At 42.7% G+C, this 57,671-nt stretch carries 45 protein-coding genes (2 of these 45 cut by a window edge); 31 read left to right on the forward strand and 14 right to left on the reverse strand.

Annotation, left to right across the window (positions count from 1 at the left end):
• Positions 1 to 1,998: the 3' portion of a marine proteobacterial sortase target protein gene (locus tag G3R49_RS07925; RefSeq protein ID WP_167869261.1), read on the forward strand. The gene continues 483 nt to the left of window position 1, outside the view; the window shows 1,998 of its 2,481 coding nt (coding positions 484–2,481); the start codon falls outside the window, past its left edge; it ends in the stop codon at positions 1,996 to 1,998.
• 12 nt (positions 1,999 to 2,010) lie between these two features.
• A complete protein-coding gene (locus G3R49_RS07930) occupies positions 2,011 to 2,715 on the forward strand; it encodes a class GN sortase (protein ID WP_167869262.1) in 705 nt (234 codons plus the stop codon).
• A gap of 41 nt (positions 2,716 to 2,756) precedes the next feature.
• Here the strand turns inward: G3R49_RS07930 and G3R49_RS07935 are convergent, their stop codons facing one another.
• The 3 genes from G3R49_RS07935 to G3R49_RS07945 form a co-directional block, all read right to left on the reverse strand.
• Complete coding sequence (locus G3R49_RS07935; RefSeq protein ID WP_167869263.1) at positions 2,757 to 3,779, reverse strand: GGDEF domain-containing protein; 1,023 nt, start codon at positions 3,777 to 3,779, stop codon at positions 2,757 to 2,759.
• Between the two features lie 285 nt (positions 3,780 to 4,064).
• Positions 4,065 to 4,958, reverse strand: coding sequence for a hypothetical protein (locus tag G3R49_RS07940; RefSeq protein WP_130597474.1), 894 nt, complete (start codon positions 4,956 to 4,958; stop codon positions 4,065 to 4,067).
• A gap of 558 nt (positions 4,959 to 5,516) precedes the next feature.
• Positions 5,517 to 5,888: a diacylglycerol kinase gene (locus tag G3R49_RS07945; protein ID WP_130597473.1), complete on the reverse strand. Its 372-nt coding sequence runs from the start codon at positions 5,886 to 5,888 to the stop codon at positions 5,517 to 5,519.
• 265 nt (positions 5,889 to 6,153) lie between these two features.
• Here G3R49_RS07945 and G3R49_RS07950 point away from each other — a divergent pair, with 265 nt between their 5' ends.
• The 4 genes from G3R49_RS07950 to G3R49_RS07965 all read left to right on the forward strand — a co-directional run bounded on the left by G3R49_RS07950 (position 6,154) and on the right by G3R49_RS07965 (position 10,601).
• Positions 6,154 to 7,143 carry a DNA ligase gene (locus tag G3R49_RS07950; protein WP_167869264.1) on the forward strand — a complete coding sequence of 330 codons (990 nt, stop codon included), beginning with the start codon at positions 6,154 to 6,156 and terminating at the stop codon, positions 7,141 to 7,143.
• Positions 7,144 to 7,585: 442 nt separating this feature from the next.
• Positions 7,586 to 7,879, forward strand: coding sequence for an Imm44 family immunity protein (locus tag G3R49_RS07955; RefSeq protein WP_210147139.1), 294 nt, complete (start codon positions 7,586 to 7,588; stop codon positions 7,877 to 7,879).
• 792 nt (positions 7,880 to 8,671) lie between these two features.
• Positions 8,672 to 9,682 carry a hypothetical protein gene (locus G3R49_RS07960; protein ID WP_167869265.1) on the forward strand — a complete coding sequence of 337 codons (1,011 nt, stop codon included), beginning with the start codon at positions 8,672 to 8,674 and terminating at the stop codon, positions 9,680 to 9,682.
• Positions 9,683 to 10,133: 451 nt separating this feature from the next.
• A complete protein-coding gene (locus G3R49_RS07965) occupies positions 10,134 to 10,601 on the forward strand; it encodes a low molecular weight protein-tyrosine-phosphatase (RefSeq protein ID WP_167869266.1) in 468 nt (155 codons plus the stop codon).
• 207 nt (positions 10,602 to 10,808) lie between these two features.
• Here G3R49_RS07965 and ylqF read toward each other — a convergent pair whose 3' ends face one another.
• Both ylqF and G3R49_RS07975 read right to left on the reverse strand, forming a co-directional pair.
• On the reverse strand, positions 10,809 to 11,744 hold the full coding sequence (gene ylqF, locus G3R49_RS07970) for a ribosome biogenesis GTPase YlqF (RefSeq protein ID WP_130597469.1): 936 nt from the start codon (positions 11,742 to 11,744) through the stop codon (positions 10,809 to 10,811).
• Between the two features lie 115 nt (positions 11,745 to 11,859).
• Entirely contained in the window at positions 11,860 to 12,699 is an 840-nt protein-coding gene (locus G3R49_RS07975; RefSeq protein ID WP_167869267.1) for an isopenicillin N synthase family oxygenase, read from the reverse strand.
• Positions 12,700 to 13,189: 490 nt separating this feature from the next.
• On the opposite strand from G3R49_RS07975, the gene G3R49_RS07980 reads away from it, so the two are divergent.
• Positions 13,190 to 14,104 carry a bifunctional methionine sulfoxide reductase B/A protein gene (locus G3R49_RS07980; RefSeq protein WP_167869268.1) on the forward strand — a complete coding sequence of 305 codons (915 nt, stop codon included), beginning with the start codon at positions 13,190 to 13,192 and terminating at the stop codon, positions 14,102 to 14,104.
• A 115-nt stretch (positions 14,105 to 14,219) separates the two neighbouring features.
• Here G3R49_RS07980 and G3R49_RS07985 read toward each other — a convergent pair whose 3' ends face one another.
• From G3R49_RS07985 to rne, 3 genes are all read right to left on the reverse strand, one after another.
• Entirely contained in the window at positions 14,220 to 15,407 is a 1,188-nt protein-coding gene (locus G3R49_RS07985) for a C45 family autoproteolytic acyltransferase/hydolase (RefSeq protein WP_167869269.1), read from the reverse strand.
• A 285-nt stretch (positions 15,408 to 15,692) separates the two neighbouring features.
• Entirely contained in the window at positions 15,693 to 17,252 is a 1,560-nt protein-coding gene (locus G3R49_RS07990) for a SulP family inorganic anion transporter (RefSeq protein WP_130597465.1), read from the reverse strand.
• 187 nt (positions 17,253 to 17,439) lie between these two features.
• Complete coding sequence (gene rne / locus G3R49_RS07995) at positions 17,440 to 20,799, reverse strand: ribonuclease E (protein WP_167869270.1); 3,360 nt, start codon at positions 20,797 to 20,799, stop codon at positions 17,440 to 17,442.
• A 596-nt stretch (positions 20,800 to 21,395) separates the two neighbouring features.
• Here rne and rluC point away from each other — a divergent pair.
• Positions 21,396 to 22,352 (forward strand): 23S rRNA pseudouridine(955/2504/2580) synthase RluC, encoded by a 957-nt coding sequence (rluC, locus tag G3R49_RS08000; RefSeq protein ID WP_167869271.1) that lies wholly within the window; start codon positions 21,396 to 21,398, stop codon positions 22,350 to 22,352.
• Positions 22,353 to 22,421: 69 nt separating this feature from the next.
• Entirely contained in the window at positions 22,422 to 23,075 is a 654-nt protein-coding gene (locus tag G3R49_RS08005; RefSeq protein ID WP_245335285.1) for an HAD-IA family hydrolase, read from the forward strand.
• Between the two features lie 240 nt (positions 23,076 to 23,315).
• Here G3R49_RS08005 and G3R49_RS08010 read toward each other — a convergent pair whose 3' ends face one another.
• On the reverse strand, positions 23,316 to 23,933 hold the full coding sequence (locus G3R49_RS08010; RefSeq protein ID WP_167869272.1) for a nucleoside triphosphate pyrophosphatase: 618 nt from the start codon (positions 23,931 to 23,933) through the stop codon (positions 23,316 to 23,318).
• Between the two features lie 237 nt (positions 23,934 to 24,170).
• On the opposite strand from G3R49_RS08010, the gene yceD reads away from it, so the two are divergent.
• From yceD to G3R49_RS08060, 10 genes are all read left to right on the forward strand, one after another.
• Entirely contained in the window at positions 24,171 to 24,695 is a 525-nt protein-coding gene (gene yceD / locus G3R49_RS08015; RefSeq protein WP_130597460.1) for a 23S rRNA accumulation protein YceD, read from the forward strand.
• Positions 24,696 to 24,713: 18 nt separating this feature from the next.
• Positions 24,714 to 24,884 carry a 50S ribosomal protein L32 gene (gene rpmF / locus G3R49_RS08020; RefSeq protein ID WP_011496728.1) on the forward strand — a complete coding sequence of 57 codons (171 nt, stop codon included), beginning with the start codon at positions 24,714 to 24,716 and terminating at the stop codon, positions 24,882 to 24,884.
• A 15-nt stretch (positions 24,885 to 24,899) separates the two neighbouring features.
• Entirely contained in the window at positions 24,900 to 25,928 is a 1,029-nt protein-coding gene (gene plsX, locus G3R49_RS08025) for a phosphate acyltransferase PlsX (RefSeq protein ID WP_167869273.1), read from the forward strand.
• Between the two features lie 8 nt (positions 25,929 to 25,936).
• Positions 25,937 to 26,896 carry a beta-ketoacyl-ACP synthase III gene (locus G3R49_RS08030; RefSeq protein ID WP_130597459.1) on the forward strand — a complete coding sequence of 320 codons (960 nt, stop codon included), beginning with the start codon at positions 25,937 to 25,939 and terminating at the stop codon, positions 26,894 to 26,896.
• 49 nt (positions 26,897 to 26,945) lie between these two features.
• A complete protein-coding gene (fabD, locus tag G3R49_RS08035; RefSeq protein ID WP_167869274.1) occupies positions 26,946 to 27,872 on the forward strand; it encodes an ACP S-malonyltransferase in 927 nt (308 codons plus the stop codon).
• Between the two features lie 10 nt (positions 27,873 to 27,882).
• Positions 27,883 to 28,623: a 3-oxoacyl-ACP reductase FabG gene (gene fabG / locus G3R49_RS08040; RefSeq protein WP_167869275.1), complete on the forward strand. Its 741-nt coding sequence runs from the start codon at positions 27,883 to 27,885 to the stop codon at positions 28,621 to 28,623.
• A 161-nt stretch (positions 28,624 to 28,784) separates the two neighbouring features.
• Positions 28,785 to 29,018 carry an acyl carrier protein gene (gene acpP, locus G3R49_RS08045; protein ID WP_011496723.1) on the forward strand — a complete coding sequence of 78 codons (234 nt, stop codon included), beginning with the start codon at positions 28,785 to 28,787 and terminating at the stop codon, positions 29,016 to 29,018.
• A 137-nt stretch (positions 29,019 to 29,155) separates the two neighbouring features.
• Positions 29,156 to 30,394, forward strand: a complete 1,239-nt coding sequence (gene fabF / locus G3R49_RS08050) for a beta-ketoacyl-ACP synthase II (RefSeq protein WP_130597456.1) — start codon at positions 29,156 to 29,158, stop codon at positions 30,392 to 30,394.
• A 114-nt stretch (positions 30,395 to 30,508) separates the two neighbouring features.
• Positions 30,509 to 30,997 carry an acyl-CoA thioesterase gene (locus G3R49_RS08055; protein ID WP_130597455.1) on the forward strand — a complete coding sequence of 163 codons (489 nt, stop codon included), beginning with the start codon at positions 30,509 to 30,511 and terminating at the stop codon, positions 30,995 to 30,997.
• Positions 30,998 to 31,008: 11 nt separating this feature from the next.
• Complete coding sequence (locus G3R49_RS08060) at positions 31,009 to 31,884, forward strand: NAD(P)-dependent oxidoreductase (RefSeq protein ID WP_167869276.1); 876 nt, start codon at positions 31,009 to 31,011, stop codon at positions 31,882 to 31,884.
• Between the two features lie 156 nt (positions 31,885 to 32,040).
• Here G3R49_RS08060 and cdd read toward each other — a convergent pair whose 3' ends face one another.
• Together cdd and sbcB are read right to left on the reverse strand one after the other, a co-directional pair.
• The gene (cdd, locus tag G3R49_RS08065; protein WP_167869277.1) at positions 32,041 to 32,934 is read right to left on the reverse strand and encodes a cytidine deaminase; all 894 of its coding nucleotides are present in this window, start codon (positions 32,932 to 32,934) and stop codon (positions 32,041 to 32,043) included.
• A gap of 23 nt (positions 32,935 to 32,957) precedes the next feature.
• Entirely contained in the window at positions 32,958 to 34,379 is a 1,422-nt protein-coding gene (gene sbcB, locus G3R49_RS08070) for an exodeoxyribonuclease I (RefSeq protein WP_167869278.1), read from the reverse strand.
• Positions 34,380 to 34,848: 469 nt separating this feature from the next.
• Here sbcB and G3R49_RS08075 point away from each other — a divergent pair, with 469 nt between their 5' ends.
• From G3R49_RS08075 to G3R49_RS08130, 12 genes are all read left to right on the forward strand, one after another.
• Positions 34,849 to 35,013: a hypothetical protein gene (locus tag G3R49_RS08075; protein ID WP_167869279.1), complete on the forward strand. Its 165-nt coding sequence runs from the start codon at positions 34,849 to 34,851 to the stop codon at positions 35,011 to 35,013.
• Between the two features lie 1,112 nt (positions 35,014 to 36,125).
• Positions 36,126 to 37,097, forward strand: a complete 972-nt coding sequence (locus G3R49_RS08080; RefSeq protein WP_348633913.1) for a polysaccharide lyase family 7 protein — start codon at positions 36,126 to 36,128, stop codon at positions 37,095 to 37,097.
• Positions 37,098 to 37,353: 256 nt separating this feature from the next.
• Positions 37,354 to 40,395 carry a TonB-dependent receptor gene (locus tag G3R49_RS08085; RefSeq protein WP_167869281.1) on the forward strand — a complete coding sequence of 1,014 codons (3,042 nt, stop codon included), beginning with the start codon at positions 37,354 to 37,356 and terminating at the stop codon, positions 40,393 to 40,395.
• Between the two features lie 63 nt (positions 40,396 to 40,458).
• The gene (locus tag G3R49_RS08090; RefSeq protein WP_167869282.1) at positions 40,459 to 44,073 is read left to right on the forward strand and encodes a VCBS domain-containing protein; all 3,615 of its coding nucleotides are present in this window, start codon (positions 40,459 to 40,461) and stop codon (positions 44,071 to 44,073) included.
• A gap of 722 nt (positions 44,074 to 44,795) precedes the next feature.
• Entirely contained in the window at positions 44,796 to 46,169 is a 1,374-nt protein-coding gene (locus G3R49_RS08095; protein ID WP_167869283.1) for a sugar ABC transporter substrate-binding protein, read from the forward strand.
• The gene (locus tag G3R49_RS08100; RefSeq protein ID WP_167869284.1) at positions 46,166 to 50,068 is read left to right on the forward strand and encodes a response regulator; all 3,903 of its coding nucleotides are present in this window, start codon (positions 46,166 to 46,168) and stop codon (positions 50,066 to 50,068) included. Before G3R49_RS08095 ends, G3R49_RS08100 begins: the two co-directional genes overlap by 4 nt.
• A gap of 26 nt (positions 50,069 to 50,094) precedes the next feature.
• Positions 50,095 to 51,111, forward strand: a complete 1,017-nt coding sequence (locus G3R49_RS08105) for an HD domain-containing phosphohydrolase (RefSeq protein WP_167869285.1) — start codon at positions 50,095 to 50,097, stop codon at positions 51,109 to 51,111.
• Positions 51,112 to 51,187: 76 nt separating this feature from the next.
• Positions 51,188 to 52,723, forward strand: coding sequence for a response regulator (locus G3R49_RS08110; protein WP_167869286.1), 1,536 nt, complete (start codon positions 51,188 to 51,190; stop codon positions 52,721 to 52,723).
• Positions 52,724 to 52,838: 115 nt separating this feature from the next.
• Entirely contained in the window at positions 52,839 to 53,648 is an 810-nt protein-coding gene (locus tag G3R49_RS08115; protein ID WP_167869287.1) for a hypothetical protein, read from the forward strand.
• A gap of 6 nt (positions 53,649 to 53,654) precedes the next feature.
• Positions 53,655 to 54,470 carry a 23S rRNA (guanine(745)-N(1))-methyltransferase gene (gene rlmA / locus G3R49_RS08120; protein ID WP_167869288.1) on the forward strand — a complete coding sequence of 272 codons (816 nt, stop codon included), beginning with the start codon at positions 53,655 to 53,657 and terminating at the stop codon, positions 54,468 to 54,470.
• A gap of 258 nt (positions 54,471 to 54,728) precedes the next feature.
• Positions 54,729 to 54,938 carry a cold-shock protein gene (locus G3R49_RS08125; protein ID WP_025009607.1) on the forward strand — a complete coding sequence of 70 codons (210 nt, stop codon included), beginning with the start codon at positions 54,729 to 54,731 and terminating at the stop codon, positions 54,936 to 54,938.
• A gap of 139 nt (positions 54,939 to 55,077) precedes the next feature.
• Positions 55,078 to 55,533 (forward strand): N-acetyltransferase, encoded by a 456-nt coding sequence (locus G3R49_RS08130; protein WP_167869289.1) that lies wholly within the window; start codon positions 55,078 to 55,080, stop codon positions 55,531 to 55,533.
• A gap of 333 nt (positions 55,534 to 55,866) precedes the next feature.
• Here the strand turns inward: G3R49_RS08130 and G3R49_RS08135 are convergent, their stop codons facing one another.
• The 3 genes in view from G3R49_RS08135 to G3R49_RS08145 are tightly spaced (at most 19 nt apart) and all read right to left on the reverse strand, a layout consistent with a single transcriptional unit that may run on beyond the window.
• Entirely contained in the window at positions 55,867 to 56,769 is a 903-nt protein-coding gene (locus G3R49_RS08135) for an ABC transporter ATP-binding protein (protein ID WP_167869290.1), read from the reverse strand.
• On the reverse strand, positions 56,766 to 57,599 hold the full coding sequence (locus G3R49_RS08140; RefSeq protein ID WP_167869291.1) for an ABC transporter permease: 834 nt from the start codon (positions 57,597 to 57,599) through the stop codon (positions 56,766 to 56,768). Before G3R49_RS08140 ends, G3R49_RS08135 begins: the two co-directional genes overlap by 4 nt.
• 19 nt (positions 57,600 to 57,618) lie before the next feature.
• Positions 57,619 to 57,671: the final stretch of a YceH family protein gene (locus tag G3R49_RS08145; RefSeq protein WP_167869292.1), read on the reverse strand. The gene runs 601 nt beyond the window's last position; only the last 53 of its 654 coding nucleotides appear in the window; its start codon lies off the right edge, out of view; its stop codon occupies positions 57,619 to 57,621.

Consider the following 57,671-nt stretch of genomic DNA (forward strand, 5'->3'; position numbering starts at 1 on the left):
CAGGCGAAGCGAACCTTTGAGGCGGCAAAAGCCCAGGGTAAGCAGGCAAGCTTAATGCAGCGCCATCGCAGTAATATTTTTAGTACTGATGTCGCGAACCTTGCACCTCAAGGGGAAATGCAAATTGAGTTTTACTATCAAGAGTCATTGGCGCTAAGAGATGGTGAATACAATTTACATTTTCCTATGACCATCACGCCGCGCTATCAACCCAAGCAACTATCAGAGTTTGACAAGCCACTGCCAGTAATGCGCTTTAGTGCTATGTATCAGAATCTATTTGGTCAAAGTAATACGGCTAGCATTGAGCACACTGCCGATCAGTTATCTAAGAATCAGTTATCAGAGTATGAGCTAGCTGAGCATAGGTTAACTAACATCAATTACGCAGGTTTAAACCAAGTAATAAACCCGATTGAGATTAACGTTAAGTTAGACACTGGCTTTGAACTGGCATCCGTATCCAGTGCTAGCCATAACATTAAGCCTTTTCAGCACGGTGATGCTTGGTCTATCTCGTTAACCGAGCAGGCAACGCCAAACAAAGACTTTCTGCTCAGCTGGACGCCAATGGCGCAAGCAAATGTTGAGAGTTACTTGTTCAGTCAGCAAGGTCAAACTCATGTGCCTGCAGCAAACACTACACCCGCAGAAACGAAAGTAGCCGGCGTTGAGCCACACAAAGTGACACCAACGAGTCACTATCAGTTATTGATGGTGATGCCGCCGCAGGAGTTAGCACAAGCCCAACAAATAAGCCGCGAGTTGATCTTGGTTATTGATGTGTCTGGCTCTATGTCTGGTGACTCAATTAGGCAGGCAAAACAGGCGCTTAACTATGCGCTAGCCGGACTAACACCACGGGATCGCTTCAACATTATTGCCTTTAGCGACAGGTTGACTCAATTGGCGGTAGAACCTTTAGCTGTTAACAGTCGCAACTTAGGTCTCGGGCAGCAGTTTGTTGCAAGTCTTGATGCTAATGGTGGCACAGAAATGGCGCCAGCACTAAAGGCAGCACTGACTTCAAGTCATAGTAATGGCAATGTTGGTGTTAATGCTGATGGCGAACATCAAACAAAGCACCAAGTCAATCAGCATCAAGCTAACTCGCACAAGCTTAAGCAAGTTTTGTTTGTCACAGATGGTGCAGTGTCTAACGAGCAGCAATTGTTTCATATCATTGATACTCATTTAGATGATGCGCGTTTGTTTACCATTGGCATTGGCTCTGCACCCAATCGCTACTTTATGCAACTTGCGGCGTTGGCAGGTAAGGGCAGCTACGTATACATCAGTGATGGTCAGCAGGTGAGCGAGAGAATGGCAAAGCTGCTGGCAAAGCTTGAACACCCTGCGTTAACCGATATCAAAGTCGCTTATCAAGATGGACAAATTCCTGAGTACTGGCCAAGTGTGATTGGCGATTTGTATTTGGGTGAGCCTTTGGTGCTGAGCATCAAAACCAGTGCACAAGCTCAATCTAATCCACTTGTTGTTAGCGGCAATATCAATGGTCAATATTGGCAGCGCACGCTTGCTACCGATGAGCCAACTCAAGCCGCAGGGTTAGATTTACTTTGGGCTAATCAATACGTCAATGCACTGGAGCTGACTCAAAACCGCGCTAATCGCCAACGTGTCGAGCAGCAAATTGCAGCCATTGGCCTTAAGTATCATCTAGTGACCTCACAAACCAGTTTAGTGGCGGTAGATGTTACACCAGTTAACCCTGACCCAACTAATAGTGTTGATGGATTTGTAAGTAACCTTTTGCCTGCGGGATTCGATGCTAGCAAGCAGCGCGCAAGCCAATCTGCCAAGCAGTACGCAATGCGCCTACCACAAACAGCAACCGATAGCCGCTTATGGTTGTTAATTGGTTTTTGCTTGATGTCTTTAGGGCTTGGGCATGTTGCATGGCAATGGCAGCGCCGCAAAGTGAGCAGAACATTCGGTCAATACGCTGCCTCTGTTTCGTTATCAGCCGCGGATTAGGGAGGGTTAGTTATGGCTAAGACCACTATAGCAACCACTCATTTTAGTGCCCGCACTTTTCATTTGATTATTACAGTACTGCTGGTGGGAGGGGGATTAATGATGGTATTTAAGGGAGGATATATGCAGGCAAAAGCCCATTTCGCGCAGTACTTAATTGAGAGCGCATTTGAACGTAGTTTACAAGACCAACAGGCTCACAAGCCTTGGTCTTGGGCTGATACTCACCCTGTCGCTAAGCTTACTATAAAACGTAAGCTTAGCAGTGGCCATACTCAAACGGCGCCTTTATATGTATTGGATGGCGCCAGTGGCAGAACCATGGCGTTTGGGCCTGGGCTGATGCACACTGGTGCGCCTGTTTCTGCTAATGGCAATACCATTATTACTGGGCATAGAGATAGTCACTTCTCAGTGCTGCAATTGGTGCAGGTTGGCGATGAAATCGAGTTAATTGACACGTCTGCACAAGTGCTTACGTATGAGGTAAGTGATATTCAGATAGTGCATGAAACCTCTACTCATGTGTTAAATTACAACGGCGATACTGAGTTAACGCTAATTACTTGCTATCCGTTCGAGGGCATTACCAGTCAGACTGAATATCGTTATGTCGTCAGCGCCACGTTGAAAACTGATACTGAAACAGATGGGCAACAAATCGAGTTCGCGTCCACGTCCACTCAAACAAGCAATAAAAAACACGGCTATATGTAGCCGTGTTTTTCTTTTTATAGGGGCAACCGACAAGGGGGAAATTAGCTAATTGGCATCACCCGATTGCGGCCCAAGCGTTTAGCTTCATAAAGCTGTTTGTCTGCCGCTTCGATTAACTCTGCAACCCCTTGTTTTTCGGTAATTTGATGTACGCCAAAAGATGCGGTGATAGAGTCGATAACTTTGTCGCTGCGTCTATCTTTTACGGTAAGCTTTTCTAGGGCGCGGCGGATCCCTTCAGCTAAATGCCTTGCTACTCTTTGATTGCTATTAGGACAAATAATGGCAAATTCTTCGCCACCGTAGCGATATAGCTTGTTGCCATCACGGCAGGCTTCCTGAATACGTTTAGCTACGGTTTTTAGCACTAGATCGCCAAGTTGATGACCAAAGTTATCATTAAAGTTCTTGAAGTGGTCAATGTCCGCGAATATTAGACTGCACTGGGTTTCTTTATTTGCGACTTGCGCGACAATGTCATCGTCAAATGCTCTGCGGTTTAGCACATTGGTTAAAGAGTCAAATAACACGTCTTTTTCCGACTCAGCCAGTTTTGATTTTAATGATTCGATTTCCGCTTGAGCTTTAAGTAGCTGCTCGGTAAAGCTAACGGTGCTTGAGCGGATGTTGCCTTGTTCTTTAACGATATTACGCACCACAGCGATGATTTGATCCAGCGAAAATCCACCATCTTCAATTTCGCTTAATTTGGCAAAGTCTTTTTCAATTTGCTCCTGGAATACCTGAGTATCTTTATTGGTGTCTTTTACTGATTGCGCTAAGTCTATCACCATGGCATCGAGGCTCTTGCGAAGTGAACGCACATCTAACTCAACCGGATCGGCTACGTGCTGGCGATAAAGTAATTCACTGGTGACGGGAGAGCAGGTTTGATTTTGTTCAATTGCCTCATCCATAGCTTTATTTAGCTCAGGTGTTTGCTCACCGACATAGGTATACCAGAGGGCATAATTGGTTGGTGTAGTAGGGATTTTGTACTTGAGCATTAACGGAACAGCTTTTTTAAGGTTCGCGGCGGCGGTTTGCAATAGATTGTTTGACATCGAATTTATCTAACCTCGCAAAGATGACCTAAAAAGCAGCAAATATAACAAATACACGTTTATGGCTGCATGTTTAGATAACTATAGCAATTTGTCTGAAAGCTTAAGTTGATTGTATGAATTTGTTGTTGATTTAGCTAGGTAAAGTTATGTGAGCTGACTCGTACTACACAGATACTGTTATTGGGGCGATAGTTGGCAACTAAGACATTGCCTATAGTCTAACGCAAGGTAATTGAGTCGCAACAAACGTTGCGCGTGAGCATTGATTACAACTGAAAATAACTAGAAATGATATTGAACTGAAAAGCGCGGACCTGTGAAGCTGTAGTTAAGATTATAATCGGCAAGGTGGAAGTCTTGATCACCGAAGCTAACGTTCTGAGCATAATCTACATCAACTTCGTAGTAGTTATAGCCTACAGACAGCTGCCAGTTGTCACCAACGTTTGTCTCTACAGAGGCGCGAATATCAATTAGTGAACCTTTGACATCATCGTACTTAATGGCGAAATACTGGGCGTGCCCGCCAATTGTCCAGCCAGGGATAAATTCGTAAGTACCATAAATACCAATATCGGGAAGCGGTGCGGTAAGGCTTTCATCAACGACTCTTGGGTTTGCCACAAAGTCGTTACATGCCGAGTTAGCCATCACTGTAGGTGAACACAAACCGATTGTTCCCTCAAAAGCGGTTTTGATAAACATGGTGTGTAAACCAATCGATGCACCAAAAGTGTAATCATCGCCTTGGAATAAATCGTAACCATAGCCTAAACGCATAATGTCTATGTTTAGCGTGGTTTTTAGTTGAGCGCCAGCTTCTACAATGTAAGTTTTGTCATCGTTTGGGTTGGTGAAAATCCAGGTATCTTCAACATAAGGAGTATTGGCGGTGCGATGCAGAGATTTCCAATCGACGTAAACATGGTGTCGATCATTGAACGACCATACAAATTCGAAAAAGGGAAGAAACTGATCTTCAGCCAGAAATAAATCATCCTCAAAATCCAATGGAAAAATACCACCAGTTTCAGGATTGGTAACATTCATATAAGAGTCTGAGCTGGCATAAAATGCACCGACACGAAAAGCGAACGAATCTTCTGCAGTCACATCAGCAACAGCTATTGGAGACATAGCTAATAGCAAAGAGCAAGCAAGTGCAGATTTGAACATGGATTTAGTGCCTTTCATTATTATTGGTTTTAGCGCTTTTTATCGTTATGAATGCCAAAAGCGACGTTTACTTCGTTGCTCAGGACTAATTTAGACTCAAAAGATATTAGCATCTTGTAACCAAATGTGAAGCGGTTGTGATAAAAATATTGTGGTAAATCAAATTTGTGCAGAAGTTGCGGCATTTATCGCGTCAAAGTTTATTGCAAATTCTTGCAAGTGACATTTTTTGCGACTTAAAGTTGGCATATCACATAATTTTGACGCTCTTAAAGTCAATATTTACTGTTAAGCAAAGGGCTAAGCGCTTAAATGAGTGCAGAGGGATTTTTGAACTTAAAGAGTGCTAGCACTGGATGAAAATGCGGAAGTGTCTAGTGATAGAGCAAGGTGTGAGTTGGTGGAAATTGCGCAAACGTAAGAGAGTGTGCACAAAGTGCTGGCAAGATTTAAGCGCTGGCAAATGCACTCAATCGAATACCCTTAATAGAATGCGCTCAACCTAATGTACACAAATTGGTAAGCGCTTAAACTTATAATGGATGAATTAGCCTGAATTTACATAAACGCATTGATGAGCACTGCGCCCCAGACAATGCCGCATAAGGTTAATGCGACAAATACTGCTGCTGAGCCAATGTCTTTAGCCCGGCCGCTTAATGGGTGAATGTCGTCACTTATTCTATCTACTACCGCTTCAATAGCAGAGTTCACCAGCTCGACAATGAGCACCAGAAAAACACATGCAACAAGCAATAGCTTTTCTACCAGAGTGACTGGTAGCAATGCCGCGATAGGTAGCATGATTATCGCCAGGACAAGCTCTTGACGAAATGCAGCTTCATTTTGCCAGGCCGCTTTTAATCCTTTCATCGAAAAGCCGGTCGCGCGGATAACGCGTTTAATTCCATGATTGTTTTCTGGTTTCATAAGACTTTGTAGTTGTTATCAGTTGTGTAATGGATGGTCTATGCTTGTTTGGATTGGCATTATGCCACTGTTTTATACCAATTGGGATAAATAAGTGATCAGAGATTACGCAGGAAAAATCGCTTAGAACAAGGCGGAAATTGCAGCTAGCTAGTTACTCTGCCTACAAAATTTCTAACGAAGTTATAAGCGCTTTTAACCAGTAAGAATGATCAAATAGTCGTTCTAATTGGTATTCTTATATCAACAAGCAAGGAAGCTAACTATGAAATGTCGCGCCCAGCAAGCGCCTGTTTGCATGTGCATTTTAATCATACTTTCTGCAGTTTCAATCAAGTCAACTCAAGGACCGTATCGATTACATCTGGTCATTACTTTGTTACTTAGCTTATTACTCAGTCTGTTATTGGGTGTGTGCAGCGCCGAGTCAAATGCTAACACCTTAGACTTATCAAAAGTGCAAGACACTCCGCCGCAATTACAGTTAGCCAAAATATATCAAAGCGATATTCAAATAGAGGATTACTTAGTCAGTGAAAAGCTCGATGGCGTGCGCGGCGTGTGGACAGGAACAAAACTTGTCACTAGAAAGGGCAACGCTATTGATGCGCCTGTTTGGTTCATTGCGCAATTGCCTAAGGGTGTTTGCGTTGAAGGAGAGTTATGGCGTAAACGTGATGACTTTGAAACTATCTCTGCTTTAGTGAGAACCAAACAGCAAACTGAGCATACTCAAGCCTTATGGAAGCAAGTCAAACTTATGCTGTTTGATGCACCCTGTATTGATGGCAGTTTTGAACAGCGTTATGAATATTTAAAACAGCTATCGCTGGGCAAAGTCAATATTGCAGCGATAGAGCAGAAAAGGGTGCCATCAAATGATGAGTTATTCGACTGGCTAGATGATGTGGTCACAGCAGGCGGTGAAGGGCTGATGCTGCATAAGATGAATGCACGTTATTTCCGTGGCCGCACAGATAACATAGTCAAGCTCAAACCCAAACATGACGCTGAGGCAAAAGTGGTCGCTTACACTGCAGGTAAAGGCAAGTACCAAGGAATGGTAGGTGCATTGGTGGTAGAGCTAGAAGACGGTAAACGTTTTAAAATAGGTTCAGGGATTACCGATGTTCAGCGACAATCTCCGCCGCCCCTCAACAGTATTATCACCTTTGAATATTCGGGGGTTACCAAAAACGGCGTACCACGGTTTGCTCGGTTTAAACGAGTTAGGCATCTTGATAAAGACGATTAGCCTTAAATTCAGATCGTCAATGCCACGCTAAATAGGGCTGCACGATTAAATTACTTTCTATATGAGAGCTGAGCAGCATTTACCAATGATACAATGACTGTGTTTTTATACAGGTTTAATTTTTATGCAGGGAACTTCGCTAATCGCTTCTCGTTATGTAAGTTACAAAATTCTCGGTTTACCAAATGGGATACTGATAAGTTACTGATTTTATAAGTTTAAACTGTTATCAATCGTTTACATAACGAGACCTGATATTTCTCGCTTATCCAAATTCTCGGTTTCACCAGCGCTAGATGCTATTGCTGTTTCTAGACTTGGTTGGTAAGTTATTGGAAATATTAATTAAAAAGCGTATTGCAGTTTGAGTTCTGGCGAAATGTTAATGGATTAAATCGGAATTCCCGCTAATACGCTGTTAGGTAACTCAAAAGGAATTGTCGTGAAATTCTTCTTAAGTGGTGAAATTGATGGAACAAAGCCGCAAGACCAAATCGATAAAAAGTTTCAAGTTGCTAGCGACTACGTTACTGAAAAGTTGAGTCCAATTCTTGAGGTAGAAAGCTACGGAGATGAAGTGGCTGAGCTAAATATTATTCCAATAATCGTAAAACTATCCGATGAAATGGAGGCGGCTGGTTGGCATAAAGAACGGAAACTTTTTAAAAGAAAATCACACTCAACTGACTTCCGTTTACGCATTGATTATGACGAATTTTGCAATGGTAGTGACTAACAAAGGATCAAATTACTAATCGGTAACATTATCGAATCTGTGCGTCTACTTAGTCAGCGCGCAAACAAAAGTTTTGACGGTCAGCGACTAGAGTCTGATATTCGAAATTGTTTTGGCGTATCCGTTACCTAACAAGCGCATAAAGTGAAGGGACTGTTAACGCTTGGCTCGGTTCCGCTTCGCTTCACAGTATAGCCAAGCATTATCAGCCCCTTATGCGGGCGTTAGGTATTCCTCAAAATTTGTATGAAATCTTATATTGGTGGTAAATACATTCCATTAAAGCTAGTTCTATTTCCAGCACTAGCAATGTTTAGTGTTCTACTTTTCCCAATTATGCCAATAACTTTGTATTTGAAAGACGTGCCTTTTCAAAATAGGTCCTCTGCGTTTCTGATGCTTTCATTAATTGGTGTCGCAATGACAAGTATCTTTAGCTTTATGGCTTGGATTTTTTGCGAACTATGTGCTTCTAAATTATCTCGCATAAAATCCGCTATTTGTTTTGGAGTAATTAGCCCTCTAGTTTTAATAGGTACTTTAACGTTGGTAGCAATGGTAAAAGGTAACAATTTTCTGGAGGGTATAAATACCCCACAAGGTTTAGAAAACGTATTAATTCTAAGTGTAAGTTCGTTTATCATTTCAGTTGTTATCTTTTGGCAAAGTACAAAGAATACCTAACAAGTTACTCAAAAGGACGCAAAACGTTTGGCTTGTGCTCCTTCATCGCTAATTTTAGCCAAGCATTTATGCGCCCATTAGTAAGGCGTTAGAATTTAAGGACTCCTAGTGTATAAGCCTAACGAATTGAAAGACGATACAACAGGAATTTACAAAAGATTTCCAAAGCTATCTACTTACGTTAAGAATATAAATAAATGGAGTGTGGACTACAGCCAAAGTGTATTAAGGCTTGAAAAATGTTCTAGAGGAGAAGACTTTCAATTTAGTCATATGTCTAGAGAAATGAGCGAAAAACTCAATATGGAATACAGTGAAAGGAAATATACTCTATATAATATGGGACAAGATTTAGGTCAATATTCGACTAGGTTGGTACTCGATGCTTATTCAGAGTGTTTTGAAAACAATAAAGATTGGGAAAACACATTCAGAAAAGCTATTACGTTTATGTATTGGTCTACCAAAATAGAATTTGTGCTCCTAGAAAATTCTTTGGAAGAGTTTCATAGTGGTAAAAGAAAACAAAAAACAGTCTGCCATTTACGTCATGTGGGCTCAACTATAGGTTTTTGCTTGTCCTTGGGATGGTTAGATTTTGCACTTGATTTGCGAAATAGAATTAATTTCGCATTGAAGAATGAAGTTGTAAATGATGGAGGGGATAGTTTTGGCCGTAGGAGAACTCAACACTTCCTGATTCGACTTATAAATTCTTATGATGGAAGTAAAGATGTTCAGAGATTAATTGAGACTAAATGTGCATATGATGCCCCTTTACTTAATGAACTGATTGAAAATTGGGACATGAAATGTAATGAAAGATTTGAAGAAATGATTATTAAGCTTTGTGACAGGCATACACACCAGTGCAGACAGGATAGTTTTAATGGAAATAGATATTATGATTTTCAAAACCTTTCGTTGGAATATTATTACCCTTTAGAAGTTTTAAGTATATTTTTTCTAAGAAAAACACGAGGATTAACTAATCCAGAAATAGATCATCCAATTATGAAGTCTGGCCTTGAGAACATTGACCAAACGATTAAGCCATATGAGAGTGAATATTTGTCAAATTTACTTAGATTCGCGAGGAAATCGTCTAGTAAAATCTAACACATATGAACCTACTGCCATCAAATAAACAATAAGAGTTTTTAGCTGCCGAGAGGCAGCTAATTTCTTCATAAATCAGCAAAAAAACTACTTCGCTCTGTCATCGTAGCCGTTAAAATTGTTTACAGCAAACACCTATAGAGGCTCTCTTATTGAGATCTCATCACTGCCTAACTCTGTCATTCCTTTAGTTGGCTAGGGGGGGCACTAGACATTCATCGGATAACCTTATGAAGGCACTATTCAAGTCAGTTGGCTCGTTAGTCCAGTTAGCTATAGGCTCAACTAAGGTGTAAACAGGTTTGCTCATTGTTAATGCGCATCAATTGAGTTTCTAATCAAGACTAAGGATATTCCTCCAATAAAGTATGCAGTCATCGCAGAATAGGTTAAAGTTTTCGTTGGTGTTCTAATCTATTTGCTGTTCAATTAAATTTAAGTCATTGTATTTATGAAAAATAATAAGATTTCTAGCGTCCTATTCGTATGTATGGGCAACATTTGCCGCTCGCCAACTGCAGAAGCGGTATTTAGGCAGCAGGTTGCTAAGCATCAACTAGATGTGTTGGTAGACTCAGCTGGCACCATTGCTTATCACCAGGGTAATGCACCAGACCCACGTTCTGTAGCTGCGGGTGTTAAACGCGGCTTAGATTTTTCAGGTATGAAAGCAAGACAAGTTACTAACAGTGACTTTGAAAACTTTGATCTGATATTAGCGGCTGATAATGACAACATGGCGGACTTACAAGCGCGCTGTCCAAGCCATTTGCAGCATAAGCTTAAAATGATTTTAGCCTTTGGCGATGCAGATGTGACTGAAGTGCCAGACCCATACTATGGCGGTAACAAAGGTTTTGAGTTGGTACTCGATTTATTAGAAGACAGCTTGTCGGCACTTGCTATTAGCATTAAATAACAAGTGGGCCAGCCAGCAGTGCTAAGTGCAAAGTCATAAAGTAAGTAGCCGATTTTAAGCTAATAAAAAGCCACAGTGATGACTGTGGCTTTTGCAGTTTTCGGCTTAGGAAAGCTTAAGCGCAATAGGGATAAACGTTAGACGCAAACAGGCGCGGTTAATATTTAGCGCAAGCATTAGTGCAAACACTACTTAGAACAGAGGTAACTAGTGACGCTTTCCTGAACGTTTGCGTTTTTCTTGCTCTTGTTTTTGCTTTTTAAGCTCTTCTTTTTCTGCCAGTAGTTCTGCCACTTTTTGCTTTTCAACTTCCGCCATTGCTGGAGTTTCAAGGGTTAGCTGACCAATCTTGCCTGAGCGGAACTCGTGTAATAACAGTTCTGATACTTTGTGGTAATCAATACGACCGCCACCGCTCAATGCGCCACGTGAGCGGCCAATGGCCTCTAGCAGTTCAATATCGGTTTCTGGCAATTCTTTTAGCTTGTAACGCTCCATCATTTCTTGAGGGTACGCTTTTAAAAAGTACTCAGCTGCGAACATGGCGACATCGTCATATTCCATAGCCGTATCTTTAATCGCGCCAGTAACTGCTAAGCGGTAGCTGCTTGATTCGTTGTCTACCTTAGGCCACAAAATGCCTGGTGTATCGGATAGTACGATACCATTGCGCAGATTAATGCGTTGCTGATTCTTGGTGACTGCTGGCTCGTTACCCGTTTTCGCGATAACGCGACCTGCAAGGGTATTGATAATGGTAGATTTACCCACATTTGGGATCCCCATGATCATGGTGCGAATGTCTTTTTCGGTAACGTCGCGGTGAGGCACTAATTTACGGCAGATATCAGGGATTTTTTTGACCATGCCAGGTTGCAGTGTGGTGATAGCAGAGGCTTTGACACCTTGCTCTTGTTCAAAGTACTCAATCCACTGCTCGGTAATAACCGGATCGGCAAGGTCAGCTTTGTTGAGTAACTTAATGCACGGTTTTTCGCCACGCAGTTTAGCAATCATCGGGTTTTCACTGCTATATGGGATACGCGCGTCGAGCACTTCAATCACGAGGTCGACTTGAGGCATAACCTTCTCGATCTCTTTGCGCGCTTTATGCATGTGTCCTGGGAACCATTGAATAGCCATGATGTTGCCTTTTGTCACTCAAAAATGAAGCGGTATTCTACCTTGTTCATTGATTAAAAGCACAAAAAAAGCGCCCGAAGACGCTTGTTTGTTGTGCAGCTGTCAAGCCCTAAGCTTAAATCACCCCAAGTTCGCGTAGTCGCTCCATAAGGTAAGAGTCGGCTGTGTATTTGTCTGACAGCACTACCTCTGGGTTTGGATGTAAAAACAGCGGCAGTGAAATACGTGATTTCGTTTTGTCAGCGCCTTCTGGGTTTATCACACGGTGCGATGTTGATGGGAAGTAGCCTTGGGAAGCTTCTTGCAGCATGTCACCGATGTTAATGATGAGGTTACCAAAGTCACTTGGCACATCAATCCATTCGTCAGTTTTAGTTTTAACCTGTAATCCTGGCTCATTGGCGGCAGGTAATATGGTGATAAGGTTAATATCTTCATGTGCAGCAGCGCGAATTGCGCCTAGTTCTTCATCACCTTGAAGTGGCGGATAGTGTAATACTCTAAGCAAGGTTTTTTGGCTATTCTCAATCATTTGCGATAGTGGGATTGAGTAGTGTTTGGCTACATCTGCTGGCGAGTATTTTTCAATCCAGCTGAGTAACTCTGCTGCTAACGCGTTGGTTGACTCATAGTATTTAAGAATATTTTGTTTAAGCTCTTCAGGAATGCGGCCCCAAGGGTACACATGGTAGTACTCTTTGATGTCTTTAACGCTATGGCCTTTGGCGGTTTCTGAGATAGAAGCTGGGAAGAATCCGTCTTGCGTTTCTGGTTTAAACAAAAAGTCGTCTTTGTTGTCGCTATTGAAAAATTCGTACCATTGCTTGTAAATGGTCTCTACCAGCGATTTCTCAATTGGATGATGGCTTAAGACCCCAAAGCCAGTTTCGTGGAGCGATTTTACAAATTGCTCGGCGCAGTTTTCACTGCGGTAGTCGATAGTTTCTAGTTTCATATTTATGATCTTATTTTTATAAGTTTTTATGTGTGTTTTTATCAGCATTGGGCGAGTTCTTGTGACTCGCTCCAATTTGAACCCGAGCTAATGGTAGCTATTGTCGCAATTGGCTGCAATTATTTGATCGTGATCACTAGGGCCTGCTGTTCTTTGCTGATTAGAATTTGTTCGAATTAAAAGCACTTTAATCGCGACGCGAGCGATGACGTCTAGTCACCTAAACAAATTCGCTCGCAACAAAGAGTAAAGTGCTTTTAAACGAACCGTTCCGGCAGCGCTTGTTGTCATTTCTACTGCGTTAACGACTTATCATGTGGAACAACCACACATCAAAGCCGCTGCCTTGTATAAATTTCCAACAAGCAGCTGCAAAAATAATCTTGAAAGAGCAGCAGGCCCTATATTACCGTACACTTGATAGAGATTAGGTCATATCATCACATCGACTAGAGCAAGTCCAAGGTGAGATTTGTGGTAGAGGAATAACATGAAACCACTAACAGAGTTTGAACGTTATGTAATTGAACAAAAGGGCACAGAGCGGCCGTTTACAGGCGAATATGTCGATCACAACGCTAAAGGTGTGTACTGCTGCAGGCGCTGCGAAGCACCGCTTTATTTGAGTGAACACAAGTTTCAAGCTCATTGCGGCTGGCCTGCTTTTGATAACGAAATCAAAGGTTCGGTAACACGCGTGCCGGATGCTGATGGACACAGAACTGAAATTGTATGCGCTGAATGTGGAGGTCACCTAGGGCACGTATTTGAAGGTGAGATGTTAACGCCGGCTAACGTGCGCCATTGTGTTAACTCGGTGTCGATGACGTTTAAAGAAATCGAAGAGAGCGTAATAGATAATGAAGCTAAGCAGTCTACTAAGCTTGCCACCTTTGGCGGCGGTTGTTTCTGGTGCTTAGAGGCGATATTTTCACGCTTAGATGGGGTTGAGAAAGTCACTTCAGGTTATAGCGGTGGCTCTGCAGAAGATGCCAACTACGAGAAAGTATGTAGTGGCAACACTCATCATGCTGAAGTTGTGCAGGTAGAGTTTGATGCTACGAAACTTGATTATCAAACCTTGCTTGCGGTGTTTTTTAGCTCACACGACCCAACCACGCTTAACCGCCAGGGTAATGATGTAGGCCCACAATATCGCTCAGTGATATTTGTGCATGATCAAGTGCAAGCAGACCTAGTTAATGCAGCGCTTGCTGAGCTTGAATCTAAGCAGGTGTTTAATAACCCAGTTGTGACGCAAGTGGTTAAATTTGATGAGTTTTATGCCGCCGAACTAAAACATGAAAATTATTATGCAAACAATCCTCAACAGCCTTATTGTCAGATGGTGGTTAAACCTAAAGTCGATAAGGTGACTGAGCTGTTTCAGCACTTATTGAAGTAACTTTCTGTTTAGTAGAGGGTTGTGTAGCAGTGGGTTGTGTATGCGGTAGATAGCAAAAGAGCGACCCAATGGTCGCTCTTTTTAATACTAACACTAGCTGACTACTATTTAGTATCTAGTAGTTAGTCATGTGAACTGGCTTGTGCTCACTGTCAGTTTGGAAGTAAACATCAACTTTCTTACCGTCAACTTTATAGTAAGTGTTGGTTACGGTACCCATCATGTCGCCACGGCCTTTCCAAAGTGGTTTGCTTTGCAGAAGCTCACGTACTTCTGACTCTGGAGTTTCAATAGATGCTTTCGCCATGAAGCTTTCAGCCGCATCTTGACGCGCAAGAGAGTGTGCTGCGAATGCTTCATCAACAAACTCAGCAGGCTGGTTGTAAACAGAGTGGTTAGCGTGTGCTTTGTACTCACCCTCAGAGTAGTTTACTTTACCGCCGTAAGTGTTCTCGATGTTCATCGCTGGCTGGTTCGCAGAAGCTACCGTGTAAGTGAAGAAAGCTGTGTACTCTGGGTATTTGTCGAATACTGACTTGATGCCTGCGTAATCTTCAGTGTTGTAAACATCCCAGCTTAAGTAGAAAGAAGGAGTCGCAGTATCGCTTAGGATCTCGCCACCGTCTTTTTCACGTAGCGTACCTTGGTCAGCCATGGTGTTCATGGTCATTACTTGAGCACCTTTGGTGACACCACCGTAAGGGATTAGACCAGCCCAAGTTTGGATCAGGCGAGTTTTACCGTCAGTGTCAGTGTGCTTAAGCATTAGCAGACCAGTGTAGTTAACACCCATGTAGTCAAAGTTAGATGCCGCCCATGCTTTATTGCCTGAAGCCGCTACTGCCATTGAAGTACATTTTGCTGGAGCAGATGGGTCGTGAGCACCTTTTTCAGCCTGTAGGAAGCCCATACCGCCGTTGCGTTGAGATTCAAGGATCGCTTCATCTGACATAGCAACTGCAAGAAGAAGGTTAGGGTTCTTGTTTAGTTGATCTGCAAGACCGCGAATGTAAGATGCTGACTCTGGGCTCGCTTTCTTAAGCTTAGCGAATACTTGTTGGTCATCGAAAGACTTAGATAAAGACTCAGCGCTTAGTCCTGGAAGCATTTGACCTAGGGTGTCGCTGAAACGCTCGATAGCGCTTTCTACTTGGTCACCAGCGACTTCACCAACGTGTTTACCTAGCTCGTAAGTAGAACCCGTGAACTGTACTTCACCGATTTGATCTGTGTGTTGGATAAGTTCTGCGTTAGCGCTAAACGCGGTGAATGCGATTAAACTAGCTAGAAGGGTCTTTTTCATGATTCAACCTTAACAATGTGTTTCGACTTGGTTTCATCATAGGGCAAGGTTTTTAACTAGTATTTATTAAAATGTTTAGAATGCCTTAGTAAATATAAGCGTTTGAAATAATGGCTAGATCACGGTTTTTATTGCCTAAACGGCATAACTCCCAAATGATTTGTGATGCCTGTCTCATAGGTATCGTTAAGAAAATGACTGGTAACTGCGTAAAAAAATAGCGACCACTAGGGCCGCTATTTAGTTTGATTTCACTGAGTGATAAAGCCTGAAATTTAAACAGGTTTATGAGTCAAGCTTATCGTCAGCCACCTTGTAGTGTGGATCTTCAATCATATTCACTTCAACCAAGTCACCCGCTTTATGCAGTAGTGCTTTACAATCCTGACTTAAGTGGCGCAAATGTAGCTGCTTACCTGCTTTTAAATAGCGCTCAGCAAGGGTGTCGATGGCATCTAATGCTGAGTGGTCGGCAACGCGTGAGTTTTGAAAATCAATAATCACATCTTGTGGATCATCTTCTGCTTTGAATAGTTCAAGGAAGTTTGCCACAGAGCCAAAGAATAGCGGGCCGTTTACACGGTAAATTTTCCAGCCGTTAGCGTCTGTCGATACTTCAACGTTAATATGCTTAGCGTGCTCCCAAGCAAATACAAGAGCAGACACGATAACACCAACAAATACCGCAAAGGCAAGGTCGGTAAATACGGTAACGGTTGTCACAAGTACAATCACGAATGCATCGTGCTTAGGTACTTTGCGCATCACCTTAAAGCTTGCCCATTCAAACGTACCAAGTACCACAATAAACATTACGCCAACTAGCGCTGCCAGTGGGATAATTTCGATGAATGCTGCGCCGAATAAGATAAAGGTTAGCAAGGCTAGGGCGGCAGTAATACCCGATAGACGACCACGACCACCAGAGTTGATGTTAATCATTGATTGACCAATCATCGCGCAACCACCCATAGCGCCGAAGAAGCCAGAGGTAATGTTACCCACACCTTGGCCAACACATTCTTTGTTGCCTTTACCACGGCTATTGGTCATTTCGTCGATTACCGTTAGGGTAAGGAGTGACTCAATCAAACCAACTGCCGCTAAAATACAGGCGTAAGGCAAGATGATGTAAAAGGTTTCAAAATTGAATGGCACGCTTGGGATGGCAAATGATGGCAGGGTACCTGCAATGGTTGCTGCTTCATCACCACTCATGGTTTTCAAAAAGTCTAATACGTTGCGGGTATCAAGATCTAAACCAACTACTAAACCAGTAACCGTTAAGATAGCAACCAGTGAAGAGGGCACAGCCGTGGTTAGCTTAGGTAGAAAATGAATGATTGCCATGGTTAGTGCCACTAACCCTAGCATGATCATTAATGGCTCTTGTGCCATCCAAACCATATTGCCTGCAGCGTCTTTGACTTTAAACTGGCCAAGCTGAGCGAGGAAAATCACAATCGCCAGACCGTTAACAAAGCCTATCATTACAGGGTAAGGCACAATGCGGATGAATTTACCCAGTTTAAATACGCCCGCGAGAATTTGAATAATACCGGCAAGCACAACGGCGGCGAACAGGTATTGCACGCCGTGTTCAACCACTAGTGAAACCATAACAACCGCCATTGCACCGGTTGCACCTGAAATCATCCCTGGTCGACCACCGATGACTGCGGTGACTAGCCCCATAATAAATGCAGCGTATAAACCTACCATAGGTTCAACATGTGCTACGAATGCGAAAGCCACAGCTTCAGGAATAAGTGCCAGTGCCACGGTTAATCCCGAGAGAATATCGGCTTTGCTACTACTTGTTTTGTGTCGAAGAAGATCGAACATGATGCCTCTGATATGTATTGTTGGGGTTGTCAAAAAAATTGTGAGCATGTTAACAAAAATTAATCACTCACTAAACCTGAAAATAGCCTTAAGTAGAATTATTTAACTTTAGGAGTAGCTAATGTCTTTTCAATATTCAGGCATAAAAAAACCACGCCTAAGCGTGGTTTTTCTTAGGGGTTAAAGGCTATTGACCAGGGCGAGCCATATCTGATGACGCGCTGTTTGCTGTCATCGATTTAGCTGGTTTAGCCGCAGGTGCTTGAGCACTTGCATAGTCTTTACCTTGTGGTGTTTGTTGCGCAGCGCGCACTTCCACACTTGGCTTAGCCATTTCTGAGCCAACCATAGAGCCAAATCGACTCGCAGTTGGTTTCGCTGCTGGGGCTGACACGCTGTTGCCTTCACTCTCAACTGGAGTCTCATTTGACTCTGCCGCTACTTCGGCTTTGTCTTGAGCTTTAGGCGGTTTAATCGCTGCTGGCTTAGCCATAGGTGCAGATGCGTTAGATGCTAGCGCACTCGCAGGTTTTGCTGGCTCTGCTGATGCTGTTGATACAGGCGCTTCAACAGCTTGCTCAGTTGGCGCTTCAGCGACCTTTTCAGTAGCCGGAGTTTCAGCTGGCGCTTCAACTTTTGCTTCAACAACTGGAGCTTCAACCACTGGCTCTTTCACTTCAGCAGGTGCTTCAACTACCTTTTCGGTTGCTGGCTTTTCAACAGGTGCTTCAGCAGGTGTTTCTGTTTCAACAACCACTTCAGTTACGGTTTCAGCAGCTACTTCAACAACAGGCTCTGCAGCTGGCGCATCAACAACCGTTTCAGTTGTCGGTGCTTCAATTACAGCTTCAGGAGCAGGCGTGTCTACTTTAGCCTCAGATTTACTTGGTGCTTCTGATGTACTTGGAGCTTGTGCTTCACTTGTCGCTGAGTTGTTTTCTGCGTCAAGTTGCTTTTCAAGTTCATCTACCGGAGTAAATACTGGTGCTTGAGCGGTATCTTCATCGTCACGGCGACGGCGTTGGCCTGCTGCACGCAGGTGGCGAGGGCTGCGACGGCTACGACGCTGACCTTCACGCTTACCGTCTTCGGCTTTATCTTCCCCAGTTGCTTCAGCTTTGTCTGTAGTAGCCGCTTCAGCTTTTTCTGTGGTTGCAGCTTCTGCTGTCGCTTGAGAAACCTCTACGCTTTCAGCTTTAGCTTCAACAGCAACACTAGGTTGTTCAACAGTCTCTGCTTTAGCCTCTGTTGCTACTTCTACCGTTTCAGCCGCTTGCTCAGTTTCTTGCTCAACTTTTTTCACGCGCTCTTTACGAGGACGGCGAGTACGAGTTGACTTTTGCTCTTTAGCTTTTGGCGCAGCTTGGCCTTCGCTGTTTTGAGTGTCAGCCGCTGGCTTTTCTGTAACTTGCGCTTCGACAGTCGCTTTTACGTTTGCTTCTTCAGTTGCTAGCGCAACTTGTGTTTGCTCGTTATTAGTCGCTTCGTTTTCGATGCGAACTTTACGGCGCATATTACGGCGTTGACGACGCTCGCGAGCCGCTTCTTGCTTAGGGCTCTTTTCTACGTTGTCACGCTTTGGCTTGCTGTTGCGGTTAGCTTTATCAGCAGACTTATTACGCTTGTTCTCGTCTTGATCAGCTTTAGCCTTATTACGCTCATTGCGATCAGCGTTACGATCAGCATTTTTGCGTGAACGGTTGTCATTACCGTCTTTTGCATTCGACTCACCACGCTTACGACGTTTGTCATTACGGTTATCTTGGCGCTCGTTACGACGGTTACGACGATTTTGCTGACCGCCTTTTTTACCTTTGTTCTTGTCTTTGTTGTCAGACTTTTCTTCTTCGCTGCCAAATAGCGAGGCAATAGCACTGAAGATGCGACTGAATAAACCTGGCTTTTCTTCTGCCTTAGCTTTCGCAGGCTTAGCTGCCGGTTTAGCTGGCGTTTGCTTAGGTGCACCAAAGCCTTTGATTGCTGGCTCAGGCGCTGCTGCACGCTCAAGTTTACGTGGTTCGTATAACTTGTTTTCTGGCTGTTCAACGCGCTTGTAGCTCGTTTCAGTCACTTCATCGTCAGCTTTGCGACGTACTACGCGATATTCTGGCGTTTCCATGTGACGGTCTGGGATAACGTATACTTCAACGTCATGACGCTGCTCAGTAATGCGGATTGCTTTACGCTTTTCGTTAAGCAGGTAAGCCGCTACATCAACAGGTACTACCGCTTCAATTTGCTTGGTGTTCTCTTTAATTGCTTCTTCTTCCATTAAGCGAAGAATAGACAGTGCTAGAGATTCAGTGCCGCGAATAGTGCCTTGACCGTGACAACGAGGACACAGGTGACCTGCAGACTCTTCAAGAGAAGGGCGCAGACGCTGGCGCGACATTTCCATTAAACCAAAGCGTGAGATACGACCAAGTTGAACGCGAGCACGGTCACTGTGGACAGCATCACGCATGCGGTTTTCAACTTCACGTTGGTGGCGAACTGGTGACATATCGATAAAGTCAATAACCACTAGGCCACCTAGGTCGCGCAGACGTAATTGACGAGCAATTTCGTCAGCTGCTTCTAAGTTAGTGTTTAGTGCCGTCTCTTCGATATCGCCGCCTTTAGTTGCGCGGGCAGAGTTAATATCGATTGAAGTTAATGCTTCAGTTGGGTCGATAACAATCGAGCCACCTGATGGCAGGCGCACTTCACGTTGGAATGCTGATTCGATTTGCGACTCAATTTGGTAGTGAGTAAATAGCGGTACTTCCGACTCATAGCGTTTTACACGCTCTACAAAGTCAGGGCGCACTAATCCAATGTGTTGCTTAGCTTCTTCAAAGATACGTGGGTGGTCAATTAAGATCTCACCAACATCGCGGCGTAAATAATCGCGAATTGCACGTACAATGACGTTACTTTCCTGATGGATTAAGAAAGGCGCAGGCTTGCTGTTTGCCGCTTCTTGAATCGCTTCCCAGTGGTGTTGTAGAACTTTAAGGTCCCACTTTAGCTCAGCTGCATCTTTACCTACACCGGCTGTACGAACGATTAAGCCCATACCTTGTGGTACTTCAAGCTCTGACATTGCAGCTTTAAGTTCACTACGCTCATCACCTTCGATACGACGAGAAATACCGCCTGCGCGAGGGTTGTTTGGCATGAGGACCAGGTAAGAACCCGCAAGGCTGATAAAGGTTGTTAGTGCAGCACCTTTGTTGCCACGTTCTTCTTTATCAATTTGGATGATAACTTCCTGACCTTCAGACACCACTTCTTTGATGTTTGGACGGCCTTGGAAAGAGTAACCTTTAGGGAAGTATTCGCGAGCGATTTCTTTAAGTGGTAAGAAGCCGTGACGCTCAGCACCATAGTCAACAAAAGCTGCTTCTAGTGATGGTTCAACACGGGTGATTTTACCTTTGTAGATGTTTGACTTTTTCTGCTCATGACCTGGGCTTTCAATATCCAGATCGTACAGTTGTTGCCCGTCAACAAGGGCTACACGCAACTCTTCTGATTGAGTTGCATTGATTAACATGCGTTTCATGATGACATCATTCTTCTAATAATGGTCATCAAACAACAGATTGTCTGCATTACGGGCCTGATCTTCTAAAGTGCAGCCGTCGCGGCTGGTATCAGGCTGGGAGGTGCGCATTACTGTTAGACGCAATCGCTGCGTGTCGCATCCTATTTATGGCTTATTTTCTAGTTGTTACAAAAACAAGGAATTCGTTAGTCAACAAACCCCATAAATCAATTTCTAGTCCGTTAATGCCCAAGTCGAATCGTGTTGTCTGATAACAAGCTAAAATATTGTTCGATTTTGGGGCGAATTTGGGTAAAAAAACCTAAGAAAATTTAGTTGCTACTTACGGTTTAACTGTAACAGCTAATTTGGCTGTTAAAATAATTAGTACAGTTTGCAAATCAATGAGTTGCGACCGACAAAGTTCACTTGTTCTTTTACTTATTCTTCGCAGGATGGGGGATTTGTGAACACTTTATCCACTGCTTACCCGCATCTAGTCGGCAAATATAGCAATAAACATATAATTCAGCAATCAAAACTCGGCATTCTTAATATATCAATTGCTAACTAAGATCAGTTACAATGTCGCGGTAATAACAGTATGGCGTAACATGAAAACAGAAATCTCCACTAAAGTGCAGATGGTCACGATTGACGAAGACCATTTTGAGCAGCGTATCGACAACTTCCTTCTTACCAAACTTAAAGGCGTGCCGAAAAGCATGGTCTATCGCATTGTGCGTAAAGGTGAGGTAAGGGTAAATAAAAAACGTATTAAGCCTGAGTACAAGTTACAAATTGGCGATATCGTGCGTATTCCTCCGGTTCGCGTAGCTGAAAAAGACTATCGCACCGCGCCGTCAGCAAACTTGTCGCAAGTGGCTCAGCTTGAAGAGCGTATTATCCACGAAGATAAGCACTTAATTGTGCTGAATAAGCCTGCTGGCATCGCAGTTCACGGTGGTAGCGGCGTTAACTTTGGGGTGATTGAAGGCTTACGTTCATTGCGCCCGCAGCAAAAGTTTTTAGAACTAGTACATCGTTTAGATAGAGATACCTCTGGTGTATTGCTAGTTGCTAAAAAGCGCAGCGCACTTAAGCATTTGCATGACCAACTGCGAAAAAAGACCATGCAAAAAGATTACCTTGCGTTAGTGCGCGGTGATTGGCAGGCAAAAGATAAAGTGGTGAAAGCGCCGCTGTTAAAGATCACCTTAAAATCAGGTGAGCGCATTGTGCGGGTTAACAAAGAAGGAAAAGAGTCTGAAACGCGCTTTAAGATCATGCAGCGCTACCAAGGTGCCACATTAGTTAAGGCTTCGCCCGTGACGGGTCGAACCCATCAAATCCGTGTTCATTGCCAATACACAGGCCACGCGATTGCTTGTGATGATAAATACAGCACCCAGCAGTTTGACGACAGCATGAAAGCAATCGGTTTAAATCGCTTATTCTTGCATGCTGCAGAGCTTAAGTTTATTCATCCAGACTCTGAAGTGACTACCATGGTTAAAGCGCCGCTTGATGACGTGTTGCAAGCAACATTAGACAAGTTAAAGAAAGCCTAGCTACTACGAAGAAAAAGTAGATAGGTGATTTGGCACTAGATTTCTCGCACAAGACAGGGTCATAGAAGTTTGTTAATTGAAGAAAGCAAGAAGTACCAACTCGTCATATTCGATTGGGATGGCACCTTAATGGATACCATCACTAAAATTGTGGTGTGTATGCAAGATGTTGCCAAGCAAATGGGTCAGCCTGTCCCGAGTGAGCAACAAGTACGGGATATCATAGGTCTGTCGCTACCCACTGTGATGCCAATTTTGTTTCCTAACGTCATTGATAAGCAAGATGAGTTGGTGGAGTGTTATCGCCAGCAATATAAAAGCTGCACCATTGACACGCCAATGTTCGAGGGTGCGGTTGAGCTTATCGAGCAGCTTTATGATGAAGGTTACACCTTAGCTGTGGCAACGGGTAAGGCAAGACCTGGGCTAGATAGAATGTTAGTGACGACAGGCTTAGGTAAGTATTTCAAAGCGACTCGCAGTGCAAGTGATGCAGCGAGTAAGCCTGACCCTCAAATGCTCAATTCATTACTGGAAGAGCTTAATGTAAGCGCAAGCGATGCTGTGATGATTGGTGACTCGATTATTGATATGACCATGGCATCGAATGCGAGTATGGATGCCATCGGCGTAAGCTACGGTGCTCACAGTGAGGCTAAGCTGCTCAGCGCTAACCCAGTTGCTGTGGTTAACACACCATCAGATATAAAGGGCTTGTTGTAGCGGCTTGTTATAAAGGGTAAAGCTATCGCAAGATTAGCCTGTTTTCTGGATTTGCAAACACAATAAGTTTGAATAACTTATTTTTAAAAAGCTAAAGGGGAGCAAATGTACTCCCTCTACTTTTATACAAGCTCATACTTATCGCCGCTTTTTATCGAGACTTAGTGAGTTCGCCTTGTGCGTAGTGTTTTCAAAACGCGAGAGATAAGACGTTACACGTTAAATAGGCTTTCTGGTTAACTACAACACGTGCACGTCATGCTGACTAAGTAGGTCGGTAAGTTTGATTAACGGCAGGCCAATTAAGGTGTTTGGATCGTCGCCTTCAAGTTTGTCGAATAGCGCAATGCCAAGCCCCTCACTTTTAAAACTCCCGGCGCAATATAGTGGTTGCTCGGCTGACACGTAATTTTTAACCTGCGTTTTCGTTAATTGTCGAAAATGTACAGTAAAGGGCTCAACGCAGCTATGTACTGTGTTCTTGTTAACATCTAGCACTGCAAGCCCTGTATAAAAAGTGATGGCTTTTCCAGAGGCACTAAGCAGTTGCTTGACCGCATTTTCATGGGTCAGCGGTTTACCAATTATTTCACCATTAATCACCGCTACTTGATCGCTACCAATAACCAAGTGCTTAGGTTTCTCTGCGCTTGTGCCGTTAGAGGGCTTTTCTAAGCACATTTTTGCCACTGCTTTAGCTTTTTCAATAGAAAGGCGTTCAACTAATGCTGTCGGCGACTCAGCTGCGAGAGGGGACTCGTCAATGTCTGGGCTTAAGCAGTCAAATTCGAGGTTTAATTTGGCCAATAATTGTTGGCGATAAACTGAGCTAGAACCCAGGGTTAACTTAGCTTTCATGGCATTTTTGATTAAATAATTATCTGATGGCTGAGAGTTTACTAAAATTAATTTCTAAATGTAGATTTTTAGCGATCAACAGCTTGTTTTGAACCATGCTGTTGGGTAGAATTCTGCTTCGTTTTAATATGGCGTTAGTGTAAAAGAGCACTTAGCCCACGAATAGGGTGATAAATCATCGTATTTAGGGAAATTTTCTTTGACTCTGACGCTTGCAAACTATAATATGCGCGCCTTATGCAAACAGTAAAGATACCGGTTTCAATTGATCCAGTTCGCGCCGCCACGAGTCGTCTTCGTTATGAAGGCATCATTCCTGGCAAGCAGAACAAGCGATTAAATGAATTATCAGCCGGCGACTGTTCCGACGTAGTTGTGTCGTTGGAATGTGGTGTCGACTTACAGGGGATAGTCTACCTTCGCGGGAAGGCTGTGACGGAGCTCACTCTGCTATGTCAACGTTGCATGACACAATTTACTACTGAGGTTACGGTCGACTTTTGTTTTAGTCCTTGTAAGACTGAGGCAGAAATCGATGAGCTCCCGGATGCGTATGATCCAATTGAGGTTAATGAGATTGGAGAAGTACGTCTACATCAATTGATCGAAGATGAATTGATAGTCGCTATGCCAATTGTTGCCATGCACGATGATGAAGATTGTCAGCAAGGTTCACAAGATATAGCTGTAGGCGAAATCGAAGAAGCTCAAGAGGAGCGTCCAAATCCGTTTGCAGTGTTAGAAAAACTGAAGAGCAAGTAATCGTAGGAGACAGGTCAAATGGCTGTACAACAGAATAAAAAATCTCGTTCTAAGCGCGGTATGCGCCGTTCACATGATGCATTGAGCACTGCTCAACTATCTGTAGACGCAACTAGCGGTGAACTACACTTACGTCACAACGTGACTGCTGACGGTTTCTACCGCGGTAAAAAGGTAATCAACAAGTAATTTGTTGCTAGCCTTATGAATAGTCTGACGCTTGCGTTAGATACGATGGGGGGCGATCATGGCCCCCACATCACAGTGCCTGCCGCCGTGCAGGCATTGAAATCTCAAGCATTTCTAAAATTTATTTTGGTGGGTAACGAAGCCGAAATAAATCCACACCTTAAAGGTGTCTCCCCAGAAGTTACTTCCCGTATCGAGATCATTCACACCACCGAAGTTGTGACCATGTGTGATAGACCGATCCATGCTTTGCGTTTCCGTAAAAACAGCTCAATGCGTTTAGCGCTCGAGTTAGTTAAAGATGGCCGCGCTGCCGCGTGCGTAAGCGCCGGTAATACGGGTGCGTTAATGGCAATGTCGAAAATCATTTTGAAGATGTTGCCTGGTATTGACCGTCCAGCGTTGGTGTCTTGTCTGCCAGCAGTTACAGCCAAACCTGTTTACTTGCTAGATCTTGGCGCTAATGTCGCCTGTGACTCTGAGACTCTGTTTCAGTATGCGGTGATGGGTAGCGTGTTGTATGAAGCCATTCACAAGAACCCTCAACCAAAGGTTGCGCTATTGAATGTCGGCATTGAAGAGATAAAAGGCAATGACCAAGTTCAGCAAGCAGGGCAGATTTTGCAACATACCGATCAATTAAATTATGTTGGTTTTGTCGAAGGTGATGAAATCTATACCGGTAATGTTGATGTGATTGTTTGCGATGGATTCGTGGGTAACATCACGCTTAAAACTTCTGAGGGTATCGCTAAACTCTTAGTGCACCAGCTCAAAAATGGCCTTAAAGACGGTCTAATTGTTCGCTTATTGTCCAAATTAATAGCGCCTAGAATTCAAAGTGTTCTCAGCAAGATGAACCCCGACCACTATAACGGAGCAAGTCTGATAGGATTGCGCGGAATAGTAGTAAAGAGTCATGGAAACGCTGATGAAGCTGCCTTTTTACAAGCAATAAATCTAGCGGCAACTGAAGCGCAACGTCGTCTACCAGATATGATTAATGATCGTCTGGAGTCGATACTTTTAGACATCAATAGCTGATCTTTTTTATGCACACAAAAATTCTCGGAACGGGCAGTTACCTGCCTGCACAGGTTAGAAGTAACCAAGATCTCGAAAAAATGGTCGAAACCAGTGACCAATGGATTGTTGAACGTACTGGTATTTCTGAACGCCGTATTGCCGCTCAAGATGAGTCGGTATCAACCATGGGTTATCAGGCTGCACTAAATGCGCTAGAAATGGCGGGTGTTGACCCAAGTGAACTCGACATGATTGTATGCGGCACCACATCAGCGCCGAACGCATTTCCTGCAGCGGCATGTGAAATACAAGCCATGTTAGGCATAAAAAACATTCCTGCTTTTGACGTAGCTGCAGCTTGCTCAGGTTTTGTTTACGCTCTGTCAGTTGCTGATCAATTTGTTAAAAATGGCGCGGCTAAAAAAGTATTAGTCATTGGCGCCGATGTGCTTTCACGTTTATGTGAACCAGATGACAGAACCACTGTCATATTATTTGGTGACGGTGCTGGCGCTGCTGTAATTGGTACAAGCGATACACCAGGTATCATTAATACCCATATTTATGCTGACGGTAGTCAAGGCGATTTGCTTAAATGTTCATTCCCACCACGTGCTAATGAAAGTTCAGAAGCCGTGGGCTATATGACCATGAAAGGCAATGATGTATTTAAAGTCGCGGTGACACAATTGTCTAATGTAGTTACCGAGACATTGAAGATTAATAATGTCGATAAATCTGAAATCGACTGGTTAGTACCACATCAGGCAAACTTTAGAATTATTAAAGCCACTGCGAAGAAACTCGACATGAGTTTAGATAAGGTGGTGTTGACGCTAGCAAAGCATGGTAACACCTCTGCTGCGTCAGTACCTATCGCATTAGATGAAGCAGTGCGCGATGGACGTATTCAGCGTGGTCACATGTTATTACTTGAAGCGTTTGGTGCAGGTTTTGCCTGGGGCAGTGCGCTAGTTAAGTTCTAATTGACTGGTCTTTATACGACTAAAAATAACAACAAACAGGTATATACACATGGAAAAATTAGCATTTGTTTTCCCTGGCCAAGGATCTCAAGCAGTCGGTATGCTTGCTGAGCTTGCCGAGTCACAACAAGTTGTCGCACAAACGTTTGCTGAGGCAAGTGAAGCACTGGGTTATGACTTATGGGAGTTAGTTCAGCAAGGCCCTGCTGAAAAGCTAAATGAAACAGATAAAACTCAGCCTGCATTATTGACGGCAAGCGTCGCAATTTGGCGCGCTTACCTTGCAGCTGACAAGCCTATGCCAGACTTTCTTGCTGGCCACAGTTTAGGTGAATACTCAGCGCTTGTGTGTGCAGGTGTCATTGAGTTTACCGACGCCGTTAAATTGGTTGAACTACGTGGTCAACTAATGCAGCAAGCGGTTCCTGCAGGCACAGGTGCTATGTTCGCAATTATCGGTCTAGATAATGATGCGATTGCTAAAGCTTGTGAAGAGTCGGCTCAAGGTGACGTTGTTAGCCCAGTTAACTTCAACAGCCCAGGTCAAGTCGTGATTGCTGGTGAGAAGCACGCGGTAGAGCGCGCAGCTGATGCATGTAAAGCTGCGGGCGCGAAAATGGCGGTTGCTCTGCCAGTGAGCGTACCATCGCATTGTGCGCTAATGAAACCTGCCGCAGATAGACTCGCCGTTGCATTAAAAGCAATTAATTTTAATGCGCCGACTATCTCTGTTATTAATAACGTTGACGTTGCAACGCTAACAGACGGTGATGCAATTAAAGATGCATTAGTACGTCAGTTATATTGCCCTGTGCGTTGGAGCGAAACCGTTGAGTACATGGCAGAGCAAGGTGTTACTCAAATGGCAGAGTGTGGCCCTGGCAAAGTGCTTGCGGGTCTTGCAAAAAGAATCAACAAATCAATTAAAGCAAAACCTGTAAACGACAATGCTTCGTTTGCAGCTCTTACTGAATAAAGGAATTTTCATGTCATTTTCTGTAGAGGGCAAAATTGCTCTAGTGACTGGCGCTAGCCGCGGTATTGGCCGTGCTATTGCTGAAACACTTCAAAAGGCAGGTGCAACCGTCATTGGTACCGCAACCAGTGAAAAGGGCGCCGCTGCAATTCAAGACTACCTAGGTGAAACAGGGTTTGGAATGGTGCTCAACGTCACAGATAGTCAATCAGTGGCCGATTTATATACTGAGATCAAAGAAAAAGCTGGCGATGTCGATATTCTAGTGAATAATGCTGGTATCACTCGTGATAACTTAATGATGCGTATGAAAGATGATGAGTGGCAAGACATCATTGACACAAATCTAACGTCATTATTTAAGCTAACTAAGCCAGTGATGCGTTCTATGATGAAAAAACGTCAAGGTCGTATTATCAGCATTGGCTCTGTAGTCGGTACTATGGGTAATCCAGGCCAAGTTAACTATTGCGCAGCGAAAGCCGGTTTGATTGGATTTACAAAATCTCTTGCGAAGGAGGTTGCATCTCGTCAAATAACAGTGAATGCTATTGCTCCAGGGTTTATCCAAACCGATATGACTGATGAGCTGACAGAAGATCAGCAACAAGCTATCATGTCGCAAGTACCTATGGAGAGATTAGGGCAAGCGCAAGAAATTGCCAATGCAGTATTGTTTTTAGCCTCAGATTCAGCCGCTTACATTACAGGTGAAACCTTGCATGTGAACGGCGGTATGTATATGGTTTAAAGCGATTGGCAGTAACATGCCAAATTTTTGAGTAACATGGGTAGCATTGAAATTGTAAATTTGTGGTTAGACCACAGAATCTATACTTGCAATGTTACCTCAATCTAATAAACTACTCGCAATCTTACGCAAGTGCGTAATTTGAATAGGAAAGAGAACTAATGAGCAACATCGAAGAACGTGTAAAGAAAATCATCATCGAGCAACTAGGCGTTAAAGAAGAAGACGTTAAATCAGCTGCTTCTTTTGTAGACGATTTAGGTGCAGATTCTCTAGACACCGTGGAACTAGTTATGGCTCTTGAAGAAGAGTTTGACACTGAGATCCCAGATGAAGAAGCTGAAAAGATCACCACTGTTCAAGCAGCGATCGATTACGTTTCTAAGAATCAGTAATCCAGAATTCTCAGAAACAGGCGGCAATTATGCCGCCTGTTTTTGTTTAAACCCCGATAAAACACCATCAACGTAAAATTCATTATGCTGTTTCTTGATTGCTTTTACGTTGGTTCATCACAATGAAGGTAATTACCATGTCTAAACGTCGCGTAGTGATTACTGGCTTAGGGTTAATCACCCCAGTTGGTAATGATGTGGACACCTCTTGGCAAGCATTGCTTGCTGGCCAAAGTGGCATCGAGCCTATCACCAAATTTGATGCTACCGAATATGGCACCCGCTTTAGCGGCTCAGTTAAAAATTTCGATATAGAACAATACTTATCGAAAAAAGACGCGCGAAAAATGGATCTGTTCATTCAGTATGGTATGGCAGCTGGCATCCAAGCTATGAATGACTCAGGTCTTGATATGAGCGCATTAGACCCTAGCCGCGTTGGTACAGCGATTGGCGCTGGTATGGGCGGTATGTGGTTGATTGAACAAAACCACAGTGCATTATTAAAAGGCGGTCCTCGCAAGGTTTCTCCATTTTTCGTACCAAGCACGATTATTAATATGATTGCCGGCCATATGTCGATTAAGTATGGCATGACAGGTCCGAATTTTGCTGTAACAACCGCTTGTACGACTGGCGTGCATAACATCGGTTTTGCTGCGCGTACCATCGCTTATGGCGACGCTGATGTGATGGTTGCAGGCGGTAGTGAAGATGTGACTTGCCCACTTGGCGTAGGTGGTTTTGGCTCAGCAAAAGCGCTTTCTACTCGTAATGACGATCCAAAAGCGGCAAGCCGCCCATGGGACAAAGACCGCGATGGCTTTGTTATTGGCGATGGCGCAGGCATGATGATTGTTGAAGAATATGAGCACGCTAAAGCGCGCGGCGCAAAAATTTACGCTGAGCTTGTGGGCTTTGGTATGAGCGGCGATGCATTCCACATGACTTCACCTCCAGCCGATGGTGCAGGTGCCGCTGCAGCAATGGAAAATGCGATTAAAGATTCAGGCGTTGCTAAGACCGAAGTGGGTTACATTAACGCGCACGGCACATCAACACCTGCGGGTGATAAAGCTGAGGCTGCAGCTGTTAAATCTGTATTTGATGAGCATGCTTACAATCTGTTAGTTAGCTCAACCAAATCAATGACTGGTCACTTGCTAGGTGCAGCTGGTGCGGTTGAAGCTATCTTCACTGTACTTGCACTACGCGATCAACATGTACCTCCAACCATTAACCTGGATAATCCAGATGAAGGTTGTGATTTGGATTTCGTTGCACACACGTCGCGCAAACATAGTTTTGATTACGCTTTATGCAATTCATTTGGTTTTGGTGGCACCAACGGTTCGTTGATGTTCAAGAAGGTCTAATAGCAAGCAATTAATCGTCACTATCGAATAATTCAATTAAAAAAGCGCGTTACGCGCTTTTTTTATAGGTATACTGAACTTAACAGTAATTGTATGACAAATAGAGGGGCGACGATGGCGGGTCAAGATAGAGAGCTTACTTTACGGTTTTTAGCCGAACCTGCGGATGTTAACTTTGGTGGTAAGGTTCACGGCGGCGCAGTAATGAAGTGGATTGACCTTGCGGCATATGCAACGGCTGCAGGTTGGAGTGGTAAATACTGCATTACGGCATATGCAGGCGGTATTCGTTTTGTTAAGCCAATTCATGTAGGCAATATTGTTGAGGTTACTGGCAAGATAATTTATACCGGTGCCACCTCGATGCATGTGGCAATTGATGTACAAGCTGGCGATCCCAAAAATGCCGAACGTCAATTGACCACACATTGTATTGTGATTATGGTAGCTGTCGACGACGAAGGTAAACCCACTCCTGTACCCGAGTGGATACCTGAAGCAGAAGAAGACATTCGTTTACGTGACAGTGCGCTGCGCCTAATGGATATGCGTAAACGTATTGGCGCAGAAATGGAAGCGCACGTAAAACCGACCATAGACTAAAAGAGGATGGCATGGCAAAGGTTGCATTCATTGGCCTAGGAGTAATGGGCTACCCGATGGCGGGTTTTCTACAAGAAAACGGCCATCAAGTTACTGTATACAATCGTACTACCGCTAAAGCGGAAAAGTGGGTTGCTCAATATGGCGGTGAGTTTGCGTCAACGCCAAAACAGGCTGCTGCAGAGCAAGACATCGTGTTCACTTGTGTTGGTAACGATGATGACTTGCGTCAGGTGGTGATTGGTGAACATGGTGTCGCTCAAAGCATGAAAAGTGGCAGTATTTTAGTCGATCACACAACAGCATCTGCCGATGTCGCCAGAGAGCTAGCGACCAAACTTGCCAAAAATAATATTCGCTTTTTGGATGCGCCTGTATCTGGCGGTCAAGCCGGTGCTGAAAACGGCGTACTAACTGTGATGATGGGTGGTAAACAAAAAGATTTTGATCAGGTTAAACCTGTCATTGACGCATACAGCCGCTGCGCAGAGCTGCTTGGTGAAGTAGGCAGTGGTCAGTTAACCAAAATGGTGAACCAAATTTGCATTGCCGGGGTGGTTCAAGGTTTGGCAGAAGGACTGCATTTTGCCCGCAGCGCCGGCTTAGATGGCCCTAAGGTTGTTGAGGTTATCAGCAAAGGCGCCGCGCAAAGCTGGCAAATGGAAAATCGCTATCAAACCATGTGGGAAGGCGAGTATGACTTTGGATTTGCTATCGATTGGATGCGCAAAGATTTAGGCATCGCGCTTGAAGAAGCGCGCAGAAATGGCAGTCATTTACCTGTCGCCGCGCTTGTGGATCAATTCTATTCAGAAGTGCAAGCAATGAAAGGCAATCGCTGGGACACATCAAGCTTAATGGCACGTTTAGAGAAAACTCGCAGTTAACTGAGTTTATATGTCAACGAGTTAGTCGTTCAGCACTGCTAATTAACAAAACAAAAGGACAGCAAATGCTGTCCTTTATTTTTACTATGACCGTTTGCAACAAAGCAAATATGCTAATAGCTTTAGCCGTTAAGTAGCTTTACTCGTTGAGTCGCATTAGGTTTGTGGCTCAGCCACTAAATGCTCTAGCTCAACAGCCGTGACCGAATGAAGCGCATCCATTGCCGCACCAACTAAACTAATTTTCCCTGCTGCAGACTCGATTAGTACCGCGCGTTTAATGTCGCTGAATTGGTAATTACTGCGGACAAGGTTGGTCAGCGCCATTTGCATTGGTTGCATTGATGGATTAAACGCGGCGTTTTCAGCATATCGTCCACAAAGGATTTTACCATCAGCCATCTGCAGTGCGACAGCGCCATGACTTTGCGTATAAGGAGCATAGCTAGTATTGAGCTGCTCAAGCGCTTCAATGATAACAGGGTCATCACTAGGCAATACAAAATTGAGGTTCTGCTCAGTCAATAACGGTTGAGTCACTTGTAAATCTGCAGGACCAAAAGCATAGGGCAGATAGTGGGACAGCTTTTGTGGCCTTTGATTAGGAAGGTGAATAGTCACATCTTGCCCCTCAATTAATTCATTGATGAATTGGCGACAATGGCCACAAGGGCTGAAGTTAATAATGATGGCTTCAATGTGTTTTTCACCGGCAAGCCAAGCATGACTAATAGCGCTTTGCTCGGCGTGTACCGTGTGAAACAGTGCTTCACCTGGAAGTTCTAGGTTGGCTCCCATATATATTTTGCCTGAGCGACCTTTGACTATCGCGCCAACAAAAAACTGGCTGAGTTCAGGGCTTGCTAGTGCTGCCGCAATAGGTAATAGCGCAAGCAATAACTCATTAGTTTCTAGCTTGGTTTGCTCACTTAAGTTGGCTAGCTGCTCGGCGCTAATGTGACCATTAAACTGCTCGTTCAAAATCGGGACGATGGCAGTGGCTAATTCTTGTGGTAATTGGTTTAACGCAGGTGCAAATCTATCTTGCATATTCCTTTCCTTGTATTCACTTACTATAACGATTGTAGGTATTGGAATAGGGCTTTTAGTAATTTTTGTTTGTGTTCATTTTGGCTGGTTTCTTCGACCAAGTTTTCTAGGTTTATCACATAATCGGGATCTGATAAGCGTTGCTGGCAAAACTCTCGCCATTTGAGCGATTCTTCATCAGACAAGGTTGCTGGATAATTCCGTGCGCGATATCGAAACAGCATTTGATTAATTCTTTGGTCTTCAAATTGTAGGTCAAGTGCTGCCAGGTGCTCTGGGGCTGTGCGCTGAATAATCTCCATTTTAGATTTATCCGCAGGGCTAAAGAAGCCGCCGCAGTAGAGCATAAGATCAGGGTCAGTGATTTCAGCGCGGTCTGATTCGATTTCAAATACCGCATTTAGCTTCTCGCGAATTTCAGTATTCTGCCTTAGCTTTCTATATTGGTCTCTTGCAAATTCGATATCGAAATTGATGTGCTCACAGACTTTTTCATCAAGTAGCTTTGTTGGAGCAATAAATGGACACTTGTTAAGGTGCACCAGCTTGACACCGACAGGTAGCTGGTCCTCAGCAAGTTGCGCTCTTGGCGTGTACATACGCTCAACGATTTCCTCTGGAGTGAGTGACAGCAAAGGCTCAATATCCATAGCAAGGTTAACGCAAATAACCGCATTTTTATTGGTTGGGTGGTACGCAACGGGAGCTATTAAGGTGGTGCACCCTTGGGCAGAGCTAATTTTACTACTCACATGGACTAGCGGCGTCATTTTGAGTACATCAATTTGTGCAGCTACTGCTTGTTTACGGCGCAAGTTAAAGTAGTAATCAAACAACTTAGGCTGCTTTTGCTTGATGAGCTTTGCCATATCAATGGTGGCGTAAACATCTGACATTGCGTCGTGGGCTTTCTCGTGACTTAAACCATTTGCCTGGGTGAGTAGCTCTAGCTTAAAGCTTGGTGCACCGTTTTCACCCATTGGCCATTCAATACCTTCAGGTCTAAACGCATAACAGGCTCTGACCAAATCAATAATATCCCAACGAGAGTTGCCGTGTTGCCATTCACGTGCATAAGGGTCGATAAAGTTACGGTAAAAGCCATAGCGGCTGACCTCATCGTCAAAACGAATCGAATTGTAGCCAGCAACACAGGTATTTGGTGTGGCAAATAGACGATTAATCTTCGCCATAAATTCAGCTTCTGGGCTGCCTTTAAGATTGGCTAGTTGCGGGGTGATCCCTGTGACTAATATTGCTTCGGGTGCTGGAAGGTAGTCAGGAGCAATTTTGCAGTAAAATGTCTCTGGCTCGCCAATGATATTGAGATCTAAATCGGTTCTGATCCCCGCAAATTGGGAAGGTCTGTCTTTTGCTGGGTTTGCACCAAAGGTCTCGTAGTCATGCCAAAAAATAGACGGGCTCTCGCTATCGTTTTTATTCATTTGTTTGATCTTTCTTTTTCTTCGTTTTAATCGCTTAAATAAATAGCTTAAGCTTTAAAAATGTTGCGCTCTCATCATTTTAATTCACTTTGACTTATCTTGCATCAAGCCAGTCTGCTTACATTTAGGAACTTAGGGATTAAGGTTGTTTCATAAATATGTACACCGGTTCCCCTAAAGTATCCTTAGCTGACATGCAGTTACGCGCAGTTAATAGCAGTGCATACAATGGCAGCCCAGAAATCAAAAATCGTGACGGCCTTAGCGAGCGTGTCACACCCATTGGTTCCATCATGTTCCTGTACTGGTGCAGGTTTAACGGCAAAGCTGTCCGAGTAAGTTTAGGCCGATGTAGTTAAGCAAGGGGTAAGGGTTAAGCAGGCGTCTAGTTTAGTTAAAAGCCTAACTGTTAACTTTACATGGATGAATGACGCTTCAGGTGGTTCAAAATATCGACCAGGTGAAGTAAGTGTTGCTCCGCAATCAATTAAACACCTTATTGAGTTTGATGGCGGCGGGTTTCCAAACCTCAGCTCGCACAGCAAGTCTTTCAGCCAAGTTGGCCAATGGCGAAGAAATTAACCGTAGAGATATTCCATTTTCGAAAAGGTTATCAGGACATGCTTCGAAATAAGCACTAATGCGCCTTACAGCGTAGCTTCGTTCAGCAAGAGCATTGATGATAAATCACAATCAATTCGAATTATCGTACTGCTTATAATCTGCACATTAGTTCTGAACTGTAATCGCATTACACCATCTGATGGTAATACCTGTGTGAAACTTGGTAATACCCGCATACAAATCGGTAATACCAATTTGTCGATTGGAATTACCAGTATGGAAATTGGTAATAACCTGTTGTGAATTTGGAATACAGCTGACGCACTGATTAGCTTTGTTCTGCTATTTGGTAATGTTGTCATATCTATTGGTAGCGAATATAAAAACTACTCAACAACAATTGCTCGATTTTACTGTAAGTATTTGTTTATTAGTTCCATTTGTGTTTGGTGAGCGAGTGTCAAACCAATGTATTAGTCCTTTTCGCGCCTAAGTTACTACCAATTTTCGTTTTTGGTAATGTTTTGTGTGCTGTTTTTGGTTGACAATGGTGTGTCGTGGTGGTTATATTTTTGTTAATTAGAGGTTACAGATGTGAGCGAGTTGTTGGGTGTGTAGCTGTGTGGGGGAAGTTGTATATGATTCGATGTACAACCAAGGCGAGCGCATGAGTGATTGATTATCAATCATGTGCTAAGAGCTGATGAACTTTGAATGCGTAAGACGCCGTAAAGTTATCCTTGATAGCTCCGCTTTAGCATCCCTGCTAAATAGGCTTGCTTACTCAAAGCTCATAAACCTCATAATAAATCGCGCGATAAAATGTTCAGGAACTCGCCCTGTATGTATAACGATTAATCACAGCTCTTTGATCATATACGACAAAGAGTTCTACTTCTTATTACAACGAACTTAGATAACTTTGGGTGTTAATTAGAACGGTGTTAATTAGAAGCAAAGTCTCATCTATTTATATTGCGTTTTTTAGGGTTAGTTAAGTTCATGTGTAGGTGCAACACTATATGCACCGAATATAGGTATTCTAAGTAAGATTTGAAAATAGTTAAGCCGAACAATACACGAACATATTCAACAAAGAGAACGTAAATTATAAAGGATTCCAATATTAACACGTATAAACCTTACCGGCATTTTCAAAAGAAAATGTGTGACTTTTTCGTAGTGATAGTTTTTGCTTTAGCTGGTTTTAGCGCATCACTCAATGCTAAGGAAATTGAAGAGAACACGCTTATTCCTAAGTCGCACTCTAACCTTGCTGAAGGTGTTTTACTTGGGGATTTGTCAAAACTCGATCCGCTTAAAAAGCCTAGTGAAAATTTTGACTTACTCGATTGGTCATTAACGTTGCCAACCGATCTCAATAAAGATAAAAAAGCTGATACCGTCTATGAGAAATCATTGGCTAAGGGCTTTAGCTTAAAGCCATTTTTTTATACGGCAGATGATGGTGGCTTGGTATTCGCTTGCCCAAACGTAGGTGCCAAAACCTCAAAAAATACCAAATATGCGAGAACCGAACTACGCGAAATGCTACGTAGGGGGAATAGTCGAATAAAAACGCGTGGCCTAACAAAGAATAACTGGGTTTTCAGTAACGCGCATGGATCAGCAAAAGCTAAGTCTGGCGCTGTCGAAGGCAGTTTGGAAGGGACTTTGGCAATAAACCGAGTATCTACCACAGGTGATATAAAAAAGGTTGGACGCGTGGTCATCGGGCAAATTCACGCGACGGATGACGAACCTATTCGTTTATATTACCGAAAATTACCAGACAACTCGAAAGGGTCTATTTATTTTGCCCATGAAATAAATGGTGGTGATGATATTTGGATAAATATGATTGGCTCACGTTCACATACTTTGTCAGACCCTGATGACGGCATCGCCTTAAACGAAAAATTCTCTTATAAAATTTCCGTCATAGATGAAGTGTTGTTCGTTACTATCATCAGGGAAGGTAAGCCTAATATTACTAAATACTACGATATGAAAGATAGTGGTTATAGTGCTAGTAATCAGTATATGTACTTTAAAGCGGGTGTTTATAATCAAAACAATGACGGCGCTGATGGTGATTATGTACAAGCCACTTTCTATCATATCCATAACACGCATAAAGGGTACAAGTTTTAGCGCAATTAAAGTATCAACTTATAATTCTAAATTCATAACTCGTAACTATGGTTTTTGGGTTGCATTTTTATTTGGATTAATATTTTGGAGGTTTTAGGGTTTCGTCTATTTTAATTGATATAACTCTAATTAAAGTATAATAGTTTGATGGTATTTACCCGCTTGCAAAAATGAATATAAGAATTTAATGGTAGTAACCTGTTTGCAATAAAAATATATCAATAAATGGCATTAAAATACTAAGGGGAAGTACGGTATGTCGACGAAATTAAGTAAAAAAACACAACCCATCCTTAAAATAGGGAAGTTCAAGCTTTCACCGATCGCAAAATGGTTGAAGCTTGCTGCATTTACTTCTGTAACTAGCTCTTTTGCATTTTCGGCTACAGCACAAGAGGCCGAAACTGAAAATCTAGATAAAGCCAAGGATGATATAGAGGTTATTGCAATTGTTGGTACACGTAGAACAATTCAAGACCAAATTGCAATAAAGCGCGAGTCTACCACGGTTGTAGACGGTTTATCTGCTTCAGATATTGGTGATTTACCTGCACTTTCAATTGCTGAGGCGCTAGAATCATTAACGGGTGCATCATCGCACCGTGAAAATGGTGGTGCTACTGAAATCAGTATTCGTGGTTTAGGTCCATTCTTAAGTGCCACTAACATCAATGGCCGTGAAGCGACCAATGGTAGTGGTGACCGTTCAGTTAACTTTTCTCAGTTCCCATCAGAACTGATGCAGAAAGTGGCTATTTATAAAACACAAGACGCCTCAATGATTGAAGGTGGGGTTGCCGGTCTTATTTCATTGGAGACACTTAAGCCTTTAGAATTTGGTAAGCAACGTTTTCAGGCTGAAGTAAAAGCTAATTACAACCCAGACCAAGCCAACGTTGACAGTTCACTTCAAGATGATTTGGGCTACCGTGGAACACTAAGCTATGTTGACCAATTTGAATTTGATAACGGCCAAGCATTTGGTTTGAGTGTAGGTTTTCAACGTCAAGATATTAGCCAGCCAGAAGCTGAATATAGGAGCTCAAGCCCAACCGGTTCATCTTTGTGGGCATGTTTGAATGATCCAACCGATACCAATACCGGTTTTTTCCGCAGCTCAGCGGGCGATTGTGAAGATAGCGTTGATGGTTCATTTAGTAACCAAGGTTATAATAATGATATTGATCCAGAAACAGGTCTTGCAGTAGATGAAGGCAGAGAATATGCATGGACTGGTTCAAGCCGAAGCTTCCGTCAAAATGAAACATCAGATAAAAGAGACGCTTTATTCTTTGCTCTGCAATACCAACCCTCAGAAAAATGGGATATCAATTTTGACGCACAATTTTCAGATCGTACCCAAGCAGAAGCGCGTCATGATTTAATTTTCTTACAAAAGCGCGTTACGCCAGGTGTAACGGGACAAAATCTGATCACAAACGATGTTGGCGGTATTTTACATTGGGAAGGTGAAGAACGCATCGAATCTGCGGGCGAGCAATTTTCGCGTGAAGAAAACTATCGTGGATATGGCTTGAACGTAGAACATTTTTACTCTGATGATCTAAAGATTAGTGTTGACCTTGGCTATTCTAAAACCAGCCGTGAAGAACTACAAATAACTAACCGAGGAAGAACGAGCTCTCGTCCTTTCATATCTTGGGATTTAGGAGAACATATTCCTCATTTCACAGTGACTGATTTTGATGTGACTGATATTTCCAATTTTACAGATAGTCTTCGCACTCGCCTCGACAGAGAAAATGTTCGCGACAACGAAATTATGGGTGCACGCGTTGACGTTCAATATTATCTAGACAGTGATGTTTTTAGAAGCGTTCAAGCTGGCGTTCGCGTTTCTGAACTAACATTTGTTCAATTTGGTGGCACTAACGGTAACGGCTCAAGAACGACATACAATTTAGATGAATCTGCAACGTCGGCCATCGATGTACTTGAAGGTTGTCAAATAGCCTTCCCTGAGAGTGATTTTTTATCTAGTGTTTCTGACGGTAATATTATCACCCATGTTGACAGCTCAGGTAATGTTGTTGAAAGCGGTACAGGCAATTCATGGGCAACTTACGATAACGAGTGTTTCTCTCAAGCATTAGCAGCATCACAAGGCGGCGAATTCGCCTATCCAGAGGTGATATACGAGAATGCGGGTACTATTGACGTAACAGAACAAACTACCTCTGCTTATGCAATGCTTAATTACGACACTGAAATGTTTGATAAATTTGTTCGCGGTAACTTTGGTGTGCGTGTAGTAAATACTGATGTTAACTCTATTGGTTTTAGAGAAGGTTTTGACGTTGTTACTGATCCGATCACAGGTGTGGTATCTCTAGTACCAAATGGCACTATTGAACAAATTGAAAGTGGTGGCGATTACACTGAAGTACTACCAAGCTTTAACTTAGTTGTTGATTATGATGATAATATTCTCCTAAGGGCCGGCATTTACCGAGGTATGTCACGTGCCGATCCATCTGATATGGGTTATAGCCGTACATTTGTAACCGACGACTCTGATGACCCTCAATCCGTTGAAGACTTGTTAGTGGGTGCAAATGGCTCTGGTAACCCTGAACTTAAACCATTAATGTCATGGAACTATGATCTTGCTGCTGAATGGTACCCAAGCGACGATGCTATTGTTGCTTTAGGTGTTTACTACAAGCAATTTAATGGTGGTTTCCAACAGCAAACACAATTAGAGACGTTTACCGTTGACGGTGTGGAAGTTGTTTTACCTATAACTAATTCAGTAACAACTGAGGAAAAAAGTGACCTTTATGGTTTCGAAGCGACATTCTCGTATCGTTGGGATTTAGGCATTGGTGTGAAGTTTGGTTATAACTATGCAGATACTACCTATGAATTTGAAGATAGTAACTACGGTAATACCTTTACAACTGATTTAGACGGTGTAACCACTCAGCTTACCGCAGGTATTGTTCCACCTGCCTCAGTCCCCGGATTTTCTGAGCATGTATTCAATGGTCAGATTTACTACCAAATAGGCGATTTTGATACTGCGCTTATCTATAAGTATCGCAGCGAATACTTCCAACCTTACACTTCTAACGGCACAAGACTGCGTTATGTTGATGAGGCAGGTACTTGGGAAGCTCGTGCGGCATACAAAATCAATAAACACGTTCGTGTTAAATTTTCAGCAATTAACTTGTTCAGCGAACCTCGCAGTGATGACTTCTATGTCAAAGGTAACTTGGGTCAAGTAAGTGATTACGGTCCACGCCTGTTCGCAGGTGTCAGCTTTAAGTACTAGCCAAGTCTAGTTCTTAACTAAAACAAGCTAATTTGAAGAAAGAATCTTTTTGGAGTAATAAAAATGAATAATAAATTACTTTTACCGCTCATTATTGCGACAGGCCTAGTAGGTTGTGGCGGTGATGACGGTGCTGAACTCGATGCTAATACTCGCGGTAGTATAGAAATAATCGGAAGCGACTTTTATGCTGGCGCCACGCTCTCTGCAATAGCTACTGATGCTGACGGAATTAAAGAAGACACCATTACATACGTTTGGTCAACAGGTACTATCGGCACATCTTACACAATTACTGAAGCCGACGAAGGCACAGTCATTTCTGTTTCTGCTAATTATACCGATAATGCAGGCTTTACAGAAGGTGTAGGTGCATCAACACCTACTATCAACCCAACCCTAAATGTTTCAGCTAGCATTATTAAGGGCCCTATTGATGGTGCAAACTGCGACATATTTGAAGTTGATGATAGTGGTGCTGCAGTTCTTCCTGCGCAAGGCACTGCAACCTCTGACGCTTCAGGTGGCGTTACATTTATCGACGTACACTTCGAAGGTTTAGGTTTAATTACTTGTACTGGTGGTACTTATACTGACGAATCAACAGGTTTAACCTTAAATGCTCCTCAACTACGATCTGTAGTGACTGTCGATGAATTTAGAGTTGCTAAAGATGAAGAGGGTAATGATGCCACAGATGAAAATGGAGATTTAATACTCGTAATACCTACCTATGTTGTCTCACCTTTAACCGAAATGGCTGTTCAAAACGCGGGTAGTGATTTAAACCAGTTTGCTGAAGCAGCTGAGATAATTAATGGTCGTTTTGGTATTCGTTTTGATACAACAGAGGTGCTTCCTACTTTAGTTGGTACTGTTGAACTTGGTGCTGATGGTGCTGAAGATGCCGATAGATATGGTTCTGTGCTAGCGCTACTATCACAAGTTGATGCAGACAACGCAGACGCAGATTTATCTACCGTTATGCAAGAACTTGCTAGTGACGTCGCTGATGGCTCTTTTTCTGAAGCGTCTTTAGTGACACTTGAGACAGCACAAATTAATTTACAAACGACTTCACAAGTTGCTGGTTCTGTTGATGAGGAGCTACTTAATGTAATTGGAGCCGCTGTTGGTTACAACAATGACCCTGTTGCTGCAATCATCGAAGGTGAATTTGGCGGTACTGTTCAACATACTGCTGTTAATCCACTAACTGGTTCACTCACCATTATTGATCCAAACTTTGAAGAAGATGCTTTTGTTGCTCAAACTGATGTAGCACTTGATTATGGTTCATTTAGTATTAGCGCCAACGGTAGCTGGTCTTACACGGTTGACACTGCAAATGACACTTTAGCGAGCCTTGAACTAGGTGAATCTGTAACAGACTCAATCACTATCGCTTCTATTGATGGTACGACTGCTGATATTGTTATTCGTGTTGCTTCACTTACTCAAGTTGTAAAAATAAGCGATACAGGCGGCGATACGGGTGAGATTAGATTTAGCGTTGATAACCTTCGTCAAGGTAAGCTGACTGCATCTATATCTAAAGAGGTTGCGCTTGGTAGTGATGGAAATATTAAAGATGCTTATATTACGCTTTATGGTTCATCTGGTAGTTCTAGTGAATCGCTTGTAGATTTGCGTATTCAAGGAACTCAAACTCAAGCCGATGGCACTGTAATTGAACCTCGTTTCTTTGTTCGAAATACTGACAGTGACGCTTATCCTGGCAATATTATCACTGCACCATTTGTTGAAGAGCAGTTTTATGATGTAGAAATCGAATGGGACTTAGATCAAGCAGATCAAATCACAGTGACTATTGATGGGGTAGTGATTGGTGGAGGTTCATTCTCTACTGCAGCAGTTGTTGACTCTGATTATACAAGCTTAGACCAGTGGTTTGCTGATGGTGTTAAAGCTATCCAATTTAGATTTGGTGATAATGATAGAACGATTCCTTTCGGTTCTTTCTATGTTGATAACATTGAAGTATTTTCTGATACTGCTGGCACTGCAAGCGTGTTTTCAGATGACTTTGAAAGCTATGATGCAGGTGAGACTTTAGATGGTGTAGACAGCAAGTACGGCTTAGCTATTTACTCAGAAGTTATTGTATTTGATGCAGGTGAGGGCACAGAAGAGCCTACACCAGCAGTATTCTTTGATTTAACGGGAAGAATTGCAGCTGATGAAGCAACGACTACAGGTTTGGTAAGTGTACTTGACCCAGATGAAGGCGAAGCATTTATTGTTCAGGCAACCTTAATGGGTACATACGGTTCATTAGCAATATTAGAAGATGGCTCTTGGACATATTCACTTAATACTGCTGATCCCGTTATTGCAGCACTTGTTGTTGGTGAAAGTGAAATCGATACCTTTACTATTGAATCTTTGGATGGTACTACCGCTGAATTAATTATCACTATTACAGGCACAGTTGTTGTTGATACCGGAGCAAACAATGTTGCTAGAATGGCTGATACTACAACAGACGCCGATGCCGAACTACGTTTAACCACAGATCCACTTGCTGAAGGCTCTATTTCTGCAACCATTAAGCTACAAGCCATTGATGGTTTCACTGCTACACCAGGTGTTTCTGAAGATAATACCGCTTACATCAGTATTTACGGCGGCTCAGCTTCTTCAAGTAACCTAACTGGCGAAATAATCTTTAGTAATGATGGTAAGGTTAAGTATCGCGATGCAGCAAAATCTCAACAAACCATTGAAGGCTTAACTTATTTTGATGATACCGATATTGACGTTGTTATCGATTGGACAGCAACAGGTTATTCAGTTTCAATTGATGGTGGTACAACCTTCTACGGCCCATATGAAGCAATCAATACAGGTACAGCAACAGAAACGTATCAAATCCGTATTGGTAGCTCTTCTAAAGAGTCAGCAAAAGAATTACTCGCTGATGATGTCGTCATTGCTGATGAAACAGATATGGCAGTATTATCTGAAGACTTTGAAAGTTATGCTGACGGTGAAGATTTAAGCTCTACTTACTCAAGCTCTGCTGAAGCAACTGTTAGGACCATAGCGGGAACGAGTGTAAATAAAGTTGCTAGAATGGCTGACACAACAACAGACGCCGATGCTGAGTTACGTTTAACAACAGCGGCTCTTGCTGAAGGTTCTATTTCTGCAAGCATTAAGCTTCAAGCCATTGCTGGCTTCACTGCTACACCAGGTGTTGATGAAGATAATACCGCTTACATTAGTATTTATGGTGGTTCAGCCTCTTCAAGTAACCTAACTGGCGAAATAATCTTTAGTAATGATGGTAAGGTTAAATATCGCGATGCAGCAAAATCGCAGCAGGTTATCGATGGCTTAACGCATACAAACGATACGGACATTGATGTAGTGCTTGAATGGACAGCAACGGGTTATTCACTTTCAATTGATGGTGGCACAACCTTCTACGGTCCTTATGTTGCCATTAATACAGGGACTGCGACAGAGACGTATCAAATCCGTATTGGTAGCTCTTCGAAAGAGTCAGCAAAAGAGTTACTCGCTGATGACATTGTTATTGCTGATGCAAACAATGCGGCAGTTCTATCTGAGGACTTCGAAAGTTATGCTGTGGGTGACGATCTAAGTACGATTTACTCTAGTTCTGCCGAAGCAACAGTGCAACAAGACTAATCAAATTTCAGTTGTAAATTAATATTTTAAACAATGTGTTAAAAATGCCGCTTATTGATAGCGGCATTTTTTGTTCTACTTTTGTAGACCAAAGTGTGCTGTTTGAATGCGACTTTCGCTCTTTTAAAAGTGGCAAATAGCAAAGTATCTATTTTTACCTCTTTACCTCTTTACCTCTTTACCTCTTTATCTTTTTAGTCTTTAGCGAGTTTTTTAATTATTAGCCATAAGCATGTTAACAAATAGGTGAGTGAAAAAAGCAGAGTTTAGACCATCAAGTTTGTAGAGTGCTTGAAAGTTGAATTTGGGAGAAATGTGTACATGGTAGAGTACATATGAAATCGATTTAAAAATATACCTAATGCAAATCAATGCCTTATATGATTAGGTTGTGTAGTCGTGCCAAAAAAAGTGACCTGTGTATCTTGGTCCCTTGAAGCAATCATCATTGCTACAAAGTAAGAAGTGTTTGAAGCCGACTGTCCGAAGAGTCAACGTAAAGCCTCGGCTAATAGTAAACGTTTATTAGCATCAAATCGATATCACAATTGTTTTAGTGTGTTTTTCGACCGTATACCAATAACTTGACTCAATGCGCAACAGTACACTGTTCCCATTGCAAGCTTTAACTCGTTTGAAAAATATGCTGTTATAACAATCTGTTTACTTTTTCTGTTCGAGTAATCAATCTCATCGAATTTCTTATTAAGGATCGTATTTTGATGTGTAACTCAGAAATCAAAGTATGGCTATTTGGCTTCGCTGCCATCGTTGCAACTGGTTTTGCGCAAGCGCAAGAACAGGTGCGTATGCCTGAAACACAGCAAAGTAATCAAGCTGAGATTAATTGGCAAAAAGTGGTGTCACTGCAAGGGAACGAGTTAATTCAGTATGTCGACAGCTTAAAATTATCAGGACAAGCTTCGTTGAATTTTTGGAAGCAGTTACCGCTGAGCCACGCAAATCATCAAGTTGCTCATTTCTATAATAGTCAGGCGTTTCCCATCTATATGCGTCGCTACCCAAGACCGCAAAAAGATGCCATAGAGTTTACGCCCAATATGGGTACGAAAATTATCAGTCCGATTGATGGTAACACTTTGATGCTGCCATTTACTGATTACTATCCAATTGATTCAGGTATTTATGGTGATGCTAAAAAGACCTACAAAATTGGTTTTTCTACTCATGGATTAGACCACCCGTGGTTAATGAACAGTGCGGCCTCTGCGCAGTGGCAAGCGAACGAGTTGACCAACGTTGAGTTATCGATAGCAGATGCTCAGTTTGATAATCAGGTGCAAGCCAAGCATATCGATACTTGGATTGAACAACAATATGATGGAATTTTGATTTGGCCAATGCAAGAGGCTCCTACTGGGCCTCCTGTAGATAGAGCATATAAAGCGAATATACCTGTTGTATCGATTGACAGGCTAGTGGGCTCAGCAAGAGTAAGTAAACAAATAACAGGTAACTTTGCTGCGAATGGCGCTCAGCAAGCGATGTACCTTGTAGATAGGCTTTATAAAGAGCTTGGAACTGTAAAAGCGAATGTGGTCTTAGTAAGAAAGCCGCTTGGAAGCACGGCCGATGCCATGCGCACTGGGCACTTTTTGAAAGTTCTAAGCTACTTCCCTGAAATCAACATTATAGAAAGTGTTCACAATAACTCTGATAGAGAAGACTCGTTGCAACAAGTCGCAAAAGCGTTAGTTAGCCACTCGATTATTGACGTAGTGTTTTGCACTGGCGCTGAGCAGGCCATGGGCGCTGTGAAAGCAATCGATGATGCTAATCGTTGGAATAGCAGAGCCGGGGGAAACAAGGTGATAGTACTCAGCAATGATGAGCTTCATTCTTCATTAGATGCAATAAAAGAAGGGAAGATCGCAATGGCGGCCCCTTATACTCCCTTTTTAGCGTCTCTTGGGCTTAGAGTACTACTCAAGCATATTGAAACTGGCACCGGACACAAAAACATTACTACACCCGATTTACCCATGATCACCAAGCAAAGGATGAATATCTTTGGTGTAGATACTCTGTCTGCTGAAGATTGGTTGCCATACAGTTATGGAAGTACCAACGAATGAATCTATTGAAATCAACAAGTATCCGAACCCGATTTCTTACTGTTTTGTTAGCGGTGAGTTTACTGCCGGTGAGTACTGTTAGCTTAGTGATCACTGATTACGTGCAACATACCTTGTCAAATAACATATTTAATAAACTTGAATATGTGCGCTCAGCAAAGCACAGCCAGCTTAAACATTACATTAATACGCTGCATGCAAATGTGAGCGTACTCGCGGAAAGCACTACGATTAGTTCTTCGGTTGAAGCGTTTTCTTCAACATTCGACGAGGGAGTAATGGATGAAGTTCAGTATAACTTTTTTGAGTCATTAGAGTATGGAGATGCTTTTAAGAAGTTTCTGGCCGGGTATCAATACTATGATCTGATGCTGGTAAATAATGATGGCAACATCATATACAGTGTTTTGAGAGAGGACGAACTTGGCCAAAATGTTCAATCCGAACGGTTTACGAACACCTTACTGCCAGTTGCTTACGCTAAGGGGCAACAAGGAGTGTCAATTACTGACTTTGGTGAGTATTGGCCCTCAGCTGACAAAATTTTGTCCTTTGTATCTGCGCCCATTACCAGTCAATATGGAGAGATACACGGTGTCGTAATCCTTAAAGTCTCAAATGATTATGTGAATGAGGTAATGAAGCAACGCTCTGGCATGGGAGAAACCGGTGAATCTTTATTGATCGGGCCAGACTATACGATGCGATCTGATGCTTATCTTGACCCCGTTAATCGTACAGTGTCAGCATCATTTGCCAATCCTGAGTTAGGGTCAATTAAAACCGAAGGTTCAATTGCAGCTTTGCAAGGAGAGAGTGGTGGCATCATCACCAAAGATTACCGTGGAGTATCCGTTCTATCGACTTACACTCCCATTATGTGGGGCGATATCAACTTTGCTTTACTGGTAGAGATGGATGAGTCCGAGGCATTTCATGCGATTTTGCAAACCAGAAAGATTATCTTTGTCACCGTAATATTTCTTGCTGCATTGATGGCCATCATCGCGATATTTCTTGCCACTGTACTAACCAGGCCTATTTTGAAATTAACCCATGCATCACAGTCTATCGCAGTAGGAGAACATACCGATGACGTGATTGTAAAACGTGACGATGAACTTGGGACGCTTACCAATAATTTCAATCAAATGAAGCATGCGATTAACCAGCAATTGCAAACTATCCGTACCCAAAAAGCGGCGCTGAACAAGAGCAATGAAGATCTTGAAGCCCAAGTCAAAGCACGCACTGCAGACTTAGAGGAGTCGAAAAAACGTTTTGAGCTTGCAATACATGGTAGTGGTGATGCCGTGTGGGAGTTTGAAGCATCTGGAAAGATGTGGTTTTCGCCTCGATTCTATGAAATTGTCGGTGAAAATATGATTATAACAAGCCGTGAACATTGGCATGAGTTAATCCATCCCGAAGATTTTGCACGCACTTATGAAGCGATGAAAGCGCATATATTCCAGCAGCAGGCATTTAATATTGAATTTAGGGTTTATGGTAGCAATAAAAAGCTCATTTGGTTCCAGGCCAGAGCGAAATCACTGCGTGATGAAAAAGGAATTGCTGTGCGCACCAGTGGTACCTTGACTGACATTTCATACCGTAAAAAAATTGAACATGAACTGGCTGAGACGACAGAAAAAGCCAAGCTTGCAAGTAGAGCTAAAAGTGATTTTCTTGCCAATATGAGCCATGAAATTCGCACACCAATGAATGCCATCATTGGGATGAGTTACCTAGCTTTGCAAACTGAATTGAACTCTAAACAGCAAAATTATATCGAGAAAGTGAATTCGTCGGCAGAGTCACTACTTGGGATTATTAATGACATACTCGATTTTTCTAAAATTGAGGCTGGCAAGCTCAATATTGAACATACCGATTTTAACCTTGACGATATTTTTGACAACCTAGCAAATATTGCGGGGTTAAAAGCGGAAGAGAAAGGATTAGAGTTGATGTTCCAAATTTCTCCACAGGTACCCAAGTATCTGTTGGGAGATCCGCTTCGTCTTAGTCAGATCCTGATAAACCTAACCAACAATGCAGTTAAATTCACTCAACAAGGAGAGGTAGTCGTTAAGGTAGACGCACAAGAAATCGATGAAAATAGCGTGAAGCTATTGTTTTCAGTAAGAGATACAGGCGTTGGGATAAGTCCAGAAATCCAATCACAATTATTTACATCGTTTAGTCAAGCAGATACGTCTACTACGCGCAAGTTTGGTGGTACAGGATTAGGGCTTGCTATTTGCAAAAAGCTGACTGAGCTAATGGACGGCGATATTTGGGTTGATAGCCGTGAAGGTGAGGGCAGCACTTTTCATTTTAACCTTGTGTGTGATTTACAAACTCATATTTTCGAGAAACAGGCGCAGTTCCCAAGTGCAGATCAGAATAAAGCCTTCCATATTCTAGTTGTCGATGACAATAAGTCATCACGTAAAATTCTTCTCGAAATGCTAAGTGTTCATGGTTTCAAAGTTGATGAAGCCATAAGTGGGCTGAAAGCTATTGATATGCTGGTAGCTAGAGATAAAACAACGCCTTATGACCTAGTATTAATGGATTGGAAGATGCCTGAAATGGACGGTATCAAAGCAGCAGAGATCATTCAGACACATCAACAACTCACCCATTATCCAACTGTCATCATGGTTACAGCCTATGGCAAAGAGGAAGCGGCAGAAGCGGCTAGAAACATCAATATTGAAGGATTTTTAACTAAGCCAGTTGTCGAAAATCAACTTATTGCAGCCATATTATCGTCTCTAGGTATAGCTTATGAAAGTGCTCCTGTGAGCAAGACAAGTAAGCTTACTGATTTTGCTATCAGCAACCTAGAGGGGGCGAAAATACTATTGGTGGAAGACAACGCTGTAAACCAGGAGTTAGCGAAAGAGCTGTTGGTTAGTAGTGATATAGAAGTCACGGTTGCCAACAATGGCCAAGAAGCGCTGGATATACTTGAAACTGCAGATTTTGATTGTGTGTTGATGGATTGCCAAATGCCAGTGATGGATGGTTATGAGGCGACTAAAGCAATAAGACAACAGAAAAAATTTAATAAGTTACCTATTATTGCGATGACGGCCAATGCAATGGTTGGTGACAGAGAAAAAGTGATCGCATGCGGGATGAATGATCATGTTCCCAAACCAATAAGAGTAAAGGAGTTATTTTCAACGCTCAGTAAATGGATTTTGCGAAGCCCAGTCGTCGATTCACTGACTAAATTCAAACAGTTTGAAGTTAGCCCTGAATTACTCGAGCTAGTACCAAAGCTCCCAGGTGTTGATAAAACCCTAGGGCTTAACATTTGCCAAAACAACGTTGACCTCTATTTAAAACTGCTGAAAATTTTTCACGATAATGAGCAGCATTTTACTGAAAACTTTACCCAGCTCATGTTGGCCGAAGATAAGCAGTCTGCCTGTCGAATGGCACATTCATTAAAAGGTGCCGCTGGAAATATAGGCGCAACTCATATTCAACAAGCTGCTGCCAAATTGGAGTTAGCTTGTCACGAAAACAAGTCATTAGAAGAGTTGTCCAGTGAGCTAGATCTGGTGACATCTTCAATGGCCGCCACAATTGCTGACATGTCAGAAATTGATTTTGATTATTTATTGGGAGCAATCAATCAGGCATCTGAGCAATCTGATATTACGCAAGTAGAAAATCTGACCGAAGAGGTCGCTAAGCTTAAGCAGTTACTTGAAACATTTAGTACTGATGCTTTGAGTCACTTTGAGTTGATACGAGGTGCGTTAGAGGGCGCTGCTGGTCGTAAAACAGTTGCAAAACTACATCGCATGATTGATGGGTTTGAATTTGAGCGTGCAGTTGAGCATGTAGATCAACTCGCAACTAAGCTAGCTGAATAAACTAGACACGAACTTTAAGGGAACAGATGACAAAGCACACCATACTGATAGTTGATGACGTAGCGGACAATATTCATTTGTTAACTGATGTGCTCGGTGACGAGTACACCATAAAAGCGTCGTTAAACGGTGCGACTGCGCTGAAAATATGCCAGCAACCAAGCAAACCCGACTTAATCTTGCTCGATGTGATGATGCCAGAGGTCGATGGTCATGAAGTTTGCCGCAAGCTCAAAGCTGACCCCACCACAAAATCAATTCCGATTATTTTTATCACAGCCAATAGCGAAGTATCTGATGAAACACTTGGTCTTTCATTAGGGGCGGTTGATTATATTACCAAGCCTATCAGTCCAGCGATTGTAAAAAGTCGGGTCAGAACCCACTTGGCTTTGTACGATCAAACAAGGGTGCTTAATAAAAAGGTTTTAGAGCGCACTAAAGCGTTAACACAAACTCAAACCAAGATTATTGAGCGTTTAGGTAAGGCTGCAGAATACAAAGATAATGAAACGGGAATGCATGTCATTAGGATGAGTCATTATGCGCATATTCTTGCAATAGCGAGTGGCATGGATGCACTTGAAGCTGATTTACTTAAACAAGCCGCACCTATGCATGACATTGGCAAAATAGGCATACCAGATCATATTTTATGTAAACCAGGACGGCTGACAGATGATGAAAGAGTTGAGATGCAAAAACACGCCGAGATTGGCGCCGACATTATCGGCGATGACGATTCCGAATTACTGAAACTTGCTAAAACGGTGGCAATCAGCCATCACGAAAAATGGGACGGAAGTGGGTACCCAAATGGGTTGTCGGGTAATGATATTCCACTGTGCGCACGAATAGTCGCTATTGCTGATGTGTTTGATGCGCTGACCTCTGAACGTCCTTATAAAAAGCCATGGTCAATTGAACAGGCTACTGTGTTTTTACAAGAGCAATCTGGCAAGCACTTTGACCCTTATCTTGTACCATTGTTTTTGAACAACCTTGAAGAGGTGATTGCAATTAAGTCTACCTTTAAAGATTAGCCAAGAGTTGCAGATCTCTCGCGAGCGTATGTGATAGAGAGGTTAGGATTATCGTCAGCCCTAAGGAAGTCAATTAATGATGCTGGAAAACGCAAGTTCGACCTCAGTGCTCGTTGTAGAAGACATCGACAACATGAGGCTTACCATTGTTAAGATGCTATTAACACTAGGCTTTTCAAAGGTATTTCAAGCAAAGAATGGTATTGAAGCGCTCGAAAGACTAAATGAACATGATATTAAGCTAGTTGTTTCTGATATTGGCATGCCGCAAATGGACGGCATGACTATGTTGACACATATTAGAAAAAATAGAGACTGGGACTCACTTCCAATTGTCATCATTTCGAGCGTGGTAGAGCAGTCTATCGTAACTAATGCGATAAAGCTGGGTGTATCGCAATACATCGTCAAACCGTTTTCGCAACACATATTGCTAGATCATATTCATAAAGCCCTTGCAAACCCTGTTGTTTTTGATTCTTCGGTTGAGCCTGAAACTGCAAATGAACCAGTTTCCGTAGTCAACAACGAGCCCGAAAAACTGTCTATATTAATTGTCGATGATGTACCCGAAAATATTCATGTCATTGCGAATACGTTAAAAGGTGATTACCAGTTAAGGGCGGCCACTTCAGGTAAGAAAGCACTAGAGGTTTGTTTGTCAAACAATCCACCAGATTTGATTTTACTCGATATTATGATGCCGGAAATGGATGGCTTACAGGTAATGGAGAAGATTAATCAACATAGCCAGTTATCTCATATTAAGGTGATATTCTTAAGTGCGCTCTCAGAGAATGAAAATATAGTACAAGGCTTTGAGTTAGGGGCTGTTGACTACATAACCAAACCAATCGTTCCTACCGTATTAAAAGCCCGCCTTTTGACTCATTCCAATATCATTAGGGCTCAAAAAGCCAGCACTGCTCAGATCCGCTCGATGATGGAAAGTCTAAAAGTTCGCAATGATTTTGAGCGTATCATGCAACACGATTTGAAAAACCAATTGCAAGTTATTAATTCTACAACCAACAGCATTCGCAAGAATATTAAAAGACCTGATGTGGTTACCTATATGCTAAATGCTGTTGAAAACGGCACTTTGATGATAAATCAGATCATTGACAATATGGTCATGATCAACCGTATAGAAGAGGGGCAGTATCAATTCAAGCCTCGCAAAATTTTCGTCGCTGAGATAATCGATACCGCGATTGACGTTAACACGGTTACAGTAAAAGAAAAACGCCTCGAAGTTGAATCACATGTATCTTCTGAGATCTGTGTGATGGGAGAAACCCCACTGATGGCATCTATTATTAATAACTTGCTGCAAAATGCCATGCAGGCAGCGCCTAATGGCTCAGCTGTAATGATACGTGCCAATACTGACAGTGATACAACTAGGATTGAAATTCATAATGTAGGCGTGATCCCTAATAGCATTCGCGATACTTTTTTTGAGAAGTATACAACCTATGGCAAAGCTTCAGGCACGGGTATGGGAACGTATGCGGTTAAGTTGATGGTTGAAATTCAGCAAGGACAAGTGAGTTTTACTTCTAGTGTTGATGAAGGTACGACCCTAATTGTAGAGCTTCAGGCGGGTTAGCGCTATACCAAGCTCTCTTGCTAGATACATAGTGATTACTCGCATTTTCTTAGAATTAGTCGTGACGCAGATACCAATGCAGGCTACAATCAGTCGGCATTACTAAGGTAACTTCATGAATCGACACGTTTATAATCTGCCTCACTTAGTTGAGTTTCACCATCACAGTCGGGTGCTCGTGCGCCTTGAGGATGAAGTTAGTGATCTGGCTTTACTTGGGCATTTGGCCAATCCGCTGGCAGAAATTGTTGTAAATCAGTGTCAGCCATTACAAGCACGGTTTATCATAAAGCAGGCACCATTCATTTGTATTGAGCAGCAAGAGTGGCAACAAGCTACGATAAATGAGTGCTCATCAGTTTCACGTTCGTTAGGCCAAGGTTTTCGCTTGTTTTTAAAACTTGGGCACGATCCAAGGCAATGCATTGAAGAGTTACGTGAGGGCGTAATAATTTATGTCGAGCTAGGTGACAGTGTCAGGATTTCACTTGCGAATAATAGCCGCTTTGAGTTACTTGAGTTTGAGCAAGACTTTAGGCAGCTTAAGTTACCTGAGTCATTGATCAAAGCTCAGTCTATTGTGGAGCGTGAGTTTACTCGAGAAGAGTCAACCAGTAGCCTTGCATTGCAAATTACTGAGCTTGAACAGGTGCGCGCTGAAATTAGTCAGTTACTCAAGAGCGATGCGACCAAGATAAACCATAGTTTAAGCAAAGAGCTAATGAAGTACGATCATCTGCTGCACAGCAAGCGTCAATGGTTGTTTCGCAGTTATCAACAAACCTTAGACCGACCAAATTTGAATACCTCTGCTAATCAATCAAATCTTGAAGTTGAGAAGCTACAACATAAACTTGATTGTTTTAACTTACTCGCACCAAAAAGTGTGGTTGAAATGGTTGATAAGCTCGCCGAAGAGTCGTAAATCCCTATGTCATATATTTGTCCTTTATGCGCAAGCCCGTTGAGTCTTGCAGGTCGCAGCTGGGGCTGTGAAAATGGTCACCAGTTTGATAAAGCCAAAGAAGGCTACGTAAATCTGCTGCCAGTACAAAAAAAGAAAACCAAAGATCCCGGTGACAGCAAAGAGATGATGCAAGCCCGCCGGAGTTTTCTTGAGCAAGGCTTTTATCAAGCTCTGAGTGATAAAGTAAATCAATTAGCCAGTAGCTATATTGACGATGATGCCTGCATTTTAGATATTGGCTGCGGTGAGGGGTATTACACCAGTCGACTAGCTAACAGTTTGGCTGGTGAACATGTTTTCTATGGCCTCGACATTTCAAAAGCGGCGGTGCGCTATGCGGCAAGACGTTACAGTGAAATTAATTTCAGCGTAGCCAGCGTGTTTGAAATGCCATTTGCCGATAACAGCTTTGATTTAGCCATTCGTATTTATGCGCCATCAAAGCCTGAAGAACTGCAACGTGTGATTAAGCCTGGTGGGATTTTAATCGCGGTTTCACCCGGCCCTAAACACCATTATGCAATTAAGCAGATTATTTACGATACACCAAAGCTTCACCCTCAAGATAAGATCCAAATCGCTGGATTTGACCATATAGCCGAACACCAGGTGTGCTATGAGTTAGATTTGACGGATAAAGCGGATATTGAGAATTTGCTTAATATGACACCTTATGCCTGGAAATTGTCGGATTTTCAAAAGGCTAGGTTAGCCAAGCAAGGACTAAAATGTGAATTAGACTTTAAGATTGAGATCTACCAGCGTCCGTTGCAAAGTTAACAAAACTGATGCAAGTTTATGCGATTATTTTGCTGGTTAAACAGAGGTACAAAACCCGGTAAAAAAACTTTATTGATAAAGGGTTATGTTTGTTGACTTATAACGTGGATGGGTTATAGTCATCTTGGCTTGAAGGTTGGGCTTATAGTTATGTGTTTCAATACGACCAGTTTCGTCCTGTAACATAAGTAATAGTAAACCGGCATTTTCAGCTTTATCGCCGTTAAGGCTTATTAATATATTTACAGGATTTATATCATGTCTCAAGTAACTGGTGTAGTTAAGTGGTTCAACTCTGACAAAGGTTTTGGTTTCATCGAGCAAGAGTCTGGTCCAGACGTATTTGTTCACTTCCGTGCAATCAACTCTGACGGTTTTAAGACTCTTGACGAAGGTCAAAAAGTTTCTTTCACTGTTACTCAAGGTCAAAAAGGCCCACAAGCTGAAAACGTATCAGTTATCGGTTAATTGATACTCTATTAGAAACATTATTGGTTTCTGATAAGTAACAAAGAATCTTTAAAAGCCGTGGTTTTATACCACGGCTTTTTTCTTGCCTGTGTCCCGTACTAAAGTGTGAGTTTCACAACTCGAGTTACGATAAAAAATGAAATTAGTACGAGTTACCAATGATAATCTACGCGAAGTCATTAACTTAAAGTTGGATGAGGCACAAAGAGGTTTCGTGTCTGAAAATGTTTACTCGATGGCGCAAGCAGCGGTGAATCCGAATTATCAACCAAGAGCGGCAATTGCTGAAGGTAGGGTGGTGGGCTTCATTATGTATAGCGAATGGCTAAACGCTGATTGGGCAACAGATCCACGACCCAATGAGTACTATATATTTCGCGTAATGACAGATAAAGATTGCCAAGGTAAAGGATATGGCCGCCTAATGATGAACACGGCATTAGAAGAAATTCGAGCAAGAGAGCCTAAAGCAATCCATATTGGTTATAGTGCGGATAATCACCTAGCAAGAAACTTTTACCAAAGCCTTGGTTTTGTGGAGTATGGACGTTTTGATTGGGGCGATATAGCTGCCAAAATTGAATTCAAATAGTGTTCGTGGTAAATCGAGTAAGCCTGGACAAGTTCGCAAGTAACAAAAGCGTTTAAGATGGAATCTTAGCACTCAGTACTCAGCATTTAGCATTTAGCATTTTAAGTTTGACTGTGGATTTTATCACTTTACAGGGTGCTTAAATACTTTCAGCGATTGGTGCTAGCTGCGCACGTGAGTATTCCAGGCTAGATGCGTAAACCACATTTGGTATTTCGTTATAGCAAGGCCATTTGTGTTTACTTCAGACAATAAAAAACCGACCTGAGCGGCCGGTTTTAACTTGTTAGCTAATAGAGGTTGTCATCAACCATAGCGAGTTATCAACAAAAGCTATTTGGCAAATAGCGTGTCCTCTAAGGTTCTACCCGCCAGCATTGACTTATATTGCAATCTGTTAGACTCAAATAATTCCAGCAAAGTCCGTTCGATGTAGAAAGGTGATGACTTGCTGTATTCTATCACCAGCTGTTGTTCGGACGTTTGTTTTACTTCAATGACCGAATCTATTCTAGTAATTGATTCAATTAGCTCAGGTTCAAGGTTATTAGTCAGTGTAACAGTTAAGTACTCACTGCTTTGTGTTGAATGAATCGACACTGACTGTTGCAACTGACCATTTTCAAGATACAACACCTTGTCACAAAGCTTCTCTAATTCTTCAAGGTTGTGTGAGCTGATCATAAAGGTGGTGTTGGCAGATTGCTGCTTGACAATCTCTCTCACTTTTCTTGCATTGGCAGGATCAAGCCCTGCTGTCGGTTCATCAAGCAACACCAGTTTAGGCGAACCAATTAAGGCCTGGGCAATGGCAACACGCTTAGTCATACCATGGCTTAAACTTAAAGGCTTAAGCTTGGCAGATTGCGCCATATCAACCAGCTCTAACACGCGCTTTACTTCTTGTTTTGCTTGCTTACTCGACATGCCTTGCAGACGGGCGAAAAAGGCGAGTTGCGTTTCTACGGTAAAATTAGGGTCTAGTGCAGCATCTTGCGGCAGGGCTGACACCTGATTATGTAAACTAGCACTGCCGGGTTTGTGCCCTAAAATGCTTACTTCTCCACTTGATGGCAATATGTAACCGCAAAGCAGACTAAACAATGTTGTTTTACCTGCGCCATTAGGCCCAACAAGTGCAATTGGCTCGCCTGAATCCAACGTTAGCGATACTGAGTTAAGTGCTAACTTGTCACCGTATTTTTTAGATAGGTTATTGCATTCAATTAGCTTCATATTTTGCTCCTATTCATAATTGAGTGACCAAGGAGCAAAAAGCATACGGTTTGGATAAGTGGAATTGGCGCATAAATGAGTGCGTTTATACCAAGCGAGTTAATCATGCTTGAGATCTGTGAACCAGGCAAAATCCAATGCAGGAACTCTAATGCAGGATATTGCATGTTAATAATAGATATCACCATAGACGCAATGACCCAAAGCACGATGGCAAAAATACTGGCTTGTCTTGCTGTTTTTGCGATAAGCGAGAATACCGCCATTAGCGCCACATAAGGCATGATAACCACAATGAGGTTAAGCAAAATGATTAATGCACTACTAAGGGACGGCAGCAATAGGCTGGCGTCGCGAATAAGCACAAGTAACAAGGTCGCGATTAACGTAACGCATATTAACAGCGCTTGAATTGCCATTTGACCAATAAAACGGCCGAAGAATAGCTGGCTTCTAGATACTCGCAGAGTTAAAAACCTAAACGTACCTCGCTGCTTATCAGAGCAAAACTGATCCGCGCAAATAAACAAGCTAAATAATGGAAAAAGGTATAACGAGATACACCAAAGCACGGCATATTCAGGTACAGGCGCATCAAACAAGGTGTCGAATGCGCCAGGCCCGTATAGGCCAATAACAAACTCTTTAAACATTGGGTTAACTAAAAAGTCTGCTGCACTTTGCACTGGGTAAAGTAGAATTAATGCCCAGATTAGTACATAAGCGAGTAGGGCAATCATGCCGCCAGGATTGATAAAGCGTTTTGTCACTTCAAATTGGCTTATCATGCCAATTTGCCTCATTGCTGAGGGCGCTGTGGTGCTGGTCATTAGATTCTTCCTTTAAATATTACTTAAGTAGTCCTTCAAGCTCTTCAATACGTTTAGTTAGCTCATCAACTT

Source organism: Shewanella sp. WXL01 (assembly GCF_012263345.1).
Taxonomy (GTDB): domain Bacteria; phylum Pseudomonadota; class Gammaproteobacteria; order Enterobacterales; family Shewanellaceae; genus Shewanella; species Shewanella maritima.

Bases quoted from the DNA above. Each gene is read 5' to 3' on its own strand.
- G3R49_RS07930 (WP_167869262.1), top strand. From the start codon at position 2,011: ATGGCTAAGACCACTATAGCAACCACTCATTTTAGTGCCCGCACTTTT.
- G3R49_RS07935 (WP_167869263.1), bottom strand. From the start codon at position 3,779: ATGTCAAACAATCTATTGCAAACCGCCGCCGCGAACCTTAAAAAAGCT.
- G3R49_RS07940 (WP_130597474.1), bottom strand. From the start codon at position 4,958: ATGTTCAAATCTGCACTTGCTTGCTCTTTGCTATTAGCTATGTCTCCA.
- G3R49_RS07945 (WP_130597473.1), bottom strand. From the start codon at position 5,888: ATGAAACCAGAAAACAATCATGGAATTAAACGCGTTATCCGCGCGACC.
- G3R49_RS07950 (WP_167869264.1), top strand. From the start codon at position 6,154: ATGAAATGTCGCGCCCAGCAAGCGCCTGTTTGCATGTGCATTTTAATC.
- G3R49_RS07965 (WP_167869266.1), top strand. From the start codon at position 10,134: ATGAAAAATAATAAGATTTCTAGCGTCCTATTCGTATGTATGGGCAAC.
- ylqF (WP_130597469.1), bottom strand. From the start codon at position 11,744: ATGGCTATTCAATGGTTCCCAGGACACATGCATAAAGCGCGCAAAGAG.
- G3R49_RS07975 (WP_167869267.1), bottom strand. From the start codon at position 12,699: ATGAAACTAGAAACTATCGACTACCGCAGTGAAAACTGCGCCGAGCAA.
- G3R49_RS07980 (WP_167869268.1), top strand. From the start codon at position 13,190: ATGAAACCACTAACAGAGTTTGAACGTTATGTAATTGAACAAAAGGGC.
- G3R49_RS07985 (WP_167869269.1), bottom strand. From the start codon at position 15,407: ATGAAAAAGACCCTTCTAGCTAGTTTAATCGCATTCACCGCGTTTAGC.
- G3R49_RS07990 (WP_130597465.1), bottom strand. From the start codon at position 17,252: ATGTTCGATCTTCTTCGACACAAAACAAGTAGTAGCAAAGCCGATATT.
- rne (WP_167869270.1), bottom strand. From the start codon at position 20,799: ATGAAACGCATGTTAATCAATGCAACTCAATCAGAAGAGTTGCGTGTA.
- rluC (WP_167869271.1), top strand. From the start codon at position 21,396: ATGAAAACAGAAATCTCCACTAAAGTGCAGATGGTCACGATTGACGAA.
- G3R49_RS08010 (WP_167869272.1), bottom strand. From the start codon at position 23,933: ATGAAAGCTAAGTTAACCCTGGGTTCTAGCTCAGTTTATCGCCAACAA.
- yceD (WP_130597460.1), top strand. From the start codon at position 24,171: ATGCAAACAGTAAAGATACCGGTTTCAATTGATCCAGTTCGCGCCGCC.
- rpmF (WP_011496728.1), top strand. From the start codon at position 24,714: ATGGCTGTACAACAGAATAAAAAATCTCGTTCTAAGCGCGGTATGCGC.
- plsX (WP_167869273.1), top strand. From the start codon at position 24,900: ATGAATAGTCTGACGCTTGCGTTAGATACGATGGGGGGCGATCATGGC.
- G3R49_RS08030 (WP_130597459.1), top strand. From the start codon at position 25,937: ATGCACACAAAAATTCTCGGAACGGGCAGTTACCTGCCTGCACAGGTT.
- fabD (WP_167869274.1), top strand. From the start codon at position 26,946: ATGGAAAAATTAGCATTTGTTTTCCCTGGCCAAGGATCTCAAGCAGTC.
- fabG (WP_167869275.1), top strand. From the start codon at position 27,883: ATGTCATTTTCTGTAGAGGGCAAAATTGCTCTAGTGACTGGCGCTAGC.
- acpP (WP_011496723.1), top strand. From the start codon at position 28,785: ATGAGCAACATCGAAGAACGTGTAAAGAAAATCATCATCGAGCAACTA.
- fabF (WP_130597456.1), top strand. From the start codon at position 29,156: ATGTCTAAACGTCGCGTAGTGATTACTGGCTTAGGGTTAATCACCCCA.
- G3R49_RS08055 (WP_130597455.1), top strand. From the start codon at position 30,509: ATGGCGGGTCAAGATAGAGAGCTTACTTTACGGTTTTTAGCCGAACCT.
- G3R49_RS08060 (WP_167869276.1), top strand. From the start codon at position 31,009: ATGGCAAAGGTTGCATTCATTGGCCTAGGAGTAATGGGCTACCCGATG.
- cdd (WP_167869277.1), bottom strand. From the start codon at position 32,934: ATGCAAGATAGATTTGCACCTGCGTTAAACCAATTACCACAAGAATTA.
- sbcB (WP_167869278.1), bottom strand. From the start codon at position 34,379: ATGAATAAAAACGATAGCGAGAGCCCGTCTATTTTTTGGCATGACTAC.
- G3R49_RS08085 (WP_167869281.1), top strand. From the start codon at position 37,354: ATGTCGACGAAATTAAGTAAAAAAACACAACCCATCCTTAAAATAGGG.
- G3R49_RS08090 (WP_167869282.1), top strand. From the start codon at position 40,459: ATGAATAATAAATTACTTTTACCGCTCATTATTGCGACAGGCCTAGTA.
- G3R49_RS08095 (WP_167869283.1), top strand. From the start codon at position 44,796: ATGTGTAACTCAGAAATCAAAGTATGGCTATTTGGCTTCGCTGCCATC.
- G3R49_RS08100 (WP_167869284.1), top strand. From the start codon at position 46,166: ATGAATCTATTGAAATCAACAAGTATCCGAACCCGATTTCTTACTGTT.
- G3R49_RS08105 (WP_167869285.1), top strand. From the start codon at position 50,095: ATGACAAAGCACACCATACTGATAGTTGATGACGTAGCGGACAATATT.
- G3R49_RS08110 (WP_167869286.1), top strand. From the start codon at position 51,188: ATGATGCTGGAAAACGCAAGTTCGACCTCAGTGCTCGTTGTAGAAGAC.
- G3R49_RS08115 (WP_167869287.1), top strand. From the start codon at position 52,839: ATGAATCGACACGTTTATAATCTGCCTCACTTAGTTGAGTTTCACCAT.
- rlmA (WP_167869288.1), top strand. From the start codon at position 53,655: ATGTCATATATTTGTCCTTTATGCGCAAGCCCGTTGAGTCTTGCAGGT.
- G3R49_RS08125 (WP_025009607.1), top strand. From the start codon at position 54,729: ATGTCTCAAGTAACTGGTGTAGTTAAGTGGTTCAACTCTGACAAAGGT.
- G3R49_RS08130 (WP_167869289.1), top strand. From the start codon at position 55,078: ATGAAATTAGTACGAGTTACCAATGATAATCTACGCGAAGTCATTAAC.
- G3R49_RS08135 (WP_167869290.1), bottom strand. From the start codon at position 56,769: ATGAAGCTAATTGAATGCAATAACCTATCTAAAAAATACGGTGACAAG.
- G3R49_RS08140 (WP_167869291.1), bottom strand. From the start codon at position 57,599: ATGACCAGCACCACAGCGCCCTCAGCAATGAGGCAAATTGGCATGATA.